The sequence below is a fragment of the Zoogloea sp. LCSB751 genome, assembly GCF_002028455.1.
GTDB lineage: Bacteria > Pseudomonadota > Gammaproteobacteria > Burkholderiales > Rhodocyclaceae > Zoogloea.
Map to the genome: position 1 here is coordinate 561,705 of NZ_MWUM01000001.1, position 55,606 is coordinate 617,310.

At 66.4% G+C, this 55,606-nt stretch carries 52 protein-coding genes, 1 tRNA gene and 1 riboswitch (2 of these 54 only partly in view); of the genes, 16 read left to right on the forward strand and 37 right to left on the reverse strand.

Annotation, left to right across the window (positions count from 1 at the left end):
• The 5 genes from surE to arsC form a co-directional block, all read left to right on the forward strand.
• Window positions 1–560 carry the 3' portion of a 5'/3'-nucleotidase SurE gene (gene surE / locus B4920_RS02660; RefSeq protein WP_079433040.1) on the forward strand. It extends 184 nt beyond the left edge of the window, so 560 of the gene's 744 nt are visible here — the last part of the coding sequence; its start codon lies off the left edge, out of view; it ends in the stop codon at window positions 558–560.
• Complete coding sequence (locus B4920_RS02665) at window positions 557–1,216, forward strand: protein-L-isoaspartate(D-aspartate) O-methyltransferase (protein ID WP_079433041.1); 660 nt, start codon at window positions 557–559, stop codon at window positions 1,214–1,216. The genes surE and B4920_RS02665 overlap by 4 nt, the downstream gene beginning before the upstream one ends.
• A 14-nt stretch (window positions 1,217–1,230) precedes the next feature.
• Complete coding sequence (locus B4920_RS02670; protein ID WP_368664698.1) at window positions 1,231–2,232, forward strand: peptidoglycan DD-metalloendopeptidase family protein; 1,002 nt, start codon at window positions 1,231–1,233, stop codon at window positions 2,230–2,232.
• A gap of 157 nt (window positions 2,233–2,389) precedes the next feature.
• Entirely contained in the window at window positions 2,390–3,325 is a 936-nt protein-coding gene (gene rpoS, locus B4920_RS02675; protein ID WP_079433042.1) for an RNA polymerase sigma factor RpoS, read from the forward strand.
• A 33-nt stretch (window positions 3,326–3,358) separates the two neighbouring features.
• Window positions 3,359–3,709, forward strand: a complete 351-nt coding sequence (gene arsC, locus B4920_RS02680) for an arsenate reductase (glutaredoxin) (protein ID WP_079433043.1) — start codon at window positions 3,359–3,361, stop codon at window positions 3,707–3,709.
• Window positions 3,710–3,718: 9 nt separating this feature from the next.
• On the opposite strand, the gene mltB is transcribed toward arsC, so the two are convergent.
• From mltB to B4920_RS02700, 4 genes are read right to left on the reverse strand one after another with little or no spacing between them, the layout of a single operon-like run.
• Entirely contained in the window at window positions 3,719–4,747 is a 1,029-nt protein-coding gene (mltB, locus tag B4920_RS02685) for a lytic murein transglycosylase B (protein WP_079433044.1), read from the reverse strand.
• Window positions 4,744–6,687: a DUF3488 and transglutaminase-like domain-containing protein gene (locus B4920_RS02690; protein WP_079433045.1), complete on the reverse strand. Its 1,944-nt coding sequence runs from the start codon at window positions 6,685–6,687 to the stop codon at window positions 4,744–4,746. The genes mltB and B4920_RS02690 overlap by 4 nt, the downstream gene beginning before the upstream one ends.
• The gene (locus B4920_RS02695; protein WP_079433046.1) at window positions 6,684–7,658 is read right to left on the reverse strand and encodes a DUF58 domain-containing protein; all 975 of its coding nucleotides are present in this window, start codon (window positions 7,656–7,658) and stop codon (window positions 6,684–6,686) included. The genes B4920_RS02690 and B4920_RS02695 overlap by 4 nt, the downstream gene beginning before the upstream one ends.
• The gene (locus tag B4920_RS02700; RefSeq protein ID WP_079433047.1) at window positions 7,655–8,575 is read right to left on the reverse strand and encodes a MoxR family ATPase; all 921 of its coding nucleotides are present in this window, start codon (window positions 8,573–8,575) and stop codon (window positions 7,655–7,657) included. The genes B4920_RS02695 and B4920_RS02700 overlap by 4 nt, the downstream gene beginning before the upstream one ends.
• A 177-nt stretch (window positions 8,576–8,752) precedes the next feature.
• Here B4920_RS02700 and B4920_RS02705 point away from each other — a divergent pair, with 177 nt between their 5' ends.
• From B4920_RS02705 to B4920_RS29415, 4 genes are all read left to right on the forward strand, one after another.
• Window positions 8,753–9,679: a histone deacetylase family protein gene (locus tag B4920_RS02705; RefSeq protein WP_079433048.1), complete on the forward strand. Its 927-nt coding sequence runs from the start codon at window positions 8,753–8,755 to the stop codon at window positions 9,677–9,679.
• A 165-nt stretch (window positions 9,680–9,844) separates the two neighbouring features.
• Window positions 9,845–10,723: a 4-hydroxy-tetrahydrodipicolinate synthase gene (gene dapA, locus B4920_RS02710; protein ID WP_079433049.1), complete on the forward strand. Its 879-nt coding sequence runs from the start codon at window positions 9,845–9,847 to the stop codon at window positions 10,721–10,723.
• Window positions 10,724–10,752: 29 nt separating this feature from the next.
• Entirely contained in the window at window positions 10,753–11,925 is a 1,173-nt protein-coding gene (gene bamC / locus B4920_RS02715) for an outer membrane protein assembly factor BamC (protein WP_079433050.1), read from the forward strand.
• Between the two features lie 85 nt (window positions 11,926–12,010).
• Window positions 12,011–12,355 (forward strand): hypothetical protein, encoded by a 345-nt coding sequence (locus B4920_RS29415; protein ID WP_161493223.1) that lies wholly within the window; start codon window positions 12,011–12,013, stop codon window positions 12,353–12,355.
• A gap of 147 nt (window positions 12,356–12,502) precedes the next feature.
• On the opposite strand, the gene B4920_RS02725 is transcribed toward B4920_RS29415, so the two are convergent.
• The gene (locus B4920_RS02725; protein WP_079433052.1) at window positions 12,503–13,633 is read right to left on the reverse strand and encodes a cupin domain-containing protein; all 1,131 of its coding nucleotides are present in this window, start codon (window positions 13,631–13,633) and stop codon (window positions 12,503–12,505) included.
• Between the two features lie 78 nt (window positions 13,634–13,711).
• Here B4920_RS02725 and rlmD point away from each other — a divergent pair, with 78 nt between their 5' ends.
• Window positions 13,712–15,010 carry a 23S rRNA (uracil(1939)-C(5))-methyltransferase RlmD gene (gene rlmD, locus B4920_RS02730; RefSeq protein ID WP_079433053.1) on the forward strand — a complete coding sequence of 433 codons (1,299 nt, stop codon included), beginning with the start codon at window positions 13,712–13,714 and terminating at the stop codon, window positions 15,008–15,010.
• A gap of 77 nt (window positions 15,011–15,087) precedes the next feature.
• Here rlmD and B4920_RS02735 read toward each other — a convergent pair whose 3' ends face one another.
• Window positions 15,088–15,774: a Bax inhibitor-1/YccA family protein gene (locus tag B4920_RS02735; protein ID WP_079433054.1), complete on the reverse strand. Its 687-nt coding sequence runs from the start codon at window positions 15,772–15,774 to the stop codon at window positions 15,088–15,090.
• A 156-nt stretch (window positions 15,775–15,930) separates the two neighbouring features.
• Between B4920_RS02735 and B4920_RS02740 the strand changes: the two genes are divergently transcribed.
• Together B4920_RS02740 and B4920_RS02745 are read left to right on the forward strand one after the other, a co-directional pair.
• Window positions 15,931–16,018: transfer RNA gene (locus B4920_RS02740), tRNA-Ser, on the forward strand.
• Between the two features lie 273 nt (window positions 16,019–16,291).
• On the forward strand, window positions 16,292–17,818 hold the full coding sequence (locus B4920_RS02745; protein ID WP_161493224.1) for a methyl-accepting chemotaxis protein: 1,527 nt from the start codon (window positions 16,292–16,294) through the stop codon (window positions 17,816–17,818).
• A gap of 41 nt (window positions 17,819–17,859) precedes the next feature.
• Here the strand turns inward: B4920_RS02745 and B4920_RS02750 are convergent, their stop codons facing one another.
• The 14 genes from B4920_RS02750 to B4920_RS02810 form a co-directional block, all read right to left on the reverse strand.
• Complete coding sequence (locus B4920_RS02750) at window positions 17,860–19,431, reverse strand: diguanylate cyclase (protein ID WP_079433056.1); 1,572 nt, start codon at window positions 19,429–19,431, stop codon at window positions 17,860–17,862.
• Between the two features lie 284 nt (window positions 19,432–19,715).
• Window positions 19,716–20,981, reverse strand: coding sequence for an IS256 family transposase (locus B4920_RS02755; RefSeq protein WP_079433057.1), 1,266 nt, complete (start codon window positions 20,979–20,981; stop codon window positions 19,716–19,718).
• 271 nt (window positions 20,982–21,252) lie between these two features.
• Window positions 21,253–22,707 carry a PepSY domain-containing protein gene (locus B4920_RS02760; RefSeq protein WP_079433058.1) on the reverse strand — a complete coding sequence of 485 codons (1,455 nt, stop codon included), beginning with the start codon at window positions 22,705–22,707 and terminating at the stop codon, window positions 21,253–21,255.
• Window positions 22,708–22,720: 13 nt separating this feature from the next.
• On the reverse strand, window positions 22,721–23,062 hold the full coding sequence (locus B4920_RS02765; protein WP_079433059.1) for a ferredoxin: 342 nt from the start codon (window positions 23,060–23,062) through the stop codon (window positions 22,721–22,723).
• The gene (gene cobJ, locus B4920_RS02770; RefSeq protein WP_079433060.1) at window positions 23,059–24,045 is read right to left on the reverse strand and encodes a precorrin-3B C(17)-methyltransferase; all 987 of its coding nucleotides are present in this window, start codon (window positions 24,043–24,045) and stop codon (window positions 23,059–23,061) included. The genes B4920_RS02765 and cobJ overlap by 4 nt, the downstream gene beginning before the upstream one ends.
• Window positions 24,042–24,449 carry a cobalamin biosynthesis protein gene (locus B4920_RS29735; RefSeq protein ID WP_173862626.1) on the reverse strand — a complete coding sequence of 136 codons (408 nt, stop codon included), beginning with the start codon at window positions 24,447–24,449 and terminating at the stop codon, window positions 24,042–24,044. Before B4920_RS29735 ends, cobJ begins: the two co-directional genes overlap by 4 nt.
• Complete coding sequence (locus B4920_RS02775; RefSeq protein WP_173862627.1) at window positions 24,446–25,216, reverse strand: cobalamin biosynthesis central domain-containing protein; 771 nt, start codon at window positions 25,214–25,216, stop codon at window positions 24,446–24,448. Before B4920_RS02775 ends, B4920_RS29735 begins: the two co-directional genes overlap by 4 nt.
• A 58-nt stretch (window positions 25,217–25,274) precedes the next feature.
• On the reverse strand, window positions 25,275–26,054 hold the full coding sequence (gene cobI, locus B4920_RS02780) for a precorrin-2 C(20)-methyltransferase (protein ID WP_079433061.1): 780 nt from the start codon (window positions 26,052–26,054) through the stop codon (window positions 25,275–25,277).
• Window positions 26,051–27,361, reverse strand: coding sequence for a precorrin-6y C5,15-methyltransferase (decarboxylating) subunit CbiE (cbiE, locus tag B4920_RS02785; RefSeq protein ID WP_079433062.1), 1,311 nt, complete (start codon window positions 27,359–27,361; stop codon window positions 26,051–26,053). Before cbiE ends, cobI begins: the two co-directional genes overlap by 4 nt.
• On the reverse strand, window positions 27,348–28,499 hold the full coding sequence (locus B4920_RS02790) for a cobalt-precorrin-5B (C(1))-methyltransferase (protein ID WP_079433063.1): 1,152 nt from the start codon (window positions 28,497–28,499) through the stop codon (window positions 27,348–27,350). The genes cbiE and B4920_RS02790 overlap by 14 nt, the downstream gene beginning before the upstream one ends.
• A gap of 8 nt (window positions 28,500–28,507) precedes the next feature.
• On the reverse strand, window positions 28,508–29,182 hold the full coding sequence (locus B4920_RS02795) for a precorrin-8X methylmutase (RefSeq protein ID WP_079433064.1): 675 nt from the start codon (window positions 29,180–29,182) through the stop codon (window positions 28,508–28,510).
• A gap of 7 nt (window positions 29,183–29,189) precedes the next feature.
• A complete protein-coding gene (locus tag B4920_RS02800; RefSeq protein WP_079433065.1) occupies window positions 29,190–30,104 on the reverse strand; it encodes a sirohydrochlorin chelatase in 915 nt (304 codons plus the stop codon).
• The gene (cobM, locus tag B4920_RS02805) at window positions 30,101–30,901 is read right to left on the reverse strand and encodes a precorrin-4 C(11)-methyltransferase (protein ID WP_079433066.1); all 801 of its coding nucleotides are present in this window, start codon (window positions 30,899–30,901) and stop codon (window positions 30,101–30,103) included. The genes B4920_RS02800 and cobM overlap by 4 nt, the downstream gene beginning before the upstream one ends.
• Window positions 30,901–31,527 carry an energy-coupling factor ABC transporter permease gene (locus B4920_RS02810; protein WP_079433067.1) on the reverse strand — a complete coding sequence of 209 codons (627 nt, stop codon included), beginning with the start codon at window positions 31,525–31,527 and terminating at the stop codon, window positions 30,901–30,903. The genes cobM and B4920_RS02810 overlap by 1 nt, the downstream gene beginning before the upstream one ends.
• A gap of 188 nt (window positions 31,528–31,715) precedes the next feature.
• A riboswitch (cobalamin riboswitch) is annotated at window positions 31,716–31,934 on the reverse strand.
• Window positions 31,935–32,191: 257 nt separating this feature from the next.
• On the opposite strand from B4920_RS02810, the gene B4920_RS02815 reads away from it, so the two are divergent.
• The gene (locus B4920_RS02815; protein ID WP_079433068.1) at window positions 32,192–33,136 is read left to right on the forward strand and encodes a hypothetical protein; all 945 of its coding nucleotides are present in this window, start codon (window positions 32,192–32,194) and stop codon (window positions 33,134–33,136) included.
• Between the two features lie 10 nt (window positions 33,137–33,146).
• On the opposite strand, the gene B4920_RS02820 is transcribed toward B4920_RS02815, so the two are convergent.
• The 9 genes from B4920_RS02820 to B4920_RS02860 form a co-directional block, all read right to left on the reverse strand.
• The gene (locus B4920_RS02820) at window positions 33,147–34,769 is read right to left on the reverse strand and encodes an NAD(P)/FAD-dependent oxidoreductase (RefSeq protein WP_079433129.1); all 1,623 of its coding nucleotides are present in this window, start codon (window positions 34,767–34,769) and stop codon (window positions 33,147–33,149) included.
• Between the two features lie 52 nt (window positions 34,770–34,821).
• The gene (gene draG, locus B4920_RS02825; protein ID WP_079433069.1) at window positions 34,822–35,757 is read right to left on the reverse strand and encodes an ADP-ribosyl-[dinitrogen reductase] hydrolase; all 936 of its coding nucleotides are present in this window, start codon (window positions 35,755–35,757) and stop codon (window positions 34,822–34,824) included.
• Between the two features lie 28 nt (window positions 35,758–35,785).
• Window positions 35,786–36,145 (reverse strand): 2Fe-2S iron-sulfur cluster binding domain-containing protein, encoded by a 360-nt coding sequence (locus B4920_RS02830; protein ID WP_079433070.1) that lies wholly within the window; start codon window positions 36,143–36,145, stop codon window positions 35,786–35,788.
• Window positions 36,146–36,249: 104 nt separating this feature from the next.
• On the reverse strand, window positions 36,250–36,537 hold the full coding sequence (locus B4920_RS02835; RefSeq protein ID WP_079433071.1) for a 2Fe-2S iron-sulfur cluster binding domain-containing protein: 288 nt from the start codon (window positions 36,535–36,537) through the stop codon (window positions 36,250–36,252).
• A 44-nt stretch (window positions 36,538–36,581) separates the two neighbouring features.
• Window positions 36,582–37,874, reverse strand: coding sequence for an FprA family A-type flavoprotein (locus B4920_RS02840; RefSeq protein ID WP_079433072.1), 1,293 nt, complete (start codon window positions 37,872–37,874; stop codon window positions 36,582–36,584).
• Window positions 37,871–38,308 carry an ArsC/Spx/MgsR family protein gene (locus B4920_RS02845; RefSeq protein ID WP_079433073.1) on the reverse strand — a complete coding sequence of 146 codons (438 nt, stop codon included), beginning with the start codon at window positions 38,306–38,308 and terminating at the stop codon, window positions 37,871–37,873. The genes B4920_RS02840 and B4920_RS02845 overlap by 4 nt, the downstream gene beginning before the upstream one ends.
• A gap of 12 nt (window positions 38,309–38,320) precedes the next feature.
• Window positions 38,321–38,620 (reverse strand): 4Fe-4S binding protein, encoded by a 300-nt coding sequence (locus B4920_RS02850; protein WP_079433074.1) that lies wholly within the window; start codon window positions 38,618–38,620, stop codon window positions 38,321–38,323.
• 103 nt (window positions 38,621–38,723) lie between these two features.
• Entirely contained in the window at window positions 38,724–40,241 is a 1,518-nt protein-coding gene (nifB, locus tag B4920_RS02855) for a nitrogenase cofactor biosynthesis protein NifB (protein ID WP_079433075.1), read from the reverse strand.
• Window positions 40,242–40,467: 226 nt separating this feature from the next.
• Window positions 40,468–40,818 (reverse strand): HPF/RaiA family ribosome-associated protein, encoded by a 351-nt coding sequence (locus tag B4920_RS02860; RefSeq protein ID WP_079433076.1) that lies wholly within the window; start codon window positions 40,816–40,818, stop codon window positions 40,468–40,470.
• A 120-nt stretch (window positions 40,819–40,938) separates the two neighbouring features.
• Between B4920_RS02860 and nhaR the strand changes: the two genes are divergently transcribed.
• On the forward strand, window positions 40,939–41,868 hold the full coding sequence (gene nhaR / locus B4920_RS02865; RefSeq protein ID WP_079433077.1) for a transcriptional activator NhaR: 930 nt from the start codon (window positions 40,939–40,941) through the stop codon (window positions 41,866–41,868).
• Window positions 41,869–41,949: 81 nt separating this feature from the next.
• Here nhaR and B4920_RS02870 read toward each other — a convergent pair whose 3' ends face one another.
• The 6 genes from B4920_RS02870 to B4920_RS02895 all read right to left on the reverse strand — a co-directional run bounded on the left by B4920_RS02870 (window position 41,950) and on the right by B4920_RS02895 (window position 51,091).
• The gene (locus B4920_RS02870) at window positions 41,950–42,888 is read right to left on the reverse strand and encodes a Tim44 domain-containing protein (RefSeq protein WP_079433078.1); all 939 of its coding nucleotides are present in this window, start codon (window positions 42,886–42,888) and stop codon (window positions 41,950–41,952) included.
• A 140-nt stretch (window positions 42,889–43,028) separates the two neighbouring features.
• Window positions 43,029–43,892 (reverse strand): ChaN family lipoprotein, encoded by an 864-nt coding sequence (locus B4920_RS02875; RefSeq protein WP_079433079.1) that lies wholly within the window; start codon window positions 43,890–43,892, stop codon window positions 43,029–43,031.
• A gap of 101 nt (window positions 43,893–43,993) precedes the next feature.
• Window positions 43,994–44,332 (reverse strand): DUF2149 domain-containing protein, encoded by a 339-nt coding sequence (locus B4920_RS02880; RefSeq protein ID WP_079433080.1) that lies wholly within the window; start codon window positions 44,330–44,332, stop codon window positions 43,994–43,996.
• A 2-nt stretch (window positions 44,333–44,334) separates the two neighbouring features.
• Window positions 44,335–44,814: a MotA/TolQ/ExbB proton channel family protein gene (locus tag B4920_RS02885; protein WP_079433081.1), complete on the reverse strand. Its 480-nt coding sequence runs from the start codon at window positions 44,812–44,814 to the stop codon at window positions 44,335–44,337.
• Window positions 44,815–44,840: 26 nt separating this feature from the next.
• Window positions 44,841–48,812, reverse strand: a complete 3,972-nt coding sequence (gene cobN, locus B4920_RS02890) for a cobaltochelatase subunit CobN (protein WP_079433082.1) — start codon at window positions 48,810–48,812, stop codon at window positions 44,841–44,843.
• Between the two features lie 2 nt (window positions 48,813–48,814).
• Window positions 48,815–51,091: a TonB-dependent hemoglobin/transferrin/lactoferrin family receptor gene (locus B4920_RS02895; RefSeq protein WP_161493225.1), complete on the reverse strand. Its 2,277-nt coding sequence runs from the start codon at window positions 51,089–51,091 to the stop codon at window positions 48,815–48,817.
• Window positions 51,092–51,424: 333 nt separating this feature from the next.
• On the opposite strand from B4920_RS02895, the gene rpsD reads away from it, so the two are divergent.
• Entirely contained in the window at window positions 51,425–52,036 is a 612-nt protein-coding gene (gene rpsD / locus B4920_RS02900) for a 30S ribosomal protein S4 (protein WP_079433084.1), read from the forward strand.
• On the forward strand, window positions 52,033–52,332 hold the full coding sequence (locus B4920_RS02905; protein ID WP_079433085.1) for a hypothetical protein: 300 nt from the start codon (window positions 52,033–52,035) through the stop codon (window positions 52,330–52,332). The genes rpsD and B4920_RS02905 overlap by 4 nt, the downstream gene beginning before the upstream one ends.
• Before the next feature lie 12 nt (window positions 52,333–52,344).
• On the opposite strand, the gene nifA is transcribed toward B4920_RS02905, so the two are convergent.
• Both nifA and nifL read right to left on the reverse strand, forming a co-directional pair.
• Window positions 52,345–53,913, reverse strand: coding sequence for a nif-specific transcriptional activator NifA (gene nifA / locus B4920_RS02910; protein ID WP_254050815.1), 1,569 nt, complete (start codon window positions 53,911–53,913; stop codon window positions 52,345–52,347).
• 33 nt (window positions 53,914–53,946) lie between these two features.
• A protein-coding gene (gene nifL / locus B4920_RS02915; protein WP_079433087.1) for a nitrogen fixation negative regulator NifL crosses the window boundary here: on the reverse strand, window positions 53,947–55,606 show its 3' portion. 2 nt of this gene lie beyond the right edge of the window; only the last 1,660 of its 1,662 coding nucleotides appear in the window; only part of the start codon is in view: it crosses the right edge, with 1 base visible at window position 55,606; its stop codon occupies window positions 53,947–53,949.

Sequence of the window (55,606 nt, forward strand, 5' to 3'; positions counted from 1 at the left end):
ACGTGAATGGCACGCCCACCGACTGTGTGCACCTGGCCGTGACCGGCATGCTCGACGAGTTGCCCGACATGGTCGTGTCGGGCATCAACCACGGCGCCAACATGGGCGACGACACCATCTATTCCGGCACCGTGGCGGCGGCGACCGAGGGCTTCCTGCTGGGCGTCCCGTCGATTGCCATTTCCCTGGTTGCCAAGGGGGCGTCGGACTTTTCCGGCGCGGCGCGGGTGGCCCGCGAACTGGTCGAGCGTTTTCAGCGGGAGCCGGTTGGCGTGCCGACGCTGCTCAACGTCAATGTGCCCGATCTGCCTTACGCGCAGATCAAGGGTGTTCAGGTGACGCGCCTCGGCAAACGTCACAAGGCCGAACCGACCGTCAAGTCCGTCACGCCGCGCAACGAGACCGTGTATTGGGTCGGTGCGGTCGGTGCGGCACAGGACGCCGGGGAGGGGACCGATTTCCATGCAGTGGCCAATGGCTTCGTGTCGGTTACGCCGCTGCAGATCGATCTGACCCACCAGGGCCAGATCTCCACCGTGCGCGACTGGCTGGGCAAATGAGCAGCGAGGTGCTGCGGGCTGCGTTGCAGACTGCCCTGCGGGCGCGGACGCGCATGGTCGAGCGGCTGCGCGAGCAGGGCGTCCGTGACGAGCGCGTGCTGGCCGCCATGATGGCGGTGCCGCGTCATCTCTTCGTCGAGGAAGCGCTGGCCTCCCGGGCTTACGAGGATACGGCGCTGCCCCTCGGCCTGCAGCAGACGATCTCGCAGCCCTTCGTCGTGGCGCGGATGATCGAACTATTGATGGCCGGCCGCGAACTCGGCAAGACCCTGGAGGTCGGAACGGGGTGTGGCTACCAGGCCGCGGTGCTGTCGCAACTGGCAACGGAAGTCTATTCGGTGGAACGTCTGCGGCCGCTGCTCGACCGGGCGCGCAACAACCTGCGCCACCTGCGCCGCCCCAACCTGCGTCTGAAACATGCCGATGGTAGCGTGGGACTGAAGGAAGCTGCGCCCTACGATACGATCATCGTCGCAGCGGCTGCGCCCAAGGTGCCGCCGGCACTCGTGGAGCAGCTGGCCGACGGTGGCCGGCTGATTCTCCCGGTCGGCGCAGCGGAGCAGATCCTGGTGCTGATCGAGCGAACCGCTCGCGGTATCCGAGAAACACGCCTCAGCGCGGTGCGCTTCGTACCCCTGCTGCCCGGCACAGAATGATTGATGCTTAACGAATGATGTTGTCCCGCGTCTGTACGAGTAGTCTTCTGAGCGCCCTGCTGCTGGCAGGGTGCGCCACCAAGTCGCCTGCGCCGGTGGCAGAACGTACCACCCGCCCGGCGAGTTCTGTGCCGGAAAGGAGTGAGGCACCGACGTCGGCGCCGCAACCCAAGGTGGCGCGACCGGGTTACTACATCGTCAAACCCGGCGACACCCTGATCCGCATCGCCCTCGATCAGGGCCAGAATTACCGGGACATCGCAGCCTGGAGCGGGCTCGAAAACCCCAACCTCATCGAGGTGGGGCAGGAGCTGCGTGTGCGTCCGCCGGAGTCCGGCGTGGTGACGCGTCCGGTGACGACATCCGGTGTCGAGGCGCGTCCGGTCGCTCCCAGCGGGGTGGCTACACCTGCCGCTGCGGTGAGCAGCGACGGCGTCCGTCGGGAGCCGAAGGGTGGCAAGGTGCCGTATTCCGAGCAGGCCTGGGCCCAGGCCCAGAAGCCCGAAGCGCCGCTGGTCGTCGCCAGGATCGACCCCAAGCCGGAAGCCGCGAAGCCGGAAGTGGCCAAGCCGGAACCCAAGCCAGACCCCAAGGAAGAGAAGAAGCCCGAGCCAGCCAAGCCCGCGGCGTCTGCTGCCGGCGATGACGGCAAGATAGACTGGGCCTGGCCCGCGTCCGGCAAGATCATTGCCGGCTTCAACGAAACCTCGAGCAAGGGCGTCGATCTGGCCGGCAAGACGGGAGATCCCGTGCTGGCGGCTGCCAGCGGTCGCGTCGTTTATGCCGGTACAGGTTTGCGTGGTTATGGCAAACTGGTTATCGTTAAGCATGACAATAACTTCCTGAGCGCATACGCCCACAATCAGAACCTGCTGGTCAAGGAAGGGCAGGCGGTGAGCAAGGGACAGAAAATTGCCGAACTGGGTGATACCGACAGCGATCGCCCGAAACTGCACTTCGAGATCCGGAGGCAGGGCAAGCCGGTCGATCCGGGCAAATTCCTGCCGTCTCGCTGAGCACCCGAAGGTGCTGGGCAGGGTTGAGCGGTGCGCTGATATGAATGACTATAGTCGCCGGGCATCACCCTTGCCGAACTTTGGGTGAGCACTGGCAGGAGGCGCTGCATGAAATGTTGTCTCCCTGAGTGTCTCCCCACGGTTCAGAGAGGACTCCATGTACGAACCGGCCGTTCCTGAGGAACTCGACAGTCCCGAGCAGGACCTGCCCCCGGAGGTCGAGGCCTTCCTCGAAGTCCCGGCGCAGTCCCCCGACACCGAATTCCTGGGTGACGTCACCCAGCTGTATCTCAACGAAATCGGCGCCAATCCGCTGCTGACGGCGGACGAGGAGCTGTCCCTGTCGCGGCGGGTCCGCCAAGGCGATTTCCTCGCCCGGCAGACGATGATCGAGCGCAACCTGCGTCTGGTCGTCAATATCGCCAAGCATTACCTCAACCGGGGCATACCGTTGCTCGACCTGGTGGAGGAAGGCAATCTGGGGCTCATCCACGCCCTAGAGAAATTCGATCCCGAGCGGGGCTTCCGCTTCTCCACCTACGCCACCTGGTGGATCCGCCAGAACATCGAGCGGGCGATCATGAACCAGTCGCGCACCATCCGCCTGCCGGTGCACGTGGTGAAGGAGTTGAACCAGGTGCTGCGCTGCCAGCGTCAGCTGGAAGCCGCCAGCAACGGCGACACCACCATCGAGGACGTGGCCCGCCAGCTCGGGCGTCCGGTGGACGATGTGCGGGCGATCCTGGCCCTCAACGAGCACACGGCATCTCTTGACGCACCGCTCGACATCGATCCGACCCTGTCGATCGGCGAGTCCCTGGCAGACGATGACGCTGAAACGCCGGACGTGCAGATCCAGGATCTGGAGGTCGAAACCCTGGTACGGGAATGGATCGGTCAGCTCAGCGAAAAGCAGCGCATGGTGATCCGCCACCGTTATGGCATCGATGAGTGCGAGGTGCAGACGCTGGAAGAACTGGCCGACAGCCTGGAACTGACCCGTGAACGGGTGCGCCAGATCCAGCTCGAGGCCCTCGGCCAGTTGCGCCGCATCATCAAGCGGCGCGGCGTCTCGAAGGACGTGCTTCTCTAGTCGCTTACCTATTTTCCGTCAGGATCGAAAACCATGAGCGACACCGTTCGCGTTTATCACAACGCCCGTTGTTCCAAGAGTCGTTCTGCCTGCGCGTTGCTGCAAGAAAAGGGCGTTGCGCTGGAGATCGTCGAATACCTCAAGACACCGCCGAGCCGCGCCGAATTGGCCGAGCTTGTCCGGAAACTGGGCGTTCCGGCCGAGAGCATCGTGCGTACCGGCGAGGACATCTACAAGTCCGATTACAAGGGGCGCACGCTCAGCGAGGACGAGTGGCTGGACGCACTGGCTGCGCATCCCATCCTCATCGAACGGCCGATCGTCGTGCGTGGCGAACGGGCCGTGGTCGGCCGCCCGCCGGAGAAGGTGCTGGCGTTGCTCTAGGTTCGGGCGTCAGCGCTTGTTCGCGAGGGCGGTCTGCCGGGCTGCCTTGACCGCTTCGCCCAGCTGGAACACCGACATGGCGTAGAAGCTGCTGCGGTTGTAGCGGGTAATCACGTAGAAGTTCTGATAGCCGAGCCAGTATTCGCTGTCGTCGCCGGGGGTGACCAGTTCGACCAGGGCCGCCTTGTTGGCGGGCATGTCACCGCTGGCAGCCGTGACGCCGCGGCGGGTCAATGCGGCCGGATCGAAGGCGGGTTCTATGTCGTTGGCGATCAGCGGTGCGAGGTCGGCCCCCTGTGCCACAGATGCACGAATGGCAATCGGCGCGCCGTTCTCCCAGCCGTGCATCTGCATGTAGCGGGCAACGCTGCCGATGGCGTCCTTGGGGCTGTTGAGCAGGTCGATCTGGCCATCGCCGTCGAAGTCCACCGCGTAGTTGCGCACGCTGCTTGGCAGGAATTGGGGCAGGCCCAGCGCGCCAGCGTAGGAGCCCTGATAGTCGAGCGGATCACGGTGCTGTTCCCGTGCCATCAGCAGCAGGTTCTCCAGCTCGCCACGGAACAGTTCGGCCCGCCGGGGATAGTCGAAGGCCAGCGTGGACAGGGCCGATACCGCCTGGTAGCTGCCGGTGTTGCGGCCGTAGATGGTTTCCACGCCGATGATGCCGACGATGATTTCTTCCGGCACCCCGTATTTCTCGCTCGCTGCCTTGATGGCGTCCTGGTAGCGCTCCCAGAAGGCCACGCCGGCCTTGATGCGCACGGGCTCGATGAAACGGCCGCGATAACGCTGCCAGGAGCGTACGCCTGGGTCCTTCGGCGGTGATATGGCCTTGATGACCGATGGCAGGTACTGGGCGCGGCGGAAGATGTAGGTCAGCGCGTCCTTGTCGAAGCCGTGACGCTGCTGCATCTCGGCGATGAACTGCTGGGCTTCAGGCCGGTCGGCGTAGCGTTCGGCGGCGTGGGCCGTGACTGAAGCGAGGAGGCCGGCCAGAAGAGACAGAATCAGGTGCCGACGGAGGGGGGCGTTTTTCATCGGGGGTGGAAATTCTTGATGGAGTGCTTCAGGCGTTGGAGGGCGGCGGGGGCGATGCCGGCGCGGCCATAGCGCAGATGGGCGTATTCGGTGGCGATGCGGTTCACGGTGTCGGCCAGTTCAGGGCGTACCCGGGAAACCCGGTCGGCGTAGTCCTGAGGGCCTTCCCAGGCGGCCCGTGGGTGTCCCGCTGAGGCAAGGCGTTTGCAGAACAGCGACCAGCTGCGGTCCAGGGCGTCTGCTGCCGTGCGGCGCCGCAGCGCCCACGCCGTCAGCAGGGCCATGACGATGGTGCAGGCGCCACCCATCAGGGCGGTGATCGTCTGCCAGTCGGCGTTGGCTACGCCGAACTCGGCGAGCAGTGCTTTCTGGCGGGCCGGATTGTACCCGAGAACCCACTGGTTCCAGCGGTTGTCGAGGGCGTCCAGTTGATTGCGCAGTTCCCGCAGCCAGGCGAGATCACCGCGTGCCAGCAGGGGGAGACGGTCGCTGCCGGGCAGGGCTGCGGCGAGGCCGCCGTCGATGCGGCGGGGGGCACTGGCGGCAGTCGGGTCAATCCGTCTCCAGCCCTTTCCGGCGAGCCAGACCTCAGCCCAGGCGTGGGCGTCCGATTGGCGGATCACCAGCGTGCCGTCCACCGGGTTGAGTTCGCCGCCCTGGTAACCGGTGACGACCCGCGCCGGGACGCCCGCCGCGCGCATGGCGATGACGAAGGCGGAGGCGAAGTGCTCGCAGAAGCCCTGCCTGGTGTCGAACAGAAAGCTGTCCGCATCGTCGCGGCCCAGGGGCTGCGGGTTCAGGGTGTAGCTCAGGTGGCGCTGGCGGAAATCCGCGATGACCTGCTCGAGGATATCCTCGGCGTCCCGGGCAGTCTCTTTAATGTGGGTGCCGAGCGCCTGGGTCCGTGGGTTGCTGCCGGCGGGAAGGGCCAGGGCTTCGCGCAGCGCGCGGGGCGGGGCGCTGAGGCCGACGGGCGTCTGGGGATAGGACACCAGCGACAGGCGCACCCGGTTGCGTACCGGTTCGGCTGACATCAGCTGGAAGTCGGTGCCGTAGTGCAGCCCGGGGGCTTCACCGGGGAAGTCGAGGGCCAGCAGCCAGCGTTGGTTGTGGGCCTCAAGGGTCAGCGTGTAAGGGTAGGCGATCCCCTGGGGAGTGTAGCCCGGACGTGCTTCTGTGCTGCTGAGTCCGGCGCGCCAGCTGCGTCCATCGAAGCGGCTGAGGACGGGGCCGCGCCAGTAGCGTTCCGAAGGCTGTGGCAATGCGCCGGCGAAGGCGGCCCTGAAGGCGATGTCGCTGGATTCGCTCAGGCGTGCCATATCGCCCGGCGTCATGCTGTCCGAAAGTCCGCTGACCCGGCTGTAGGCGTCGGCCGGCAATCCCCATAAGGGGCCCTGCACGCGGGGAAAGAGGACGAACAGCACCAGCATCAGGGGCATGCCTTGCAGCACCAACCTTGCGGCCGTGGCGATGCGGAGCTGCGGTGCGACGGGATGACCTTCCAGGGCCAGCAGGCTGCCGATGGCCGTCGTCGTGCCGAGCAGGGCGAGGGCTGCGACGAGCATGCTCTGCTGGTACAGGAACTGGCCGGTCTGCATGAAGAAGCACAACAGCAGTACGGCGCGTCCGTCACGACGGCTGTTCGTCTCGAGCAGCTTGAGGCTCAGTAGTCCGGCGAGCAGGGCGATCCCCGGATCCTTGCCGAAGAACTGGCGGTACTCCAGCAGAACCAGACCCACCACTGCTGCCGCCAGGCCGACGAGCAAGGCCCGGTGGGGCAGCGTGCCCTTGCCGAGACTGATGAATGTACGCCAGGTCAGCAGCAACGCGCAGATCGCAGTGATGGCCGGCGGCAGGTGCAGGGTATGGGGTGCCAGGCTGATGGCGGCACTGCCGATCAGCCAGCCGGCCTGATCGGGGCGTAGACGGGCTTCGGTCATTGGGGATGGCCGAACAGCGCGAGGGCGGTGAAGCAGGCGTGCCGATGGGGCGCGCCACGGGCGGGGCCGAGCGTCGTGCCGGGGATGCGCAGGCCGTATTCGAGGCCTTCCTGGTCCGCCTCGATGATCCAGCGTGTCAGGCGGGACAGGCGGGCCTCGGTGTCCAGAGTGGACGGCAAGGTCTGCCAGTCGAGCCAGATGGTGCTGCGTCCGCCTCCATCGAAAGTCTTGGTACGCCAGGTGCCACCCCGGGCCACCGCTTTCCAGGCCACATGGCGCGGTGAGTCGGCCGGCTGGTGGTGGCGCAGCCCGGCGAAGTCGTCATGTCCCCTGCCATGGGCTCCGTCGCCGGGCTGCTCGTCCATGCCGTAGGGAAGGGCTGGTGCATGGGCGTCCGGTGCCGGGTAGACCAGCCCGCGCATGTCGGGTTGGATGAGGCTCCAGGCGCGGATCAGACCGAGGGGGTAGTAGGTTTCGAGGGTCAGGCGAGGCAGCTGGAGCCAGCCGCGCCCGGTGGTGGCGATCGCGACGTGCTGCCGGGTCTGACCCGCTGCGGGCAGGTCGAAGCTCTCTGTTGCTGTTGTAGGGGGGGAGTGGGTTGGCCTCAGCTGGAGTCCCGTGCGGGGACGTGTTCCCGGATTGCCCAGCACGATGCCGAAGCGTGCGGGGGTGCCGCTGAAGACCGGCTCGACGCGGCCTGGAGCGATGCTCAGGTCCACCACGTTGCGGAAGGCGTGATGAATGCTCATCCAGGCGACGCCGCCGAGCAGGAAGGTCAGGGCATAGCCCAGGCTCAACGAATAGTTGATGGACGCCAGCAGCATCACCGCGAGGGTGGCGCCAAGGGCGAGTCCGAAGCGTGTGGGCAGCACGAAGATGCGTCGCTGGCCTAGCGTGATTGGGGCTGCTTCGGGGCCGCTGACGCGGAACAGCCAACGTTGGAGGGCCGTGTGCAGTGAGGCGGGCTTCATCCGGGCAGGGGTACCGCTTCGATCAGACGACGTGTCAGTTGCTCGGCTGTCTGCGCGGCGTCGTCGGCTGCGCGCAGCCGGTGGCCGGCGACAGCCGGCAGCACGGCCTGCACATCCTCGGGCTGCACGTGGTCGCGACCGGCCAGCAGGGCCCAGGCCCTGGCTGCTGCCAGCAGGGCCAGGCCGCCCCGTGGCGACAGTCCAAGCGCGAAGCCGGCGCCCTGGCGGCTGTGGGTGAGGAGGGCCTGCAGGTAGTCGAGCAGTCGGGGGCCAGCGTGAATCTGGCGCACTGCGGCGAACAGGCTGGTCAGTTCGCCGGCCTGCAGTTCGGGTTGCAGGCGCGCCAGCATCTCACGTCTGTCCTCGCCAGCGAGCAGCGCGCGTTCTGCGGCCGGGTCCGGATAGCCCATCGATATGCGCATCAGAAAGCGGTCCAGCTGGCTCTCCGGCAAGGGAAAGGTGCCGATCTGCTCGGTCGGATTCTGGGTCGCGATGACAAAAAAGGGATCGGGCAACGGCCAGGTGTGTCCTTCCGCGCTGATCTGGCGTTCTTCCATGGCTTCGAGCAGTGCGCTCTGGGCCTTGGGCGTCGCGCGGTTGATCTCATCGGCAAGCACCAGCTGGGAGAACACGGGACCGGGGTGGAAGCGGAAGGCGGCCTCACGCGGGTCGAACACCGACACGCCGACAATGTCGGCGGGCAGCATGTCGCTGGTGAACTGGATGCGCTGGAACTGCAGACCCAGTACCCGGGCCAGGACGTGGGCGAGGGTCGTCTTGCCGACCCCGGGGATGTCCTCGATCAGCAGGTGGCCGCGGGCCAGCACGCAGGCAAGGGCGAGACGGACAGCATGTTCCTTGCCGAGAATGATCCGGCATGTGGCTTTGGCGAGTCGATTGGCAATTTGCTGCGGCATGGCGCGGGCTTTTTTCAGGCTGAAGTTCAGGGGATAATGATTCCATAACAGCGCTCTTGGCGCCGTGCTCCACAGACCGGCGTCAAGTCGTGGAGTTCGCGCCGGACAAGGCGTGCGCCGGAGAGTGCCAGCATTCACGACGTATAACAAAACACTGCGAGAGGCAGGGGAGAGTCTATGACGAGTACCGCATTCATCACGCACCGGGACTGCTGGTTGCATAACATGGGTGAGCATCACCCGGAATCCCCGGAGCGTCTCGGCGCGATCAACGACCGGCTGATCGCCGCGGGGCTCGATATGTACCTGGCGTTCCATGATGCGCCGCAAGCCACCATCGAACAGCTTTCCCGCGCGCATCCTCGCGAGCATGTCGAGGAACTGCTGGCCAGCGTGCCGGAACATGGCATCCGCCACCTGGATCCGGATACGGCCTTGTGCCCCAACACCATGAAGGCGGCGCTGCGGTCTGCTGGGGCCGGGATCTATGCCACCGATCTGGTGCTGTCCGGTCAGGCCGAGAACGCGTTCTGCGCGATCCGCCCGCCCGGACATCACGCCGAGGCCGGTAAGGCGATGGGCTTCTGTTTCTTCAACAATGTTGCGGTGGCCGCCCGGCATGCGCTCGAGGAGCATGGCCTGAAGCGGGTCGCGGTGATCGATTTTGACGTGCATCACGGCAACGGGACCGAGGACATCTTCAAGGACGACCCCCGCGTGCTGATGGTCAGTATCTTCCAGCACCCGTTCTATCCGTACAGCGGTGCCGACAATCCGGCTCCGAACATGGTCAATGTGCCGATGAAGGCAGGCAGCCGGGGAGACGTGTTCCGCGAGGTCGTCACCAATATCTGGATGCCGGCCCTGCGTAATCACGCGCCCGAGATGATCTTCATCTCGGCGGGGTTCGATGCACACTACGAAGACGACATGGGCTCCCTCGGGCTGGTCGAGGCCGACTACATCTGGGCCACCGAACAGCTCAAGACGGTGGCTGCCGAATGCGCGGGGCGCCGCATCGTGTCCCTGCTGGAAGGCGGTTATTCGCTGTCATCGCTGGCCCGCAGCGTGGTGGCCCACGTCAAGACGCTGGCGGATCTGTAGTCCGGCGGGCTATCGGTAAGGCCCCGCTGCGGCGGGGTTTCCTTTTGGCGGCCGGCGGACTTCGTCACGGTCGTGCCTGCCTTTTGGTAACCACTGGTTGCACCCGTCTATTCTTCGCGAAGTGATTGGGTACAATACTCAACTTTCCCTCTCCAGCACTAGCTCATGATTACCGGTTCGATTGTCGCCATCGTTACCCCGATGCTCGAAGATGGCAGCCTGGATATTTCCCGTTTCCGCAGCCTCATCGACTTCCACGTCAAGGAAGGCACCGATGGCATCGTCGTCGTCGGCACCACCGGCGAATCGCCTACGGTGGACGTCGAAGAGCACTGCGAGCTCATCCGTGTTGCCGTCGAGCATGCCGCTGGACGCATTCCCATCATCGCCGGGACGGGTGCGAATTCCACCCGCGAAGCCATCGAGCTGAGCGAATTCGCGCGTGAGGCCGGCGCGATCGCCAGCCTGTCGGTCGTGCCTTATTACAACCGCCCGACCCAGGAAGGCCTGTACCGGCACTTCCGCGCCATCGCCGAGGCGAGCCCGTTGCCGATGATCCTCTACAACGTGCCGGGGCGTACCGTGGCGGACATGTCCAACGACACCGCACTGCGCCTGGCCGAGATTCCGAACATCATCGGCATCAAGGACGCCACCGGTAACATCGACCGCGCCTGTGACCTGATCGCCCGTGCTCCGAAGGATTTCGCGCTGTATACCGGCGACGACATGACGGCCCTGGCCTTCATCCTGCTGGGTGGTCACGGCACGATCTCCGTCACCGCCAACGTGGCGCCGCGCCTGATGCACGAACTGTGCGTCGCGGCTGCTGCCGGCGATGGTGTGCGCGCCCGCGAGATCAACGCCAAATTGGTTGGTCTGCATCGCCACCTGTTTTGTGAAGCCAATCCGATCCCCGTCAAGTGGGCGGTCGAACAGATGGGTCTCATCGATTCCGGTATCCGCCTGCCGCTGACTCGCCTTACCGAGGCCTGTCACGAGCGCGTGCGTGACGCGATGCGTCAGGCCGGCCTCGAAGTTTGAGTTTGTCTTTCCCATCCCGAGGGTTACGCATGCATAGCAGAAAGCTGGCTTCCGGTTCGGCAATCGTCGTCACGACGATTGCGCTGGCCGGTTGCTCCGGTTCCTTGCTGGAATCGAAGAAGATCGATTACAAGAGTGCGGCATCTGCCGCCACGCTGCCTTCGCTGGAGGTTCCGCCCGATCTCACCACGCCCGCCGCGGACGATCGCTATGCCGTTCCGGACCTGAATCCCAAGGGTTCCGCCACGTTCTCAGCCTACAACGCGGAGCGCGGCGGACAAGCCGGAGCTACGGCGGGTGCCAAGCCTGCTGCAACGGTGGTCGCCCCCCAGTCGATCGACAAGATGCGCATCGAGCGCTCCGGTAGCCAGCGTTGGCTGGTTGTGCCGGGTACGGCTGACAAGCTGTGGCCGCAGGTCCGTGAGTTCTGGCAGGAAAACGGTTTCCTGCTGAATGTCGATCGCCCGGAGATCGGTGTGATGGAAACCGACTGGGCCGAGAATCGTGCCAAGATCGATAGTGACATCATTCGCCGTACGCTTGGAAAGGTGCTCGACGGCCTCTATTCGACCCCCGAACGCGACAAATTCCGTACCCGCCTGGAAACGGGCAGCGAGTCTGGTTCGGTCGAGATCTACATCAGCCACCGCGGGATGGTGGAGATCTATCCGAACGAGGCCAAGGACCGCACGATCTGGCAAGCGCGTCCGGCGGATCCCGAACTGGAGGCAGAATTCCTGCAGCGCCTGATGATTCGTCTTGGTGCCGACGAAACGCGCGCCAAGGCGCAGATCGCTGCGGCGCCAGTCGCCGACAAGGCGAAGCTGCAAAGTGCGTCCGGTGGCGCCTCGGTGCTGCAGGTGCAGGAAGGTTTCGATCGTGCGTGGCGGCGAGTGGGTCTGGCCCTCGATCGGGTCGGCTTCACGGTGGAAGACCGGGATCGTTCCCAGGGCATCTACTACGTGCGCTACGTGGATCCGGAGGCCGACGCCAAGAAGAAGGGCGACGAGGGCCTGCTGGCCAAGCTGGCTTTCTGGCGTAGCGAGACCAAGCCGTCGATCCAGACAGGCAACCAGTACCGCATCTACGTGAAGGGCAGCGATGCAGGTTCGTCGGTCCAGGTGCTGACCCGCGAAGGCGGTACGGACACGTCCGATTCCGCTCGCAAGATCCTCGGGCTGTTGTTCGAGCAGCTCAAGTAAATCTTGTTGTTGCGTGCTGTTACAAAAATGCCGGGACTGCCCCGGCATTTTTTTGCCCTGCCTGTATCAACTGCAGAGGCCTTTGATGGGAAAGCCCAAAAAGGCAACAAAAAAGCCAACCCGCAGGTTGGCTTTTCTTGCTTCCCGAGAAAGCTTGATTACTTCTTTTCAGCGGGAGCAGCAGCAGCGTCAGCCGGCTTGGCAGCGTCAGCAGCCGGAGCAGCAGCGTCAGCGGGCTTGGCAGCGTCAGCAGCCGGAGCAGCGGCGGGAGCTTCAGCGGGAGCCGGAGCGGCGGCAGGAGCTGCAGCGGGAGCCGGAGCTTCAACGGGCTTCGGCTCTTCCTTCTTGCCGCAAGCGGAAACAGCGAGTGCAACGAGAGCAGCAACCAGGAGAGATTGTTTCATTGTTGATTTCCCTTATCGATAAATGAAGTACAACAACCTAAATGTAGGAGCAATCAGGTGGGGGACCCGATCTGGTTCGAATGCTATCACGGACGAAGTGCTTGAATAAAGACATTGTTGCGTTGCCGCAACAGGGATAAGCACTTGTCAAGCCATTAAATCAAACTTCTGCCTTATTCCATCAGCGATTTTGATGGATGTGCAAAGCCGCAGCAGTACCAGTCATACAGCAGGGCCAGGCCTTCTTCGGACAGGCCGACGACGGAATCGAGCCGGCGCTGATCTGCCAGGCTTTGCAGGATTGCATGGTCTTCCTCGTCGACCGGAACCGGCTCGCCGTTCAGGAAGAAGCGCCCACCGGAAAACAGGAGCAGGCTGCGTGCATCGAGCCGGTAGCCGTCGGCCAGACAGGCGGCGACGAATTCCTCGTGCTCCAGGGGCTCGTCGGGGCAGTCGAAAAACACGTGGGGCTTGGGCTCGGTGAGATAGCCGCCAAGGAAGTCACGTACGTCCTCACGGTTCCAGGTGATGCGCTTGAGGGTGTCGACCACCCGGTCGATCATCGCGTCGCCGATTTCGGCTGAATGGGGCTGGCGCTGCAGGTCCGGATCGGCATAGATGCCGTCCAGCTGGATCGTCTCCTGCAGGTAGCCCATGAACTGCTGGGCGAGTTCCTGGGACGTCGGCGAGCGAAAACCGATCGAGTAGGTGGTGCATTCGCCGATGGCGATGCCGTTGTGAGCCCAGTGCGGCGGCAGGTAGAGCATGTCGCCGGATTCCAGCACCCAGTCGTAAACGGGCTGGAAGTTCTGCAGGATCTTCAGCGGTGCATCCTCGACGAGGCTGCGGTCGTCCTGGTTGCTGATCAGCCAGCGGCGCTGGCCGATGCCCTGCAGCAGGAACACGTCGTAGTTGTCGAAGTGCGGGCCGACGCCGCCGCCGTCGATGGCGTAGCTGACCATCAGGTCATCGAGGCGTGCCTGGGGGATGAAGTCGAAACGGTGCAGCAGATCGTCGCCATCCGGGCAGAACAGGTTGAGGCCTTGCACCAGCACTGTCCATGGCTGCTTCTTGCGGCGCAGGTCGGACGCTTTCTGTGGGCCGTGGATGACTTCCCAGGAGCGGTTGTCGTGGGTGACGTAGCGGGACTCCACGTCGGCATCGCGGGCCAGTTCGAAGAGCTCGTCCTTGGTCACGACGCCGGTGAAGCCGGGAACTGCCTGGCGGATCAGCAGCGGTTTCTTTTGCCAGTATTCGGCGAGGAATTCCTCCGCCGTCAGGCCGCCCAGAAGTGTAGAGATCATCGCGAGATTATAGCCGTTCGCCTTGCAAAGGCCGGTCCCGCCGCTAAAATGGCGCCCTTCATTTCTGGACTCCCGGCCATGCGCGAAGCGGTCATCGAATCCCTCGACCACGAGGGGCGCGGCGTTACCCACCTCGACGGAAAGACGATCTTCATCGAAGGTGCCTTGCCGGGCGAGCGGGTGACCTTCACGTCCCACAAGGTCAAGCCGAACTACGAACTGGCGGATGCGGACCGTGTCCTGAAATCCAGCTCTCAGCGCGTCGTGCCGCTCTGCAAGCATTTCGGCGTCTGCGGTGGCTGCAGCATGCAGCACCTGGAGTCGGGCGCCCAGGTGGCCGCGAAGCAGCGTGTGCTGGAAAACGCCCTGTGGCACATCGGCCGTGCGAAGCCCGACGTGCTTTATCCGCCCATCGTCGGGCCGGCCTGGGGCTACCGTTATCGGGCGCGCCTTACCGTGCGCCTGGTGCCGAGCAAGGGCGGCGTCCTGATCGGTTTCCACGAGCGCCGCAGCAGCTACGTGGCGCCGATGGAGAGCTGCGCGATCCTGCCCCCGCATGTGTCGGACATGGTGCCGCGCCTGCGCGAGCTGGTGGCCGGCCTGTCCGTGCCCGACCGGCTGCCGCAGATCGAGATTGCCGTTGGCGAGGGGATCACGGTCTTGGTGTTCCGGCACATCGTGCCGCTCAGCAAGGCCGATACGGCGCGCCTGAAGGCCTTCGCCGAGGCCGAGCAGGTGCAGGTGTGGCTGCAGCCGAGCGGGCCGGACTCGGCCCATCGCCTGCATCCCGCCGAGGCGCCCGGGCTGGCCTATACCTTGCCGGAGTTCGGTGTGTCGATGGCCTTCCGGCCGACCGACTTCACGCAGGTCAATATGTGGATCAACCGTGTGCTGATGCGGCGCTCGATGCAGTTGCTCGATCCACGGCCCGGTGAGCGCATTGCTGACCTGTTCTGCGGCCTCGGCAACTTCAGCTTGCCGATCGCCGCGCTGGGTGCCCACGTGGTCGGCGTTGAAGGCAGTGAGACGCTGGTCCGCCGCGCTGGTGAGAATGCGGCTGCGAATGGCCTCGCCGAGCGTTGCCAGTTCTACGCCGCCAATCTCTTCGAGGCCACCGAGGACAGCCTGGCCGCCCTCGGCCATCTGGACAAGATGCTCATCGACCCGCCGCGGGAGGGTGCCATCGCGGTGGTCAAGGCACTTGGCGAACAGGCACCGAAGCGCATCGTCTATGTGTCCTGCAACCCGGCCACGCTGGCCCGCGATACCGCGGTGCTGATCAAGGAGAAGGGCTATCGGCTGAAGGGCGCGGGCATCGCCAACATGTTCCCGCAGACTTCCCATGTGGAGTCCATCGCGCTGTTCGAGCGGGACTGAGCATTCCGGACGAAGGTACAAGCAAAAACCCCCGGCATGCCGGGGGTTTTTGCTGATCCTCACGATGCCGACGACGCTCAGTCGCGTTCGCCGGTGAAGGACATGATCAGGTGCAGCAGGCTGACGAACACGTTGTAGATGTCCAGGTACACCGCCAGCGTGGCGGTCACGTAGTTGGTCTCGCCGCCCTGCACGATGTTGCTGATGTCGTACAGGATGTAGCCCGAGAACAGCAGCACCACGACCGCCGAGATGACCAGCTGCAGCACCGGCATCTGCAGGAAGATGTTGGCCACCATGGCGATCAGCACGACCACCAGGCCGACGGTCAGGAACTTGCCCATGTTGCTGAAATCGCGCTTGGAGACGCTGGCGATGCCCGCCATGGTCGCGAAGATGGCCGCGGTGCCGCCACCGGCCAGTGCGATCATCGAGCCGCCGTTGGAGAAACCGAGCGCCACCTGCAGGATGCGCGACAGCATCAGGCCCATGAAGAAGGTGAAGGCCAGCAGCAGGGCTACGCCAACGCCGCTGTTCTTGTTTTTCTCGATCCCATAGAAAAAGGCGAAGGAGATGCCCATGAAGAGCAGGAAGCTCACCAGCGGGCTGCCCGCCAGGAACGAGAACTGCATTTGTACGCCGATCAGCGCACCGGCAACGGTCGGCACCATGGAAAGTGCGAGCAGCAGATAGGTGTTGCGCAGCACGCGGTTGGCGCCTTGCGACAAAACCCGCGTTTGCTGACCGTAAGTGTCGAGTTGCATGTAAATCCTCCAGATGACATGAGCAGGATGGCCTGCACCGACTGAGAGTAGCGAAGACCCCTGGAAGTTTCAACCGTGGTTCGATTTCACGCGGCTTGGCGAAACGGGCACCCATGTTAGAATGCGCGCCCTGCATATGCGCAGCGGCAATGCATCGGAGGTGTGGCAGAGTGGTTGATTGCACCGGTCTTGAAAACCGGCAACGGGAAACCGTTCGTGAGTTCGAATCTCACCGCCTCCGCCAAGACCCTAGTAAAGACGCCCCTTTTGGGGCGTTTTTGCTTTTCTCCGTCCTGGGGATGTGGGGCTGGAAATGGCTGTGACAGAGGTCATATGATCTAATGCCCTCACCGACATCATGGGCAATGCCTTGCAGGGGGACGTTTTGGGCTGGCTTTCATCGTGGTGGCAGGGGTTTGGGCTCCGGGCCAGGCTGCAATTTCTGATCCAGGGCGCGCTGGTCGTGGTTTTCGTGTTGATGCAGTTGTGGCTCACGCAGCATCTCGAGCGGCAGACCTTGAGCGCCGCTACTGACCGGGCCCGGATGGTCGCCGATGGCGCCATCAACGGTCTCAACACGCTGATGATCACCAAGGCAGGTGACGGTGAGGTGATCAGCGATCAGAAGAGCCGCGCGCTGTATATCGAGAAGATCGGCAAGTCCGAATTCATCCGCGAACTGCGGGTCTTCCGTGCCAAGCAACTGGACGAGGAGTTTCCGCCGGCGCTGCCGCAGGAGTTGCCGGTGGACGAGCTGGACCAGCGGATCCTGCAATCCGGCAAGGAGGAAATCCGTTTCTCCCACCCGCCGTCGGGCGGCAGCCAGCTGCGGGTCGTCGTGCCCTATGTGGCGATGAAGAATTTCCGCAGCATCGAATGCCTCAAGTGTCATGGCGTGGAAGAGGGCTTCGTGCTGGGGGGGGCCAGTGTGACCATCGATATCGAAGGCGACATGGCGGCCCTGCGGGCGCTCAATCGCGGCCTGTGGATCGGCCAGGGGCTGCTGCAACTCGTGCTGTTCCTGCTCATCGGGCTGATCGTCAGCCGCCTGCTCAGTCAACTGGGCGGCGAACCGCGCTACGTCATCGACGTTGTGCGGCATATCGCCCAGGGCAAGCTGTCGGAGGAGATCGTCACGCGGCCGGGGGACGATTCCAGCCTGCTCTTCGCGACCCGCCAGATGCAGGCCGGGCTGCGGGAGATCGTCGGGCGCATCGTCCGCAGTGCCGCCGAACTCGCCATCTCGGCCCAGCGGCTGTCGGCTTCGTCGAGTGCGATGCTGCAGGCGACGGAGCGCCAGAACGACTCGTCCGCCGCGTCGGCGGCATCGGTCGAGCAACTGACCGCCTGCATCGGCAACATTGCCGACAATGCGTCGGAGGTGGACCGCCATGCGTCCGAGACGGGCGCGCTGGCCCGCAGCGGGACCCGGGCCGTGCAGGAGATGGTCGGCGAGATGCAGAAGATCTCCGGGGCGGTGACGCACTCGTCGGAGCGCGTGATGTCCCTCGGCGAAAGCTCCTACCAGATTTCGCGCATCGTCAGCGTCATCAAGGACATTGCCGATCAGACCAATCTGCTCGCGCTGAATGCTGCCATCGAGGCGGCCCGCGCCGGGGAGCACGGGCGCGGCTTTGCAGTGGTGGCCGACGAGGTGCGCAAGCTGTCCGAGCGGACGGCGTTGTCCACCCAGGAAATCGCCGGGATGATAGAGCGCATCTGGAGCGACACCAACGCCGCCGTCGAAGGCATGAACGGCGGTTTGGCCTGCGTCGAGGAAGGCGTCCAGATGGCGGGGCAGGCCGATACGGCGATGGCACAGATCCAGGGCAGCATCGAACAGGTGCTGGCATCCGTGGGGGAAATCTCGACGGCGCTGCACGAGCAGAGTGCGACGAGCAATCTGATTGCGGGCAACGTCCAGCGCATCGTGGAAATGTCCGAGGAGACCTCCGGCATCGTGCGGGACGTATCGACGTCGGCCGGGGATCTGGCCCGTCTGGCCCAGCAGCTCAAGGCGTCGGTCGAGCAGTTCAGCGTCTGAGCGTCACGGACGCGGCCCCACGAGCGCGGGTCTGCCACCGTTTAAGCCTGGGCGACGAAGCGGTTGCCGCCGGCGTGCTTGGCCTTGTACATGGCCTCGTCGGCAGATTTCAGCAGGCCTTCCGCGTCCTCCGCCGTCCGTGGGTACAGGCTGACGCCGATGCTGGCGCAAACGTGGGCGCCACTGCAGCTGTCGAGCGGCATGGCCACCACGTGCAGAATGCGCTCGATGATCTCGGCCAGCTGCGGGTGGGTGGCGACCCCGCCCAGCAGCAGCACGAACTCATCGCCGCCCCAGCGGGCGACCCGGTCGCCGGCGCGCAGGCTGTCCTGCAGACGCTGGGCGACCTCCCGCAACACCTCATCGCCGACCTTGTGGCCCCAGCGGTCGTTGATCGGCTTGAAACCGTCCAGGTCCATCAGGCACAGCGCGAACTCCTGCCCGGTGCGTCGTGCCTGGCTCAGGGCTCTTTCGAGATCGTAGTCGAGCAGGTTGCGGTTGGGCAGGCCGGTCAGGGCGTCGTAATGGGCCTGGTGGTCGAGTTGCTGGCGGGAGCGGGTCAGTGCCGCGTTGAGTCGGCGGGCACGCAGGTACAGGGACGCCATGACGAGGATGAGCGCCAGCGCAGCGGCCACGATGTGCACTGCATGGTGCTGGAAGAGCTCACGCAGGGTGATCGCTTCGACCTTGTCGTAGGGGTAGATGTGGTGCCGCCGCATCAGATTCTGCACGCTCAGGTATTCCACCGGCGTCGACCAGCGGTAGTAGCGGGCACTGTGCGCTGCGGGGGTGTCCGGCGGCATCAGCAGCAGCGCGGCGGCCACCTGGTTGCGGATGTCGATGGGCACCCGCGGTGCGGCGGCGAAGGGCCATTCCGGGAACAGGCCGGTGGAGATCAGGAAGGGGAAATCGCCGGCGCGGGTGGGATGCAGGACCTGGATCTGAGCCAGGGCGATCTTGCCTTCGCGGGCCATGGCTTCGAGCACGCTGCTGCGCACGAAGCCCACGTCGGCATGGCCGTCGAGCACGGCGCGGACGCTGAGATCCTGCGGGAAACCGAGGAAGTTCACCTGGCAGTCACGATCCACGTCCACATCGTGTTTCTTGAGCAGGTCGTATTGCAGCAGGAAGGCGGCGAAGGAGCTGCGGTCCACCGAGGCGATCCGCTTGCCCTTCACGTCGGCCAGATCGCGGATGTCGTGACGGTCGGCGCGCGTGAAGATCACGCCGCCGAACTGATTGACGAGGACCCCGTTCTCGCGCTTGACCAGGGTGGCGACGCGGGACACCCCGTGGACGGTTTCGAGCAGGATGTAGTGCTCGGGATTGGTGATGACGAAGTCGATCTCGTGCTGGCTGATGGCTGCTTCGAACTCATGCAGGTTCATCGGCACAGCCACGAAGCGGCTGCCGGGGATCTTTCCCGCCAGGTAGTCCATGGTCGGGCTCCATTCCCGCAGCGTCACCGATTTGTCGCGGAAGGAGGTGATGCCGACGCGGAAGACCTGCTGTGCGTCCTCGCTGTGGGCCAGGCCGGCAAAGTCCAGCGCGAGCAGGCAGGCCAGGATGAAGCGTACTAAGTGGTGGAGAAGCGTCTCCAGGGCTGTGCCCATCGCGGCTCCTCGAAAGTGGGGGTGTGCTGTTGTTGTTATATGCGCGCCATTTGGCAGGCTGCGGATGGAGGATCCTCCATCGCCTTGCGGCGTTCAAGCCTGCTGCGTCACGAACAGGGGGCGATGACGGCCGCGGACGATGTCGGGGCGGCAACATGCTTGTGCATGCCTGTTTTATCGGCATCGCGGGGGTGAGAATTCAATCTTGCGGGGAGTGTCAGGAATTTTGTGTTCGAGGCGAGTTTCGAGTGATCCCGGCCATGGCCGGGATCACTCGGTGGTTTTCATTTTGTCACGGCCGGGATGAAACGCTCGCCGTACAGAATGGCGAACTGGTTCATCGCGGCTTTCCAGTACGTGATCGCGCTCTTCCATTCGGCTGTGATATTGCGTAGCGCCAGCCAGATCAACTTGGTGGCCGCTTCGTCCGTCGGGAAGTGGCCCCGGGTCTTGATGATCTTGCGCACACGGGCATTGAGGCTTTCGATGGCATTGGTGGTGTAGATCACCCGGCGGACTTCCGGTGGAAACGCAAAGAAGGGGATGACCTCCGCCCACGCTCGGCGCCAAGCGGCCACCACGGTTGGGAAACGTTGGCCCCATTCGCCTTCTGCAAAGCCCTCCAGCGCGGCCTCAGCCGCCTCGGCACTGACCGCCTGGTAGATCGGCTTTAGCGCGTCAGCCAGTGCTTTGCGCTCACGAAAGCCCGCATAGCTCAAGCTGTTGCGCAGCAGATGCACGATGCAGGTCTGCAGCGTGCTTTGGGGATAGGCCACCGCCAGCGCCTCGGCCATCCCTTTCAAGCCGTCGGTGACGGCGATCAGGATGTCGTTGCAGCCGCGCACCTTCAGATCATTGAAGACCTTCAGCCAGAACTTGGCCCCTTCGGTCTGCTCAATCCACAGTCCGAGGACGTCCCGACTGCCGTCGGCCCGTACGCCCAGCGCCAGATACACAGCCTTGTTGCGCACGACCGCATCTTCCCGGATCTTGACCCGCAGCGCATCGAAGAACACCACCGGATACACTGCTTCGAGCGGCCGGCTCTGCCACTGCAGTACTTCGTCCATCACCGCGTCGGTGACCTGGCTGATGAAGTCCGGCGACACCTCCGTGTTGTACATCTGCAGCAGAAACGCCTGGATCTCCCGCACGCTCATCCCTCGGGCGTACATCGCGATGATCCTGTCGTCGAAGCCCGTGAAGCGCCGTTCGTGCTTGCCGATCAGCTGCGGCTCGAACTGCCCGGCCCGATCCCGCGGCACGTCGATGCGTAGCGGCCCGTCGTCGGTGAGCACGGTCTTGCCGCTCGTGCCGTTACGCTGATTGGCGCTCGCCTCGGGCTTCGCTTCGCCCTCGGCGTAGCCCAGGTGATGGCTCAGCTCTGCCTGTAGCGCCCGCTCGATCAACGCCTTCTTGATCCCGCGCATCACCTCTTCAACCGCACCGGCCGTCATCGGCCCCGTCACCACCTGATCCAGCCACTGCTGCGCGCCTTCCGGCAGCGCGGCAACCGGTGGCAACGGCTGCTTCTCTTTCTTCTTGGGCATGCCTTCATCCTTTCTGGATGCTGTTATGCCTCAAACACAAAAATTCCGACAGGCTCATCTTGCGGGGTGCGAATCGAATGTGCACCCGGCAAGATTGAATTCGGGAGTCCCCGATTCGAATTCGCCTTGCTCTGGATGCGATTCGGCATCGGTCGAAGTCTTCTCTGGCGTTCGCGAATTCGATTCGCGGTGTCGCGGACGATGTTCTGTCGCCACGGAGGTCAATTCGCAGCGCGCGAAACGCTTCTTCGTGGCGCTTTGCTCGAGGCGGCTAGGCGGGGGGCCGACGTCGGCGGAACAGCCGGCGCCAGCCGATGACACAGCCGCTGCCGGCCAGGCTGGCGCCGAGCAGGCAGAGCAGGGTGATCAGTCCCTCCCGCAGCCCGGGCAGGCTGGCGAGGGGCGGGAAGTCGAGGCGGTGCAGGGCATTGAAGACCCAGCGGTGCCAGCGGTTGGCATCGTCGATGCGCTGCAGGATGCGGCCGGTGGCCGGGTCCAGATACCAGGTGGTGTCCTGGGCGTCGGTCAGGCGGATGCGCACCGCCGGCAGCACCGCCGGGCTGTTGCGGCCGTAGTGGTAGAGGTCTTCGTGGTCGATCAGTTCGGCCTGGGCCACTGGCCGGTGCTCGATGGCTTCGACGGCGGCGGCGAGGGTGGCCACGTCGATGGGCGCGGCGGCGTGGGCCTGGTCGTCCAGCCGGCGGGGGCCGGTCGGTGTGCGTACTTCAAGGTAGTCCCGGCCGCCGAAGCGATACCACTCGGCTTCGCGGGCATCGGGCACCTGGGCCAGCTGGCGACGCAGCAGGTCGACGTCGGCAGCCGGGCGGAAGGGGCCGCCGGCCAGGCGCTGGGCGCTGCCGGGCGGCGGGCTGCTCATCTCCAGCAGGCCGAAGGGATGGTTGGACAGCCAGCCGGAAAGCAGCCAGGTGACGGCGAAGCCGCCGACGGCCAGCCCGGCCAGATGGTGCCAGCGCTTCCAGCCGTGGTAGGGCGTGATCTGGCCGCGCGGGTAGCGTCGCCGCACACGCACGCGCTGGATGCCCAGCGCCAGGCCGGCGACGGCGGTCAGCAGCGCGATGGGCGGCAGCCACAGCACCAGCACGCGCCAGGTGCCCTGGTCGTCGCCGCGCAGCGGGGTGAAGTAGATCCAGTGAGGCACGCTGCCCAGCCAGCCGAGCAGGCGCTCGCGGCGGTTGGTGTCGGCCAGCACCTCGCCACTCTTCGACGACACGTAGAGCACCGTGCCGGCCGCGTCGTCAGCCGCGATGCGGTACAGCGGGCGGTGGGCGTTGTAGCTGCTATAGACGCTCCACTGGTCACGCTCGATGCGGTCCGGCTCCGCCAGCGCCACGCCGGGCAGAAAGCGCCGGGCCGCCTCGCTGGCCATCTCGGCGGACACCGGGCCGACCCAGCGGCCGTCATCGGCCCACACGCTGCAGGCCGGTTTGCCGCCACTGAAATGATAGACCGGACGCCCGGCGAGCATGGCCAGGCTCACGCCGCGCGGTGTGCCGGGGCATTGGGCGGCCGCCTCGGCGGGGCTGATGCGCACTGCCTCGCCGTGCAGGACTTCCAGGTGCTGTACCCGCTCTTCCGCCGTCAGGCGCGGAAAGGGCGAATACAGCATCACCAGGCCGGAGACGAACCAGCCCAGCACCAGCAGGCCGGCACTGATGCCGAGCCAGCGGTGGAAACGATGCAGGAGGCGGGAGAGGCGTGCGGACATCGTCGGGTGGCGTTCAGTCCGGCTCGCCGGCCTGGTGGAAGACGTGCTCGGCCACCGGCTCGCCACCGACCAGATGCTCGTCGACGATGCGGTCCATCACCGCGTCGGTGACGCCGTAGTACCAGGTGCCGTCCGGCTGCACGCACAGGATCGGGCCGCCCTTGCAGGCGGCGAAGCAGGCCGCGCGGGTGCGCTTGACGCGCAGCTCGCCGCCGTCCAGCCCGGCCGCCTTGAACTTGGCGCCGAGGCTGTCGAACAGGGCCTGCGACTGGCCGTCGGCGGTGCAGCGCGGGCCGGTGCAGACCAGCAGGTGGCGGCGGTAGCCACCGATCTTCGGCTTGATGGGCTCGCTCACGCCTCGGCCTCCTCGGTAGGGGCTGCGCTGTCGTCCTCGAAGGGTTCGGCCAGCAACTCGGCGATGTAGTCCTCGGGCAGGCGGTATTCCTGCGCCAGTTCGGCGGCGGACCGCGCGCTGCCATGGATGGCGGCCAGCCAGCCATCGAGGCCGGTGGACAGGGAGCGGCCGGCCTTCTCGCCGTCGCGGGTGCTGCCGCTGTCCACGTCGTATTTGTTGGCGTAGCCCCGCGGTGTGACCATCAGGCCATGCTTGACGAAGGTGTTGGAGTTGCCGATCAGCACGGTGGACAGCATGCCGATGTCGCAGTCGGTCATGGTCTCGAGGGTGGTGAATTCGATGCGTTGTTTGGGGCGGTAGGCCGACTTGACGATGGCCACCGGTGTATCCGGCCGGCGGTGGCGCAGGAACAGGCGGCGGGCTTCGACGATCTGGCGGGTGCGGCGTCCGCTCTTGGGATTGTAGAGTGCCACCACGAAGTCGGAGGCGGCCACCGCATCCAGGCGGCGGGCGATGGTCGGCCACGGGGTCAGCAGGTCGGACAGGGAGATCGCGCAGAAGTCGTGGGTCAGCGGTGCGCCGACCAGCGCCGCGCAGGTGTTGAGGGCCGACGCGCCGGGAATGATCTCGACCTCGATATCCGAATCCGGCGTCCACCCGGCCTGGAACAGCACCTCGAAGGTCGGCCCGGCCATGCCATATACGCCGGCATCGCCGGACGAGATCAGCGCCACCTTCTTGCCCTGGCGGGCGCGGTCGAGGGATTCGATGGCCCGGTCGAGCTCCTCGGTCATCGACTTCTTGATGACTTCCTTGCCCTCCAGCAGCTCGGCCACCAGGCGGATGTAGGTCACGTAGCCGATCACCGTGTCGGCTTCGGCGATGGCGGCGCGGGCGCGGGCGGTGAGGTGCTCGTGGCTGCCCGGGCCGAGGCCGACCAGCATGATCTTGCCGCGCGGGGCGGCGGAGGCGATGTCGTTCATTGGGGAATCCTCGCGATGGAGACGGTGGCGTTACGGCCGTCGGGGCCGCGGTATTTGTGTTTTTCGACGAGCAGCTGGCTCATGTCGGTGCCGGCCGCCAGCAGCGCGGCGGCCTCCGAGACGGACGGCGTGCCGGTGTATTTGCGGACGGTTTCCGAGGGGTTGGGGACTTCGATGCCGGCCAGCGCGGCGGCCGGATAGAAGGTGATCTGCCAGCCCTGCCAGTGGGCGAACTCCTGCAGGCCCGGTTCGTCGGCCTTCAGGTCGATGCTGGCGACGGCGACCACGTCCTGCAGGCTGGCGCCGCACAGGGCCAGCGCCTCGACGACGACCCAGGCCAGGCTGGCCGCCGGCGTGCCGCGGTCGCAGCCGATGCCGAGGGCGACGGGCTGGCGCGGGCTCATTGGGTTACCGGCGGGCGGTAGATGACGCGCTTGCCGGCCAGGCGGGGAGCCAGCTCGGCTGGCTCGTCCCGGTGGCTGATCCACAGCACGGCGCCGAAGCGTTCCGGCTCCACGTCTTCCAGGCGCGCGAAGGGCACCAGATTGCCGGGCAGCGGGCCGCTGCGGCCGTTGGCGTGCTTGCGCCACCAGTCGGGGCTGCCGGCTTCCTGCACGACGGCCACCAGCTCGTCGTTCACCACCGCGGCGCTGGCCCGCACGACCTCGTCGTGGCTGGCTTCGAAGGCCCACCCCAGCTCGCGGCCGAGCAGATCGACGGCCAGGGTCTGGCGCGCGTCGGAGGCGGTGGTGAGCACCGGCGTGGCATCGAGCGCGCTGGCGATGGTGCCGGCCAGTGCATTGGCGCCACCCAGGTGGCCGGACAGCATCGGGATCACGAAGCGTCCGGCCTCGTCGATGACCACCACGCCGGGGTCGGATTCCTTCTTGACCAGGTAGGGCGCGACCAGCCGCACCATCGCGCCGAGGGATACGATCGCGACGATGCCGTCGAAGTTGGAGAACAGGATCGGGATCTGCTCGCCGGTCTTGCCGGCGTAGCAGGCCGCGGCGCCCGGTGCGGCAGCTTCGGCCTCGGCGGCGAATTTCTCGGGGGCGAACAGGCGCGCACCGGGCAGCGCAGCGACCACACGGCCAGCCAGCGCAATGCCGTGGCGGGTGATGGAAACGACCGCAATGCGGCTGGTGGGGAAGGGCAGGTGCTGGGACATGCTCGGGGTTCCGTTGGGCGTTCTTCTGGTTGATTTGTTGTTTGGCTACACCGCCCGCTCAGGCAGGGGCGGTGGCGGCGTGCTTGCGGCAGCCACGGCGTAGCTCGCCGCGGACCCGCTTGGGGTTCTGCACCAGCATGAGGGACAGGTAATTGACCTTCTGCCCGGCCAGGCTGGCCACGTCGCGGACGATGCGCTCTTCCGGCGAGCCGACCTTCTCGATGAAGCAGCTGGTGGCGAGCAGGCCGCGGCGGGTCAGCAGATCGAGGATCTCGTCGAGCAGCGGCTTGACCTTCAGCAGCACCAGCGTGTCGAACTCGTCGAGCAGGCGCTCGACCACCGGCACGCCGTAGGCGGCGGGGATCACCGCGAAGGTCTCGTCCTCTTCGGCGAGGGACAGGCCGGTGCCGGCTGCGGCGGCGGCGAAGGAGCTGACGCCGGGGATGGTTTCGACCTCGACCTCCGGCGCCAGCTCGCGCACTACGCGGGCCAGGTGGCCGAAGGTGGCGAAGGTGGAGGCGTCGCCTTCGACGAGGAAGACCAGGTCGCGCCCCTCGCGAAGCAGCTCGACGGTGCGGCTCGCCGCACGGGACCAGGCCTTGGCGAGGGCGACCGGATCGCGGGTCATCGGGAAGACCAGCGCTTCGGCATCTTCCGGCACGGCCAGGCCGCCGCGTTCGACGATGCCGAGGGCGTAGGAGGACTCCTCGGCCTTCTTCACCGGGTACAGCCAGCGCGCGCTGGACTGCAGCGCAGCCCAGGCGCGGCGGGTGATGAGTTCGGGATCGCCGGGGCCGAGGGAGGCGCCGATCAGGCGCCCGAGGCGGGGAGCGGTCATTGCGGGTTTCCTTGCTGTTGGGGCGCGGCCGGGGTGGCCGAGACGATCCACACCGGGTTCTGCGCGGCGAGGCGGTGCATGTCGAGAATGGGCTGGCTGCGCGCGGCCTGCAGCTGGACGACATCCCACGTTGCGCCAGCTTCGGTGAGTGCGGCGGTAGCGGCGGCAAGGTTCTCCAGCGTCACGAAGTTCATCACCAGGCGTCCCTGCGGGCGCAGGCGGGCGAGGATCAGGCGGATCAGCTCGGCCAGTTCGCCGCCGGAGCCGCCGATGAAGACGGCGTCCGGATCCGGCCATTGGTCCAGCCCGGCCGGTGCCTTGCCTTCCACCAGTGTGTAGTTGCTGGCCTTCAGGCGGCGGGCGTTCTCGCGGGCGTTGTCGGCGTCGCCGGGGTTCTTCTCGATGGCCCACACGTGGCCTTCGTAAGCCAGGCGGGCGGCTTCGAGGCCCACCGAGCCGGAGCCGGCGCCGATGTCCCACACCCGGCTGTCGGGGCGCAGGCCCAGCTTGGCGAGGGACAGGGCGCGAGCTTCCTGCTTGGTGATGAGGCCTTTCTCGGGGGCGCGCTGCACGAAGTCGGCATCGTCGAAGCCGAAGGTCGCGCGGCTGTCGGGCGGCGTGATGCGCTCCAGTACGACGATGTTCGGATCGGGGAAATCCATGCCGGCAGCGTCGCCCAGCGGCAGGTCGGCAAACAGGGCCTCGTCCGGCAGGCACAGGCGGGCGGCGACCGACAGGCGGAAATCGTCCTGGTGGCCGGCGGCGATCAGCGCCCGGGCGATGCGCGCCGGGTTGTTGTCCGGGCCGGTGAAGGCGCCGATCAGCGTATGCCGGGAGGCGGCGCGGATGAGGGGGTAAAGGCCGTGCTCGGGCGTCGCACCGACCAGCCATTCGCCGGCGTCGCGGCTGTGCACCGAGGCGATGGCGGCGGCCTGCCAGCATTTCCTGAAGCGGGCGAAGGCCAGTTGCAGCGTGGACACGGCGGGATGCACGGTAATGGCATCGTTGCCGAGCTTGCCGGCCAGGAAGCTGGCGATGCCGTGGCACAGGGGATCGCCGGTGGCCAGCACCGTGCTGGTATGGCCGGCGCCGCGCGCCGCACGGACCCATTCCGGGACACGGCCGAGCTGGCCGTCCATCTCTCGTAGTTCCACCCTGGGAGGGAGGTAGGGGGCCACGAGGTCCAGCGTGCGGCGGGCGCCGATGAGGAGATCGGATTCGATGAGGACGGTGCGGGTCGGGTCGCCCAGACCGAACCAGCCGTCATCGAGGATGCCGACGATGCGGCACAGTTCAGGCGAGTTCATGTTCTTCCACGGTGACGATGGGCACGCCTTCGAAATTGCAGGCGAGCACGGTGAGACGATGCGGGCCGGGGTAGCGCTCGCGCAGGCTGCGGATGGCGCGCTCGGCGAGGGCCCGGTGGAAGGCGACGGTGAGGTCCAGCTCGGCCAGCCGCTCGGCGGCGAAGCGGGCTGTTTCGGCGGCGCGGATCTCCTCCACCAGATCGGGCGGAGCGCCGACTTCGGCGGCGGCCGAGGCGATCAGCTCCCGGTCCACCTCTTCTCGCCAGGCGTGGGTGACGGACAGGCCCTGGGCGATCTTGGTGAGCTTGCCGACCATGGCGCCGACGATGATGTGTGTCATGCCCTGCTTGACGGCGGTCTGGAAGGCCGCCTTGACGAAGTCACCCATCTGCACGAAGCAGGCTTCATCCAGCTCCGGGAAGCAGCGCATCGCGCATTTCTCGGTGCGCCCGCCGGTGGTGAACACCACGCTGGTCTGTCCCTGGTTGGCGGCCACGTCGACGGCCTGCACCACGCTGGCCCGGAAGGCCGCGGTGGAGTAGGGGCGCACGATGCCGGTGGTGCCGAGGATGGAGATGCCGCCTAGGATGCCAAGGCGGGCGTTGAGGGTCTTCTTGGCCATCTCCTCGCCGCCGGGCACTGAGATGGTCACCGCGATGCCGTCGCCGGCTTCGAGGATGGGAGCGCCGGCGGCGCGTACGTTGTCGGTGATGTTGCGGCGCGGCACCGGGTTGATCGCCGGGCCGCCCACGTCGAGACCGAGGCCGGGCTTGGTGACGGTGCCGACGCCGGGGCCGCCGCGCAGCACGATCTGGCCGGCGGCGCCGGGCAGGCGCTCGACCTCGGCGGTGAGGTGGGCGCCGTTGGTGGCGTCCGGGTCGTCACCGGCGTCCTTGATGCTGACCGCGCGGGCGTGCAGGCCGTCGGTCCACCCGTCGGTGATGGAAAAGCGCACCCGCTGGGTGTTGGGCAGCACGCATTCGATCGCCTCCGGCACTCGCCCTTGGACCAGCCCGAGGGTGGCGGCGGCGGCGGCGGCGGCGGAGTTGGCGCCGGTGGAGAAGCCCGTGCGGTTGCCGCGATCCCGCTTGGGATCGCCCTTGCGGACCTTCTCGGGGAGGACGTGACCAGCTGCCATCGGTGGCCTCAGGCGGCCTGGCGCTGGCGTTCTTCGGCCAGGCCCAGGATGGCGTGGATGGCCGCGACGACCAGCGTCGAGCCGCCCTTGCGGCCGCTGATGGCGACCCACGGAATGTCGCTGAGCTCCATCAGCAGGTCCTTGGATTCGGCTGCCGACACGAAGCCGACCGGCATGCCGACGACCAGGGCCGGGCGGACACTTTCCTCGCGGATCAAGCGAACGACCTCGATCAGCGCCGTGGGGGCATTGCCGATGCCGACGATGGCCCCGTCGAGAAGGCCGAGCCGGTGCGCCTTGCGCATGGCCTGCACGGCGCGGGTGGTGTCTTCGGCCTGGGCGGCGGCGATCACGTCCGGGTCGGAGATGAACTGGTGGGGCGTCATGCCGAAGTGCGCCAGGCGTGGCTTCGACAGGCCGACGCAGATCATCTCCACGTCGGCGACGACCGGCGTGTTGCCGGCCAGGATGCGTTCCAGCCCGGCCTGCATGGCCTGCGGGTGGAAGGCAGTGAGGCCGTTGAACTCGAAGTCGGCGTTGGCGTGGATCATCCGCCGCACCAGCGGCCATTGCTCGGCGCTGTAGGCGTGGGGGCCGGCCTCCCGGTCGATGATCGCGAAGGAGTCGTGCTCGATGGCGCGGCCGGCGGCGGTGAGCTGTTCGGTGACGGTGTTGGCGCTCATAGCGGGCTCAGGCGTGGGCGTGTTCATGGGGGTGTTCGTGACCATGGCCGTGCTCGTGGCCGTGGCCGCAGCCGGCATGGCCGGTGTGGGTGTGGCTGTGGTCGTGCAGGTGCTCGGCTTCGGCGGCCTGGCGGTACTTGCAGCCGTCGCATTCGAGCAGGCCGCCCTCCGGCAATTCGGCGCCGGCCACGCGGGCGTCGAGCAGGTCGAAGATGCCCTTGTCGAAACCGAAGTGAGTGCCCAGCGCGAAGGCGACCTGCGGGTACTGCTGGCGCAGGCGCTCCAGCTGGGCCTTGATGCGTTCGATCAGCACGCCGGTGAACAGGTACACCGGCACCACGCAGATCTGCGTCATGCCCAGGCGTACCTGGCGCTGGACGACGGTTTCGAGGCGCGGCCAGGTGACGCCGGTGAAGGCCAGGTCCACCAGCTCATGGTCGTTGTCCTCGAAGAGCCAGCGCGCCATGCGGGCCAGTTCGCCGTTGGCGCCGGCGTCCGACGAGCCGCGGCCGAGGAGGACCACGCCGGTGGTCTGGGGGTCGGGCATCGCCAGGGATTTCATCAGGCGGTCGAGCTGGGCCTGCAGCACGGCGAGGATCTCGCGGCCCATGCCCAGGTGGCGGGTGCAGCCGAAGTCCACGCCGGGGTGGCGGGCGCGGGCGTCCTCGATGGCGGCCGGCAGCTCCATCTTCACGTGGCCGGCGGCGTTGAGGATGAAGGGCAGCACGACCACGCTGCGGCTGCCCGTGGCGGCGCGGTCGAGGCCTTCGGCGAGCAGCACGTCGGCGTGCTCGATGAAGCACACTTCGATGCGCCAGGCCGGGTGACGTTCGCGCCACTGGGCGGCGAAGTGCAGGATTTCCTTGTTGCCGTCCCGGTTGCGGGAGCCGTGGCCGACAAGGAGCAGGGTGGTGTCGTTCATGCGGAAGTCTCTTCAGAAGCGGCCGAAGCCTTGCGGAAGCGGTGGCCGAAGGCCGGGTCGTAGAGCTTGGAGCGGGCCAGGGTCGGCCAGTCGGCGGCGCCCAGCGCGGGGCTGGCGATGATCATTGCCTGGCTGCCGATCTTCTCGGCCTGGCAGCGTTTCTTGATGTCGGCGAGGGTGCCGCGGACGATCTTCTCCTCGCCCGGCCAGCTGGCCTTCTGCACCACCACGATCGGCGCGTCCTCGGCCCAGCCGGCGGCGCGCAGCGCGCGCTGCACCTCGTGCAGCAGGGTGATGGACAGGAAGATGCACAGGGTCGTCTTGTGGGCGGCCAGGGCTTCCAGCTCCTCGCCCGCCGGCATCGGGGTGCGCCCGGCGACGCGGGTCAGGATCACCGTCTGCGTGACTTCCGGCAGCGTCAGGGTTTCGCCGGCCGCCGCCGCCGAGGCGAAGGCCGACGAGACGCCCGGCACCACCGCCCATTCGATGCCGGCGGCGGTGAGCGGGCGGGTCATCTCCACCAGTGCGCCGTACAGGCCGGGGTCGCCGGTCTGCAGGCGCACCACGGTGGCGTGGCGGGCGGTCTGGTCGAGGAGCCAGGCGCTCATCTCTTCCAGCGTCATGTCCTTGGAGTCGCGGATCTCGCAGCCGGGCGGCGCGAACAGCGTCGCCGCCTGATCCACCAGCGAGCCGGCGAAGAGGATCGCGCCGGCTTCTTCGAGCAGGCGGCGGCCCTTTACGGTGAGCAGCTCCGGGTCGCCCGGACCGGCGCCCACGAACCAGACCTTGCCGGCCATCAGGCAGCCTGCGGTGCGAAGCAGAAGCGCACTGCCGCATTGTCCTGGCGGCGACCAATGGCCTGCAGGGCGAGCAGCGTGAAGATCGGCTCGACCATCACGATGGCGGCGTAGGACGATGCGAAGGCGAGCCAGGCGGAGAAGGGCGTGGCGACCTCGCCGATGGCGAGCCAGAAGCCGACCATCAGCGTCACGCCGCTGTAGTAGGCGGCATCGAGCTTGAGGATGCTGCGCACATCCAGCTTGGCGAGACGCTGGCCGAAGGTGGCATGCACCAGCATCAGCGGCACGGCGAGGGACAGGGTGTTGACGCCCAGATGCACCAGGTCGGTCGGCTCGAACAGCAGGCCCTGGGCCAGCAGGCCGATGGCGAAGCCGAACAGGGCCGGCACGAAGCCGAGGGACAGGTAGATCGGCATGGCGCCTAGGAAATGCAGTTCGGACGGGCCGACCTTGAGGTGGAAGGCCTGCATGAACAGCGTGAACAGGACGCCGGCGATCAGCGTGCGGACGATCAGCTGCGGCTGCTTGAGGAGTTGGACGGACTGGCTGCCGAGCAGTACCACGGCGGCGGCGTTGGCGGCGACGATCTTGGCACTGGCGACGTACCCCGGCTCGATATGCATGTTTGCTTTCCTTCGTGTCGATTGAACGAAGTGCGGCGGGGCAACGGGGATGTGCAGAACAAATGAATACGGACCAGGCGGGTGCGGACCTGTGGCGGCGACGGCTCCGGAAAAAGGCAGGAGGAACGGGACGGCAACGGGTCTGGGCAAGCCCATCGGTCGGATCTGCCCACACCCCGGGGCCTGTACCACACCAAATCGTCACAGGCCGGTCTTCTGGCTCGCCTTCACTCTCGTCTGCCAACCTTCCCGGGAAAAACCCAGTGGCGTGAGGCAGATTCGTCAGGCTTACAGCAGCGGGGGCTGCGCCGGAATGGTCGGAGAGAGCATGCTCACCGACGTCACCGGACTTCCCGTTTCACCTTCCCTGCAGACGCAGGGTTGGCACCCGTAACGGCGCGGAGTCTAACCGTATGTCCTTGAAGCGTGCAAGCGTTCCGGATCCGCGCCGGAAAATCGCCACCCGTTTCGGGGAGCGACTTGGCCATTCCGGGAATTTGTCACATCGATTGGAGGGTAATCCCGCACCGTTATGGGATTGACCGGGCCTGCGGGCAGCGGAATACTTGCATCTGTAATAACCCGGATCCGCTTAGGCGGATCAATATCGCGTGGCGCCCTGATTCCCGTGCAACCTGATTCCTTTTCCCCTCCCGGCCGCGGTATGGCCTCGCCTTCCCTTCCGGACTCCTGTCCGGACAAGGACGAAGGGCGACGCGAGGAAACCAAGGCCAATACGCTGGATGCGGAGGCTGCGGCCCTCCTCGCCGACATCAACTCCTTCGATCTTGAGGCGGCGCGCAAGCGTGTCCAGGAGATCGATTCCCGTTACCTGGGGCTCAAGCGCTCGACCGAAACCTACCATGAAGTTCCGGGCAACGATTTCCCGACGGTGCGTCTGGGCGGACGGGCCGCTGCCGTGCAAAAAGACGAGGAGCCCGTACCGACACTACGGACGGGCGGCCTGCTGGACCAGCTGCGGGGCGAGGTGGCCATCCGTCAAAAGGCGGCGGACGATGCATCCGAGCGCGTCGACGTGGCCAGGACCAGTCTCGACCGGCGTCTGCGCGCCGCCTTCGAATATTTCCACGACCTGACGACCCAGCTCAACTATCTCAAGCCCAAGGTGGCGCGGAACTACATCTTCATGGATGCCGGAGATCCGTTCTGCAACCTGGCCTGGCTGGAGGGGTTTGCCGATTTCCGCACGCAGGCGGAGAGCGACGGCGGCCGCATCGAGCGGGTGACCCTCGGTTACACGTTGAAGGGCGGCGGGGTGCGTACCATCGAGCGAGCGGGCCATGGGGTCGAACGCCTGCGCCAGATGCTGTTCGATCTGGGGCTGCGTTTCGAATGCGTGGAGCGGCGCAACCGTCTGCGTGAGCTGGAGTCGGGCACCTTCACGGTGACCGACGAAATCTGCGTGCAGGTGGTATGGCGGGCTGACTTCGAAAACCGCGAGGTCATCGTGGAGTCGCGCAATCTCGAGCGTTTCGGCTTCGCCTCCTGTCGTCTGCCGGCGGACGCTGTTGGCTCCGAGTTGCTGGACGAGTTCGGCCGGCTCGTCCTCGGGCAAGCACACCGCTTCCGCAGCTATTTGGTGCGCTGACGTACCGTATTCACGGACGCCGTTCCTGCTCCGCTTCTGCGAGCAGGCTGGCGGCGACAGCTTCCGCAATTTTGACACCATCGACGCCGGCCGACAGGATGCCGCCCGCGTAGCCGGCGCCTTCGCCGGCCGGGTACAGCCCCTTGGTGTTGATGCTCTGCAAGTCCTCGCCGCGGGTGATGCGCAGCGGGGACGAGGTGCGCGTCTCGACACCGGTGAGCACCGCGTCGTACATGTTGAAGCCGCGGATTTGCCGGTCGAAGGCCGGAATCGCCTCGCGCATCGCGGTGATCGCGTAGTCGGGCAGTGCGCTGGCCAGGTCGCCGAGCAGCACGCCGGGCTTGTAGGACGGCTCCACGCCGCCCAGTGCGGTGGACGCCTTGCCGCGCAGGAAGTCGCCGACCAGCTGGGCCGGGGCCTCGTAGGTGCCGCCGCCGAGCACGAAGGCGTGGCTCTCCAGCTTGCGCTGAAATTCGATGCCAGCCAGCGGGCCGCCGGGGTAGTCCTTCGGGTCGATGCTCACCACGATGCCGGCGTTGGCATTGCGCTCGTTGCGCGAATACTGGCTCATGCCGTTGGTGACGACGCGGTTCGGCTCCGACGTGGCGGCCACCACGGTGCCGCCCGGACACATGCAGAAGCTGTACACCGCGCGGCCGTTGGAGGCGTGATGCACCAGCTTGTAGTCGGCGGCGCCGAGCAGCGGATGGCCGGCGTGGGGGCCGAGGCGGGCCTTGTCGATCAACGACTGCGGGTGCTCGATGCGGAAGCCCACCGAGAAGGGCTTGGCCTCCATGAAGACGCCCTTGTCGTGGAGCATCTCGAAGGTGTCGCGGGCGCTGTGGCCGAGGGCCAGCACCACGTGGTCGCTGCGCAGCTCGTCACCGGTGGAGGTGCGCACGCCGCGCACCTGGCCGTCCTCGACGATGAGGTCGGTAACGCGCTGCTGGAAGCGGATCTCTCCGCCCAGTTCGGTGATCTCGGCGCGCATCGTTTCGACCATGCCGACCAGCCGGAAAGTGCCGATGTGGGGCTTGGAAACGTAGAGGATCTCTTCCGGCGCACCGGCCTTGACGAACTCGGTCAGCACCTTGCGGCCGTAGTGCTTGGGGTCCTTGATCTGGCTGTACAGCTTGCCGTCCGAGAAGGTGCCGGCGCCGCCCTCGCCGAACTGCACGTTCGACTCGGGGTTGAGGGTGTTCTTGCGCCACAGGCCCCAGGTGTCCTGGGTGCGCTCGCGCACCGCCTTGCCGCGCTCCAGCACGATCGGCTTGAAGCCCATCTGGGCCAGGATCAGCGCCGCGAAGATGCCGCAGGGGCCGAAGCCGATGACGATCGGGCGGTGCGTGAAGTTGGGCGGGGCCTTGCCGATGAAGTGGTACTCGGTGTCCGGCGTCGGCTTGACGTGGATGTCGTCGGCGAACTTCTTCAGCAGCGCCGCCTCGTTCTTCACCTCCAGGTCGAGGATGTAGATGAAGCACAGGCGCACGTTCTTGCGCGCGTCGTAGCTGCGCTTGAAGACCTTGAAGCTGACGAGCTGATCGGCGGAGATGCCCAGGCGCTGGAGGATGGCGGCGGGCAGGGCCTCTTCCGGATGGTCGAGGGGGAGGCGGAGTTCGGAGAGTCGCAGCATGGCGGTCATGGCGGGGTAGTTGGTCCCGCAGATGGCTTTTCGGGCCGCGATTTTACAGCGTAGGGGTGGTGTTGCCGCAAGCCTGTGCGAGCAGTGCCTGGGACTGGATTGCGCAGGCCCGGCGGGTGCCGTGGTCGAGGGAGGCCAGCCAGGGCTCGGGCAGGCTGGCGGGGCCGTACAGGGCGCCTGCGAGCATGCCGGCGATGGCGCCGGTGGTGTCGGCATCGCCGCCGCGGTTGACCACGTCGATCAGGCAGGTCTCGAAGCTGTCAGTGTCGAGCAGGGCCTGGAAGACGGCGCGCAGGGTGTCCTTGATGAAGCCGGACGGGTTCTCCTCGCGTTTGCCATCGGGATCGAAGATCGGGAAGGCGTCGATCAGCGGGAGCAGGCGCTGGTGGACCAGCGCGTCGAGGTCGGCTCCCTGCAGCGCGTCCTGGATCATCAGCGCGATGGTTTCGGTGCCGGCGTCGGAGAGGGGATTGTGGTGGGTCAGGTGTGCTTGCACGCGGCAGGCGGTGCGCACCGCGTCTTCGGGCTGGCCGAGGGTGGCCAGGGCGACCGGCAGCACGCGCATGCAGGCGCCGTTGCCGGCGTCGTGCTCGCTGGGCGGGGCTGCGAGCCGGCCGGTGCGGCGGAATTCGATGATGCCGCGCCGCACGGTGTTGCCGATGTCCACCGGCTTGGCGCGCATCCAGGCGTCAAAGGCCTCGCCGATGGCGTGGGCGTCGATGTCGCCGGCGGCCAGGATGGCGTTGCCGAGGGCCAGCGCCATGGTGGTGTCGTCGGTGACCGCGCCGGGTTTGAGCTTGAGCCAGCCGCCGCCGCGGATCGTGCGGTGGCAACCGTGCTGGGCCTGGATCTCCCGCGGTGTCATGAATTCCACGGTGGCACCCAGCGCGTCGCCCAGGGCGAGGCCCAGATAGGCGGCCTCGGCCCGGGCGGCGACGGCGTTGGCCGGCCGTTCCACGGTGGCATGCGTGTCAGGCATGGGGCGGTGAATCGCCGGCCGCCGGTGCTCAGGCGCTGGGATACTCGATGGTGATGTCCTCGTCGCGGACGATCATCTGGCAGGCCAGACGCCACGGGGTGGGGAAGTCATCCACGTCCATCTTGGCTTCTTCTTCGGCGGACAGCTTGCCGAGTTCCTTCAGGGTCTTGCGCTCGCTGTTGGTCAATGGGCCGGCATGCTCGGCGCCGCCCTTGGTGATGTTGGTGACCTTGCACAGGCAGGTGCCGCATTCCCCGTTCTGACAGCCGAAGTCGATCGGGACGTGGTTCTCCTTGGCCAGTTCGAGCACGGTCTTCTTGTGGCTGCCAGCCACTGCATAGACGGTCTTGTCCTTGTGCATCGGGCTGGTGAAGGTGATGAGTGCCATGGTTTTCCTCCTACTTGAGTGATGCGGCCGACCGCCGGAATGGCGGAACCGCGGGTTCCACAACGATTCTCTCTGTCGCTGATGGTGGTGCTCTTTCAGGCGGCTCAGCCCGGGCGGACGACGACCTCGCCCTGCAGGACCTGGGCCTGACAGGCCAGGCGGTTCTGGCGGCCGGCCATCTGTTCCTGCAGGACCTTGGTCTCGAGCATCGACGGGTTGGCGAGGTTTTCCATGCCCTTGACGATCTTCATCATGCAGGTGCCGCACTCGCCCTCGCGGCAGCCGTAGGTGATGCCGGCGCCGACCTTTTCGGAAACTTCGATGAGGCGGGTGCCGGCGGGCACGGTGACGGCGACGCCGATGTCTTCAAACAGTACTTGTGCCTTGGGCATGGGGATGTCCTCCAGGAAATGGGTGGTTTCGGAATCGATGGGGGTCAGGCGAGTTCGGCGATGTCCACGACCCGGAAGGCCGCCTGACCGGTGAGCTGGAGGGCCAGGTTGCGGCCGAAGGCGTGGCAGTCGGCGAGCTCCTCGCCGGTGGGGATGAGCTTGAGCTTGATGCCGGGGCAGGGCACCCGCAGCTTGAGCCCGCGCAGGCGATCTTCGAGCATGCCGACCGCCTCGCCGCTCCAGCCGTAGGAGCCGAAGGCGGCGCCGAGCTTGCCCTTGAGGGGCACCTGGGTGAGGCAGGAGAGCAGGTCCCAGACCGGTTTGACGGCATCGCCGTTGATCGTCGGTGAGCCGATGGCAAGGCCGTCGGCCTCCTCGATGAGGTCCACGAAGGGGGTGACTTCGCCGCCTTGCAGGTCGTAGACGGATACGCGCACGCCGTCCACGGACTCGGCCCCGTCCTTGATGGCCTGGGCCATCACCGCGGTGTTGCCGTAGGCCGAGATATAAAAGATCACCAGGGTCTTGTCGCGCTGGCGGGCTTCGTTGGCGAGCTGGCTTTCGGCGAGCTGGCGGTAGCGCTTTACGTAGCCGCGCGGGGCGTCCCGGTGGATGGGGCCGTGGGCGGGGCAGATGAGATTGAGCTCCAGCGCCTCGACGAGGGGCAGGGCGGCCAGCACGTGCTCCCGGAAGGGCCGCATGATGTGCTGGTAGTAATACTCGAAGGAGAAGCGGAAGTCGCCGACCTTGTCGTTGAACAGGCGCGGGTCGCAGAAATGGCAGCCGAAGATGTCGCCGGAGAACAGGATGCCGTCCTCGACGAGGTAGGTGCATTGGGTGTCCGGCCAGTGCAGGAAGGGCGTGTGCAGGAAGCGCAGGCTGCGGTCGCCGAGGGATATGCTGTCGCCCTGGGTGACGGTGGTGAAATCCAGGGATTCGCCGTCGTGCTTGAGCAGGCCCTTCAACATCAGCGGCGCCCGGTGGGAGATGTACAGGCGCGCCTGGGGCGCCCGTCGCAGTAGTTCGGGCAGAGCGCCGGTGTGGTCGGGTTCCAGGTGGTTGAGGACGATGGTGGTGATCTCGTCGTAACGGGCCACCTGTTCGAGCCGGGAGAAGAACTCGTCGGCAAACTCCGCCTTCACCGTGTCGATGACCGCCACGCCCTCGCTGCCGCGGACGCAGTAGCTGTTGTAGGTGGTGCCGTTGGCGGTCTTGAGGATGATGTCGAAGCTGCGCAGGGTCGGGTCGAGGGCGCCGATCCAGTGCACGTCCTCCGCCACCGGAACGGCGTCGAAATCGCCGCCGGGCCGGCGCAGGCGAACCGGGGCGGAGATCATTCGGGGCCTCCGCTGCCGCAGGGCGGGGTGTCCGGCTTGTGGCTGCAGCCTTCGCCGGGCGGTGTGCCGAGAAAGCCCTCCGGTGTACGGCCCAGGCCGGCGGCGATGGCGGTCGGATCGAAACCGAGCAGGTGGGTGTCGCCGATGCGGATCAGCGGACGCCGGATCAGCAGCGGTTCGGCCAGCAGCACGGCAAGGGCTTCTTCACGGGACAAGGCTTCGGGGTCGATCTCGCCCGACTTGACCCTGGGCGCGGCCCGGTTGAACCAAGCCGGCGACGGATGCGGGGCGAGAAAGGCGAGCAGGCTGTCGGCGGTCCACGGCTGAGTGAGCAGGCTGCGGGTGGCGACATCGCACCCCGCAGCCCGCAAGCTGGCCACCTGCTTCGTGTTCGTCGAACAGCCGGGCTTTTCGAAGAACTCGATGGTCGTCATGGCAAGCTCCCGTCAGCTGCTGCTCACCTTGGCGGCGGTGCCTTCCAGCGCACCGGCGGCCTCCATCAGCAGTTGCAGCGGGATACCGGTGAGTGAGCCCGGCGGATTGAGGGCATCACCCAGTTCATCCACGATGGCCCCTTCAATGGGACAGATCGCCGCACACTGGGCGTCGGCGTAGTCGCCGGCGCATTCGGTGCACTTGTCCGGGTCGATTTCGAAGTGCGGGGAGGCCGAGTAGATCGCCTTGTTGGGGCAAAGGGGCTCGCAGGCCCAGCAGTTCACGCACAGGTCGTTGATTTCGAGTGCCATCGCAGCGCTCCTTGTTATGTGGGCTTGGGTGGGGCTCCCGGGGCGTCGCTATGGCGGACGGCGCTCCGGGAGCGGTCTGCATGCCTGGGTCAGGGCTGGAGACTCAGGCGGCAGACTGGGCGGGGGCTTCGACCGGGGCGACCAGCTTACCGGCGGCGGCCATCTCGGCATACACGGCCATCACCGCGTCCTCGATGCCTTCCATGGCGTGCTCGCCGTTTGGTGCGATGCCGGCTTCTTCCAGCATTCCCCAGGGCTCGTAGCCGATCTTCGAGCACAGCACCACTTCGCAGCCTTCCAGCGTCTTGACGGTCTGCTGCAGGGTGGTATCCGCGTCGCCGCAGGTGTCGCCGCCGCTGCAGTAGAGGTCGGTCTTGCGGTGGCCGAGGAAGCGCACGCCCTTCTCGGATGCCTCGTAGACCAGGAACTCCTTGGCGTGACCGAAGTGCTGGTTGATCACGCCGCCGCCGCTGGTGGCCACGGCCATCTTGACCGGCCGCAGGGCCTCCTTGGTGGCGAGGCCGCTCATGTCGAGGGCGACCAACTTCGGTGCCGGTGCGGCAGCCTTGGCGTTGCGCTTCTCTTCCAGTTCGGCGGCGATGCGGTCGCGGACTTCGGCGCGGCGGGCAGCTGCACCCTCCAGGTCGAGTTCGTACTCGGCGATCTTGTCGAGCGTGAACTCGGCACCGCGGTCCTCACCGAGCAGGCCGACGGCGTCGGCACGGCACTGGCGGCAGTGGCGCATCATGTTCATGTCGCCGGCGCAGGCGTCCTGCAGGGCCTGCAGTTCGTCCTGAGTGGGGCCACGCTGACCGGTCAGGCCGTAGTAGGTGCCGTGTTCGGCCTCGGCGATCAGCGGCATCACGTTGTGCAGGAAGGCGCCCTTGGACTTCACGACGCGGCTGACTTCCTTCAGGTGCTCGTCATTCACACCGGGGATCATCACCGAGTTCACCTTGACCAGAACGCCCTTGGCGATGCACGCCTCGAGGCCCTTCTGCTGCTGCTCGATGAGGATCGCGGCGCCTTCACGGCCCTTGATGCGCTTGTTGTTCCAGAAAATCCACGGATAGATCTTGGCGCCCACGTCGGGATCGACGCAGTTGATGGTGATCGTCACGTGGTCGATGTTGTGTTTGGCGATCTCGTCCACCGACTGGGGCAGCATCAGACCATTGGTCGATACGCACAGCTTGATGTCCGGAGCGTGTTCGCTGAGCATCTGGAAGGTCGCGAAGGTACGCTCGGGGTTGGCCAAGGGGTCTCCCGGCCCCGCGATGCCCAGAACGCTCATCTGCGGGATCTCCGAGGCGACGACCAAGGTCTTCTTGGCGGCCTGGTCGGGCGTGAGCAGTTCCGACACCACGCCGGGACGGGATTCGTTGGCGCAGTCGTACTTGCGGTTGCAGTAATTGCACTGGATGTTGCAGGCCGGGGCGACGGCCACGTGCATCCGCGCGAAGTGGTGATGGGCGTCTTCCGAATAGCAGGGGTGGTTGAACACCTTCTGCAGGATTTCGTCCGGGATCTGATTGAGCTGGTCCGCGGTCGAGCCGCAGGAATGCGAACTACACCCGCCGCCGCCGGATTCGGCGGTATTGCTGATCACTGGCAGTTCCATGGTTGGTCCCCACTCGGTTCGTTTGTGGGAATGGAATTGCAAGCCGCGTACCAGGTCGGATGGTTTGTTTAAGTTATTGAAATTTAAAGAATGTGGTGTTTTTGTGCGGTGAGCCTGTAGTGAATGTCACAGGGGCAGCGGCCCACAGCGTGAGGAATGCGACAGCTACACGCAAAACCGCGGCCGGAAGGCCGCGGTTGCTCGCGATATCAGGCGCGTATCGACATCATGTGCGTACCGGCACCAGGGCGGGTTCCGGCAGCAGCTGGCGGTTGATGGCGGCGAGCTTCTCTATCTGGCGGCTGACGTTGTATTGCACGCGCTCGGCGATGCGGTCGATGACGCGGCGCATGTCGTCGCCGAGCTCTTCCATCACGAGGGAGCGGTTCTTCATCTGGATGACGATGCGGCACAGCTTGTCCGCGCCGCCACGGGGACCGTTGATGTCGGACAGGCGCACGCTGACGGACTGGACGACGTGGCCGAAGCGGCCGAGGGCGCCCTGGATGCGCCGTGCGGCGTGGGTACGCAGGGTCTTGGCAGCAGGCAGGCCCTTGGCCTTGATCTGGACTTCCATTCTTATCTCCTTTGCGTTTTGGAAGGTCTACTGTATTGATGTAAATGAATCAGGTAAAGACGTATTAACTGAAGCTTTGTTTCGATATATTCGAAGTTTTACAAATGCCTTGGTGAGCCCGTGAATCTCAAGCATCTGTTCTATTTCTGGAAGACGGCGCGCAGTGGCGGCGTGGTCAAGGCCGGGGACGCCCTGCACGTCACGCCTCAGACCATCAGTGGGCAGATCCGCCTGCTGGAAGAGAGCCTGGATACCCAGTTGTTCACCCGCGACGGGCGCAGCCTGGAGCTGACTCCGGCCGGGCGCATGGCGATGGAGTACGCCGACGAGATGTTCTCGCTGAGTGCCGAACTGGAGCAGGCCCTGCGCCACTATCCGAAAGGGCGGCCGGTGGAGTTCCGAGTCGGCGTGTCGGACGCGGTGCCGAAATCGATCGCCTACCGTCTGCTGAGGCCGGCAGTGGATCCGGCCGATCCGGTGCGCATCATCTGCCGGGAATGGCGGCTGGACCGCCTGCTGACCGAACTGGCGGTGCACAAGCTCGATCTGGTAATCGCCGATTCGCCGATCCCGCCTAGTGTCGATGTGCGGGCCTACAACCACCGCCTGGGGGAGTCGGGCCTGAGTTTCATCGCTGCGCGTTCATTGCTGGGGGAACAGCTTGCCGAGTTCCCGGCCTGCATGGGCAGTCTGCCGACCCTGCTGCCCGGCGAGGATTCGGCGATCCGTCGCAAATTCGAGGATTGGCTGGATCGCAAGCGCTTGCGGCCGCGCATCGTCGGCGAGTTCGACGACACGGCCTTGATGACGGCTTTCGGTCGTGCTGGCGTCGGGGCTTTCGTGGTGCCGACCGCGATCGAGCAGGAGATCCTCGGCACAGGCGATCTGCTGGTGCTGGGGCGGGCGGAGGAGGTGCGGATCGAGTACTACGCGATCTCGGTCGAACGGCGCCTGACCCACCCCTGCGTACTGGCCATCTCGGATGCGGCCAAGGCCGGGCTGGAGGCGATGGGCAGCGGCGGCGTGGTGACCCAGGCCGAGCCGGGCTGAAAAAAAACCCTGCTCGGGCCGGAAGGCCGCGGGCAGGGCGAGGGTAGTGGCCGGTTGGTACTACTGGTACTGAAAGACGAATCAGCCGTTCTGCTGGATGCCGGCAAGCAGCCAGCCGCCGTTGCCGCTGCGCGGCTTGGTGAGGTGCCACAGTTCGTCGATGCCTTCCGGCGCGGCGTTGGGATCCTCGCGCAGCAGGCCGGTGAAGCGCACGCTGACGATGTAGCGTTCGGCTTCTTCGGCGACGTCGATGACTTCCGCGTTAAGGGAGATCACGTCGGTCTTCTGGGCGGAGGCCGGCTCGTCCATCCAGCCCATCTTGATTTCCGCAAACATCTCCGGCGTGGTGTATTCCCGCACGTCGTCCAGGTTGCGTGCATCGTTGGCGGCCTGCAGGCGGATGAAATTCACCTTGGCGTGGCGCACGAAGCCTTCGGCGTCGAAATCGGCCGGGATGTTACGGGCCGGCGTCGCGGCGACCGGGGCGGCTGCCGGGGCTGCGCTGCCGCCACCGAAAGCCGGCGTCGCGTTGCTGCTGTTGCTGCCGTAGGACTGGGGCGCGCCGGAATACTGCATCGGGCTCGCGCCCGCGCCGGCCAGCGCAGGCTGCTGGGAGGCCGCGCGACGGCGCATGAAGAAGCCGATCAGCGCGATGGCGGCGAAGGCGATCAGGGCCATCGTCATCATCGAGGCGAGTTCCTCACCGAAACCGAAGTGGGACGCCAGGGCGGCCAGGCCGATACCTGCGGCCAGACCAGCCAGCGGGCCCATCCACGAGCGCTTGGGGGTTGCGGCGGCGGCAGCGGCGCCGGCGGCCTGCTGGGTGTGGGGCGCGGCGGCGGCACCCGGTGCCTGGGCCGGGGTGGCCGGCGTGGCATTGGGGGACTTGGGCTGGCTGAGCTCCTGGCGCTGCATGCCCGAGGACTTGCCGCCGCCAAAGCGCTTGGCGGCGTCGGCATCACCGGTTACGAGGGTCAGGCCCAGCGCCAGTGCGGCGCCCATCAGGGCAAAGGATTTCATTCGTGTCTCCTGTGATTGGGGGTAGCGACCGCTGAAGGATAGCGGTTGCGGGAGTTAAATAAAATCAGAATTGTTTGTAGTAAAGCTTCGAAAAAAACTGAATGAATCCTGATCGCTTCAAGCGTGGGTGGCTGTCTGCATCAGCGTTTGCCGCCGAAGTCGGCGCAGGGATCGGTGCGCGGCGTGGGAGCGGTGTACCAGATGTAGGAATACGGGCGGGCCGAAGGGCCGGTGTCCGTCCCGTCGGCAGTCTCTTCAAAGGCAACGCTGACGACGCGCGCTTCGGGCTTGAGGCGGGCCAGCAACTGTGGAACGCCATAGTCGCTGCGCACGTGGCCATTGCCGGCGACCAGGATCGCCGGACGTTCGGCAAGGTGCATCAGTTCGGCGGCCATCGCGCCGTCGCGGGCACGCTGGGCGAGATGCATGGCGGGCACCCGGTTGGCGGGCAACTGCCCGCAGTGGCTGTCGAGCAGGTCGGCGTCGAGGGCCTGGGTGGCGGTGTCGGATAGCGGTCCGGCGGCCAGCGTGGCGGCGACGTCGGCGGGCAGGGCGCTGCTGCCGCTGCGCACGACGTCGCGGGCCTGGTCCCGGGGAAGGTTGGCGCCGATGACATCGATGCCGGCCCGCGCCAGCCCACCGAACAGGGGCTCATGTACCGGCCATTGCCAGGCTTTGGTATCGAAGCCGGCGCTTTCCAGCCCGGCCTGGATACGCTCGGAGTTGTCGGCGTGGAAACGTCGGCCCCGGTCCAGGTGTTCGGCAAGCACCGCCCGTGTGCCGAGGGCGGTGATGAGTTCGGCTCGAATACGGTGGTGGAGGGGGCTGTCGTGGATCTCGCCGAGGAGCAGGAAGTCCGCTTGGCGCAGCCGGGCGAGCAGTTCGGGCTGGCTGAGGCTTTGTCCGCTCCGGGTGTCGACGATGCGTTCGCCGGTGGGCGCGTTGGCCTGGGCGGTGGCATGAAGAATGAGGCCGGCGAAGAGGGCTGTCAGGCGTAGTTTCATGGTTCGGGGGCTCGGTTGGGCCGTCAAGGTCCGCAGGATGCCTGTGGACCCTGGCGGGTGGCCGGGAGTTCGCGGTACTTCGTGGGGGCTTGCATTCTTGCTCAGCGTGGCGCCGGGGCGTCGCTGCCTTCCGGAACATAGACGATGGAGCCATCCTTCATGCGATAGGCCACCCCGGCTTTCTCGCCGTCGCCGCTGCCGATGGCCCCGCTGGCCTTGTAGCGCTCCACTTTTTCGCCTTTCTTGATGGTGACTTCCATGGTCGGCTTGCCGGGATCGCTGATCACCGTCACCTCCTGCCGGCTGAACGGGTTCATCAGCGGGTTCTTGGCGATGGTGATGAGCAATGCGGCGATGACCACCAGGAAAATGTCGATGAGGTTGACCACCGACAGGATGGGATCTTCGGTTTCGGGTTCGTGCAAGAGCTTGAGGCCCATGGTCAGGCCTCCTGCCGCAAGCGCGCGATGTGGACGATCTCCTCGGCCAGCCAGCGGCGGCGCACGTTGGTGACCCAGAAGGTGATGGAGGCGGCAATGAGGGCCAGGATGACCGCGGAGAAGGCCACCGTCAGGTTGTGGGAGACCTGGGCCAGATCACCGTCGGACAGGGATTTGAGGGCCGGCCCCATGGGAATCATGGTGGCGACCAGCCCCAGCATGGGCGTCACGCGGCTGGCGATTCGCGGGGCTTCGAGCAGGGTGTGGGCAAGCAGGTCGAGTTCGTCCTCGGTAAGAGACGGGTTACTGCGGAAGGCATTGAGCAGCGGGCGGCCGCCGTCGCTCTTTCGTTGCCAGGCCAGTCGGGCGAATTCCCCGAGGGACCAGAAGGCGAACAGGAAGAGCAGGGCGATCAGGATCAGCGTGGGCAGCAGGAAGAACTGGGCCACGTCGTACATGGTGTTTTCGAGTTGATGATTCATGGTCAGTGGTATCGGTGTGTCGGAGGTCAGGAAGAGGGCGCGAGGCGGCCCCGCAGGGCACCACCCAGCGTGGCCAGCGTGACGAGGAGCAGGCCCGCGGCGGCCCGGCTGGGCGTTGGTGGTGTCGGCGGGGCGACCTTGTCGAGACGCAGGCCCTGGACGGGTGGCGGTGCGGCCGGTGCCGGCGGTACGTTCGGCGTGGCAGCGGCCGGCGCGGCGCGCGTGGCGCCGGACGTTGGCATGGCCGCAGGGCGGGCCTGGGCCAGGCCGAAGCCGACGAAGCTGCGCAGGGCAGCGTTGTCGCTGCGGACCTGGTGCCGTTCGGCCAGCTCCCGGTAGCGGGTCTTGAGCTCGTCGACGGTGGCCTTGTCGGCCTGCCAGTAGCCCTGGCGGGCGGCCTCCAGCATGCGCTCGATGCTCTGGGCGAGGGCGTGGGGGTTGTGGCGTTCGAACCAGTCGCGCAGGCCGAGGCGGTGCTTGTCGCGGACGTAGACGTCCACGAATTCCTGCCACTGGTCGTCGCGCACGATCTCCCGCGCCACGGCCTGCCAGCCTGAGAAGTTGTTGATACCGTCGAGCACCTGGAGGGTGCCGGCGTAGCCTTCCTTCATCAGGCCTTGGATGTAGCCGGGATGGAAGTTGCGGGTGGCCAATTCCTTGGCGAGGAAGCCAGCGGCGCCTTCCACCTTGCCGCCGCCCTGGCCGCGCAGGTTGGAAACATAGAGTTCTGGCGCCTTGCCATCCAGATGGCGGACGGCGAGGGCGATGCCGCCCAGGTACTGGAAGGGGTCGTCGGTGGTGAGCATGCCGTACAGATTGGAGCTGCGCGACAGCACCGCGCCCTCGGTGCCCTTCAGATGGGCGGCGTAGAGGTTCTCGCCGCCAGCGCCGGGCTGGCCCCAGCTCGCTTCGTCCGGGCCGTAGGCGAACTGCATGCGCGACAGGTACAGGCGGGCCAGCTTGCGGTCGCCTTCGGCCTTGCCCTTCCAGGTGTCGGTGGCCAGCGCGGCGTCGTCCAGGCCGGTGCCGTAGCGGCCGGACTCGGAGGAGAAGATGCGTGTCTGCGCAGCGTTGAGGGCCTGGGTTTCGCCCCAGCCGCGGGCGCGCAGCTCAGTCTGGATGCGGCGGGTGTTGGCGGCCACCGGGTTGTCGGCCTCGTCGGCTTCGGCGGCGAGTTTGGCGGCCTTGGCGAGCAGGCGCATCACGTTGGGAAAATGATCGCGATAAAGCCCAGTGGCGGATAGCACCACGTCCACCCGTGGGCGGCCGAGGATTTGTCGCGGAATGAGCCTGACGTCTTCGACCCGTCCGCCGGCGTCCCAGACCGGCTCCACGCCCATGGCCCACAGGGCCTGGGCTTCGAGCAGGCCGAAGTGGCGCATGGTCTCCACCGACCACAGGGTGAAGGTGAGCTTCTGCGGAAGCTTGCCGTTCTTGGCCTTGTGGGTGGCGAGGAGCTGTTCGAGCGCTTCCCGACCGGCTTCCCAGGCGGCCTGCGTCGGCACCCGGGAGGGGTCGAAGCCGTACAGGTTACGTCCGGTGGGCAGGGCGTCGGGGTTCTTGATCGGGTCGCCGCCGTAGCTGGTCGGGATGTAGCGGCCTTCCAGGCCGGCGAGCAGGGCTGTCAGCTCAGGGGCCGCGTCCAGCGCGGCATACCATTGGCGGGCCCGTTCGGCCGCGGTACGGGCCTTGGCGGGGAGGGACGCGAGGTCGGCCTGGCCGGTGACGATGGCCTTCAGCCGCCGGTAGGGTGTCGATTCCCTGAGGCGCGCATAGTCGCCGACCAGCATTTCGTCGGCCTCTTCGCCGGGGCCGGCGACGCCTTCCCAGAAGTCCTTGCCGACCATCATCAGCACCGTGGCCAGCCGTGCGTCTTCGCCGGCCCCCTGGCCGAAGGTGTGCAGGCCGAGGGGTTGGGCCGTGCGGGCCAGTTCGTGGAGATGGTCGTGCACCTCGCTGAGAAAGGCCGGAAACTGCGCCTCGATGCGAGCCTCGGACCAGCCCAGGTCGCGCTCGATGTGTTCCTTGCGCACCCCGGCCAGGAACTCGGCGCGCAGCTTGTCCTTCACGGCGCCGTCGTCCTGGGCCAGCCAGCTGTGGAGCAGGTCGTGGATGCGGGTCAGCGCGGCGTGCAGGCCGGCGGGGGCGAAGGGCGGCGTCTGGTGGCTGACGATGGTGGCGCGGCCCCGCCGCTTGGCCTGGGTGGCTTCGCCGATGTTGTCCACGATGTAGGGGTACAGCACCGGCACGTCGCCGACGGCGAGCATCGGAAAATCGCTGACGGCCAGCCCGCGCTCCTTGCCGGGCAACCACTCCTGGCTGCCGTGGGTGCCGTAGTGGATGAAGGCGTCGCTCTTGGCCTGTTCCCGCGCCCACAGGTAGGCGGCCATGTAGAAGTGGGACGGGGCGGCGCTGGACGAATGGTAGAGCGCCTTTTCCTTGTCCTCCCCGCGTTCGCCGCGGGGTGGCTGGGGCAGCAGGCTGACGTGGCCGAGCTTCAGGCGGGGGATGACGAACCAGGCCTGGCCGTCCTGGTGGACGACCATCGACGAGCGTTCGGGCTCGCCCCAGCGTTCTTTCATCTGTTTCTGCACGGCTTCGGGCAGGCTGGCCAGCCAGTGCCGATAGGTCGTTAGCGGCAGGCGTTCGGCGAGGCCGTCGCGCAGCAGGGATTCCAGTTCCCGCTGATCGCCGGCGGGCTGGTAGTAGGGGGCGAGCAGGCGTTGCAGCGACAGGGTGAGCTCGGTTTCGCCCGGTGTCTCGGTGTCGTAGCCCCGCGTCCGCAGGGCGGCCAGCGTGCCGACCAGGCTGCGCGGCAGGTTCATGAACGAGGCTGAGAGGTTCTTTTCGCCCGGCGGGTAGTTCCAGAGGAAGATCGTGACACGCTTGTCGGTGTTGGCGGTGCGTTGCAGGCGGGCCAGCCGCACGGCCTTGGCGACGACGGCTGCGGCCTGTCCGGCGATGGGGGCGATCTGGTCGTCGGACTTGCGGGTGGCGGCGGCGATCTGGATGTCGGTGACGCCGGCGTATTCGGCCTGGGCCAGGTAGAAGGGCACGTCCATCAGCGCCACGCCTTGCGGGTCGGCGGCCCACGCGGCTTCGTCGCCCTTGCGGTAGGGCATGGCCTGTACGACGGGGATGCCCAGGTCGGCGAACTCGGTGCGTCGCCCGTCCGGGTTGAGCATGATCTGGGTGTTGATCAGCGCGTTGGCAAGGGTGCGTCCGTCGACGCGCAGCATGCGCCGCACGGCATCCGGGTCCATGACCGGGCTGTAGAAGGGCAGGGGTACGGCGCCGCTCTGCTCTATGCGGCGGATCAGATCGTCGATGAAGGCGGTCTGCTCGGCGGCGATGTACTGCTGGTGCAGCGCGATGGCGATGACTGGCGCGGTGGGCGTGGGGCTGCCGGTCTTCCAGCGCAGGTAGGCGGCGGGCTCGGTGAAGACCAGGCCGGGATGGTCCGGGTGATAGACGCCGCTCTTGGGGAAGACGACGGGCTCGCGGATGCCGCCCGCCGGCTTGCCATCCAGGTGCGCGGCGAGGGTGGCCAGGAAGGCGTCGAAGTTGAGGGCACCGCCGTTTACATAGTAGGTATGCAGGCGCCGGGCCAACCCGTCCGGCAGGCCCTGCCAGCGGGGATTGCCTTCGTGCAGCCACAGGAAGGGCTGCTTGAGGCCCGGCAGGGCGCCGGCCAGGCGGGTCTCGACGAAGGCCTGCAGATGCTCCCGCGGCGTGTCGAACAGCACCAGGTCGTAACCCCGGAACAGCGCCGGCCCGCTGTCGGCGGGCAGCCTCTCGGCGAAGCGGGCTTCCAGTTGCAGGCCATGTGCCTTAGCCGTTTCGGCCAGCTTGAGGAACTTGCCCGGCTGGACCGGAGAGGTGCTGATGACGAGGATCCGGCCGGCGAGCGCTTCACCGCTGCCACTGAGCAGGATCAGGCAGAGCACGGGCGCGAGCAGGCGGCCGAGCCGGATGAACAGCCGGTGGGCGGTGCGCATGTTCAGAAATCCACCTGGAGGGAGGCGCTCAGGTTGCGGCCGGGCTGGGTGAAGAAGGCCGACCCGGCTTCGGTGCTGCTCAGGCCGACCTGGCGGATATCGCTCCACAACCAGTATTTCTTGTCGAACAGGTTGTTGAGGGCGACGTTCAGTTTCGCGTTGCGATGGACTTGCAGGCTGGCGGAGAGGTCGAGTACCGCGTAGCCGGGTGTCCGGAAGTAATCGACGTCACCGCGGTCCACCTGATCCTTCTTGCGGGCGGCGCGCAGACGCGCATCCACGGCCAGGGGGCGGCTGGCGGCCTGGCCGTCCCAGCCGAGGTTGAGGTAGAGACGGGCGGGATCGACGGTGTTGAGCGGCTGGCCGGCCGAGGTCACGTCCCCGTCGGCCCAGGCGATGGCGCCGGCGCTGCGGAAGCCATGGGGCAGAGCCCACTGGCCGCGCAGTTCTGCGCCGCGGATGCGGACGTTGGCCAGGTTGATTGACTGGTACACGGAGCGCACCGCGTTGCCCAGGCAGGCCGGTGCGCTGGCCCCGCTCGGGGTGGAGCAGACCAGTTCGTTGCTGATGAAGTTGCTGTACTTGTTGTTGTACAGGGCCAGTTGTACGTCGCCGCCCGCCAGCTTGAAGCGGGTGCCCACTTCCATGCCGGTGCTGGTTTCCGGTTTCAGGTTCGGGTTGGGCAGGCTCGCGTAGTTCTGGGCGGCGTTGTAGAACAGGCCATTCACTTCTTCGTAGTTGGGTGCCCGGAAGCCACGCATCACTTGCCCGTAGAACGACGTCGCCGGGCTGTGGCGCCACACGGCGGCCAGTTTGGGTGAGGCGGCGGAGTGATCCTGGCTGCTGGCCGAGAAAGTCTGCGTGCCGATGGTCTTGCTGATGGCGTCGGGGCGGAGCTTGACGCTGTCGAGGCGCAGGCCGGGGGTCAGGCTCAGGCGGCCGATGCTGATCTCGTCCTGTGCGAACAGGCCCAGGCTGTCGGATTCGCCGGGGGCGAAATCGCGCAGGGGATAGGTGTCGCCGGCCAGCGTCTTGCCGACGCTGCCGGTGGTCTGGTTGGTGATCGTGTAGTCGCGGATCTCGGCCAGTTGGTGGTGGCGCCAGTCGGCACCGACGACGATGAAGTGGTCGAGGGCGCCGCTATTCAGCCCCTTTTCCAGTTGCAGGCCCACGCCGGTCGTTTGCTGGCGGAAGTCGAAATTCATGTCCACCAGGCAGGTGTTGCTGCCGCTGCTCGTGCCGGAGCAGCCGCTGGTGGTGGCGCTGCGTTTCTGCAGCGTGTAGGTCTGGTTGGTGGCGTTTTGGTGATAGGCCGAGAGGAGCAGGCGGTCCACCAGGCCGGCCGTGGGCTTCCATTCCCAATCGACGGAGACGCGCTCCCGGCGCGCATCCTCGCTGCCATCCGCGGCGCTGACGCGGGGCAGGGAGGTGGACAGGCGCAGCAGTTCGCTGTCGCTGTGCTGGTGGCGGTCCTCGTAGGTGAAGCGCAAGCGGTGGCCGGTGGCCGGCTTGACGACGAGCCGGGCGAGGGTGCCGCGGGAGCGGTTGTCCTGGGGATTGGGCTGTTCGCGGCCGGCGCTGCTGCCGCCGGTCTCGCCCCGGTTGTCCAGTTCGCTGCCGGTGCGCCGGGTGAGGGCCAGCAGGGCTTCGACGGTGTCGTTGGCGCCAGCGAAGTAGGCGGTGTTCTGCAGGCTGTCGTCGGCACCACGCCAGGTGCCCTTGTAGCGGACGGCGACGTCGCGCTCGCCGAGGATGTCGCGGGGGTCGAGGGTCAGGTAGCTGACCACGCCGCCGAGGGCGTCGGAGCCATACAGGCTGGAGGCCGGGCCGCGCAGGACTTCCACGCGCTTGAGGAAATCGAACTCCGGGCTGTCGGAGCTGGACGTCGTTGCGTTGGAGGGACCGCCGCCGTTGTAGTAGTCGGGCAGGCGAACGCCGTCTACCTGCTGCAGGACCCGGTTGCCTTCGATACCGCGGATGTTGACCGAGCTCGCGCCGAAGCGCCGCAGGTCGCGGGCGACGACGACGTCCGGCTCGTCCTCGAACAGCGCGGCTTCGTCGTGGGGAAGGCGCCGGGCGATGTTCTCCGCACTGATCGCGGTGACGGTGGTGGGTACGCTGTCGACCGTGGTTTCGGAGCGGGTGGCCGAGACGATCACTGCGCCCAGCGTGGTGGTTTCGTCGGCGGCGGCAAGGCAGGCGTTTCCGGCAAGCGCTGCGCCGATGAGGAGGGCGAGAGGGGATTTCCTGAAGCAGGAGGCGGGGCGGGTACCGGGCACGACGGATCTCCAGATATCGAAAACATCTGGCTAGCTGGCGTGCGGAAGACCCGGGCTGGCTGGCTTGACGCAGGTGGGGATGAAGGGGGCAGCAGGCTGCCGGAGGAGGAAATCTACCCGGATTGATGAATAAATGCAAATCATTATCGTTTACATTTATTCATCTCCCATCTAAGATGAATTCCGGTTCCCCGTTACAGGAGTCAGGAAATGCGATCGATGCTGTTCAACGTCTGTTTACTGGCGCTGCTGTTGTCGGGGGTCTTGGCGGCAGGGCCGGTGTGATCTTCGACGCCTGCGCCGCCCCCGTTTTCTTCCAAGGAATCTCTGTCGATGTCTCGTTATACCGGTCCCCGTTTGAAGGTCATGCGCGCCCTCGGGTGCGAGTTGCCCGGCCTGTCCCGAAAGTCTGTCGGTGAGCGGGACTATCCGCCCGGGCAGCACGGTGCGCGTCCGCGGCGCAAGTCGGATTACGGTCTCAAGCTGATTGAGAAGCAGAAGCTGCGCATGAATTACGGGCTGACCGAAGCCCAGTTGCAGCGGCTCTTCCGTGAGGCCAAGCGCGCCAAGGCGCCCACCGGCAGCAAGCTGCTCGAACTGCTGGAGCGGCGGCTGGACAACTTCGTGTTCCGTGCCGGCTTTGCGCCGACGCTGGTAGCTGCCCGCCAGCTGGTGCGCCACAAGCATGTGCTGCTCAACGGCCAGCCGGTGAATATCCCGTCGATCCGGATCAAACCGGGTGACGCCATCGTCCTCACCGATAAGGCGCGGCGCATGCCGATGGTGCTGGAGTGCGTCGAGCAGCCAGCCCTGACCCACCCGGAGTGGCTGAACAGCGACGGCAAGGGTTTTCAGGCCGTGGTGACCCGTCTGCCGGAGGCCAGCGAGGTGCCTTTCCCGGTGGCGGTCCAGCATGTGGTCGAATACTACGCGGTGCGGATATGAGTATCCCGTGCTACTGCCGAGGCGGCGAGGAGGAGGACGGCCTGCCCGGTTACGAGACGTCTCCCGATCTGGCGTTGGTGGCCTTGCTCACCTTGATGAGCAGTTTCCCCGCCCGTCGCAGCGCGGCGGTGGCCCAGTCGATCGTCACGCACCTGCGGGTGGTCAGCGCGGATGAACGTCTGGATGGCATCCTCAGGGGATGCGCCGCCCAGCTGGTGAGCAACTGGGAAGCGTTGACCGTGCTCAGCCAGCCCGGGCCCGAGCCGTTGGCGCCGTCGACCCGGGTCGTCAACTGAGCGGCGTGGCGGTCAGATCTGCCTGACCGTGATGTTGAGGGTCTGGATGCGGTAGGCGATCTGCCGTGGGGTCATGCCGAGCAGGCGCGCGGCCTTGGCCTGCACCCAGCCGGCCTGCTCCAGTGCGGCGATCACGCGCTCCCGCTCATCCATGTTCTCGTCGCCCAGATCCACGTTGCTGACGGGAGCGGTGGCGGCACTGGCCGTACGGGGGCGGGGCGGCTGCAGACGCTCCTCGATACCGGACAGCAGAACGAGGTCGCGGTCGATGTGGCTGCCTTCGCACATCACCGCCGCCCGCTCCAGACAGTTTTCCAGCTCGCGCACGTTACCCGGCCACATGTGCTGGGTCAGCAGGCGTAGCGCGCTGTCGGTGATGCCCAGCTCGCGGCCTTGCAGCTTGGCGATCTTGGCGACCAGGAAATTGGCGATTTCCGGGATGTCCTCGATGCGGTCGCGCAGCGGCGGTACGTAGATCGGCATCACGTTGAGGCGGTAGTACAAGTCTTCGCGAAACTTGCCTTCCTCGACTGCCATTTCCAGGTCGCGGTGGGTGGCGGCGATGACGCGCACGTCCACCTTCAGCGTGCGGCTGCCACCGACCCGTTCGAGTTCACCTTCCTGCAGGATGCGCAGCAGCTTGGCCTGGAAGGCGGAGGAGACTTCGCCGATCTCGTCGAGGAAGAGGGTGCCGCCGTCGGCCTGCTCGAAACGCCCCTTGCGCTGGGAAACTGCACCTGTAAAGGCGCCTTTCTCGTGGCCGAAAAGTTCGGATTCGAGCAGGTTTTCGGGCAGTGCCGCGCAGTTGAGCTTGACGAAGGGGCTGGCCGAGCGCGGGGAGTTGTAGTGGATGGCGCTGGCGATCAGCTCCTTGCCGGTGCCGGTCTCGCCGCGGATCAGTACCGTGGTGTTCCACTTGGCGACCTGCCGGAGCTGGTCGAAGACCCGTTTCATCGGCTCGGAGCGTCCGACGATTGAGGAGAAGCCGTACTGGCCGCGTACCGCCCGGCGCAGGTCGTCACGCTCGTCGACCAGATCGCGCTTTTCCTTGGCGACCTGGCGGGCCAGGCGCACGCTCTGGCCGATCAGGTTGGCGACCATCTCCTGGAAATGAGCCCGATCATCGAGCAGGCCGTCGTCGGAGGTGTCGGGCTGGCTGGCCAGCACGCCGACCAGCTCGGAGCCGATGCGGATCGGCACGGCGATGAAGGGCTTGTCGGGGGCGTAGGCGCCGAGGCGGTCGAGGAAGCGCCGTTCGCGGGCGACCTCGTCGAGAATCACGCTGCGGCCGCGCTCCAGCACCAGACCGAGCACGCCCTCGCCACGGGAGTAGCGGATGTGGCCGGCCGCTTCCACGTCGAGTCCGTGGGCCGCGCTGATGAAGAGTTCGTTACCGGTTTCGTCGCTGAGGAGGGCGACGAGGCCCAGGCGCAAGCCGCAGCCTTCGCCGATGACCTGGAGCACTTCCTTGAGGGTGTCCTGCAAGTCGAGGGAGCGGGACAGGATCTGGCTGACGCTGAACAGCGTATCCAGCTCTGCTTCAAGAAGGGCGCCAGGGGCCTGGATCAGATTTTCGCTCACGGGCGTCGGGTCCATTCAATGGCGTGCATTGGCTTAGCTTCCCGATGGGGAGAAGCCGATGATGAAACGGCATCCGCCGGTGTAGTCCGGGTCGATGTCAATCGTGCCTTCGTGGCGCGTGACCACATCCTGGGCGATCGCCAGGCCCATTCCGACAGAATGGGAAAGCGGGCGCTTGGTGGTGAAGAAGGGTTCGTAGACCTTGTGGCGCAACTCCTGAGAGATGCCCGGGCCGGTGTCTTCGATGACGGCGACGATGCGTCCGTCTCTTTCCTCGGTGCGTACCTTGAGTTCGCGAACATTGCGGCCCCGTTCGTTCATCGCTTCGATGGCGTTTTCGACGATTTCCTTGAACATGCTGCGCAGCATGTTGGCGCGACCGTGGAAGTGGCTGAGGCGTGAGGTGGGTTGCCAGGCGACGGTGATGCCGGCGGCGAGCAGGCGTTCGGTCAGGAGCATCAGGACATCGCGCAGGATGTCGTTGAGGTTGACTGGCGCGGTGGCCTCCTGCGGCGCTTCCGGCATCGATGCCTCGAAGGTGCCCAGCGCGGCCTCGCCGGCGGTCAGGGCTTCCTTCAGGGCGTTCTTCAGCATCGCCGTGTCGATCTGGGTGCCGCGGCGATCGAGCATGTTGGCCGCCGCGCGGATCATGTTGAGCGGTCCGCGCAACTGGTAAACCGCGCCGGACAGGGTTTCGCGCAGGCTCTGCACCAGTTCGGCCTCGGCCATCGTGGCGCGGATGGCGCCGATGCGTTCGAGTTCGCGTTGGCGCTTGGCGGCGGTGATGTCCTTGATGAGAAGCATCAGGTAGGCGCGGGCCTGGGGATCGAAGAAGGAATCGGCCTTGGCATCCTGTTGTTCGAACCATGAGCCGGAGCACGAGAACCAGCGCACGGCCTTGCCGGAGGCAGGGTGTACGCAGATCTCCTCGTCGACGAAATTGCGACCGCCGAGTTTGGGTGGCTCGAAGGCCAGACCAATGGTATTGCGCAGCTCGGCAAGGACCTGCAGGGCGGGTTCGGTTACGCCCAGATCATCGGTCAGCTTCTTGTATTCGTGGTTCTCCAGCACGACCTGCTGCTGGTCGTCCAGCAGGGCGATGGCGATCGGTGCCACGTCGATGACGGATTCGATCAGCGCTTTCTGGTTTTGAACCTTTTGCTTGAGGGCGTGCAGGGCGGTGACATCCCGGTGCATGCCGAGGCAGTAGGCCGTTTCGCCCCTGGCGTCCAGGATGGGGGTGATGGTCAGCTCCGCGATGTAGCGGGAGCCATCCTTGCGCCGATTGACGAGGGTTCCGTTCCAGGTTTTCTTTTCGTGCAGGGATTTCCAGAGGGTCTCGTAGACGGAGCGCGGAGTGGTCTTGTAGGACAGGATCGATTCGTTGAGGCCTAGCACCTCGTTCGGTGCATAGCCGGTGACGCCTTCGAAAGCCGGGTTGGCATACAGGATGCGCGCCTGTGGGTCGGTGATCGAGATGGCGATCGGGGCCTGCTCAACCGCTTCCAGGAACAGCCAGATGCGACTTGGAAAGGCCTGGGCGGCGGCAATCTCATTCACGAAGTCGTCATCGCTCGACGCATTCTCGAGGGCCTTGGCGAGGGCCGCCCGGAGTGCTTCCACACGCACGGCAGTCGGCGGCTGACCGCTTGCATCCCCGTCCGAACGGGGGCGGCCGTTGGTGACCTCTGAC

Coding starts and splice junctions, on each gene's coding strand:
- B4920_RS02665 (WP_079433041.1), top strand. CDS start 557: ATGAGCAGCGAGGTGCTGCGGGCTGCGTTGCAGACTGCCCTGCGGGCG.
- B4920_RS02670 (WP_368664698.1), top strand. CDS start 1,231: ATGATGTTGTCCCGCGTCTGTACGAGTAGTCTTCTGAGCGCCCTGCTG.
- rpoS (WP_079433042.1), top strand. CDS start 2,390: ATGTACGAACCGGCCGTTCCTGAGGAACTCGACAGTCCCGAGCAGGAC.
- arsC (WP_079433043.1), top strand. CDS start 3,359: ATGAGCGACACCGTTCGCGTTTATCACAACGCCCGTTGTTCCAAGAGT.
- mltB (WP_079433044.1), bottom strand. CDS start 4,747: ATGAAAAACGCCCCCCTCCGTCGGCACCTGATTCTGTCTCTTCTGGCC.
- B4920_RS02690 (WP_079433045.1), bottom strand. CDS start 6,687: ATGACCGAAGCCCGTCTACGCCCCGATCAGGCCGGCTGGCTGATCGGC.
- B4920_RS02695 (WP_079433046.1), bottom strand. CDS start 7,658: ATGAAGCCCGCCTCACTGCACACGGCCCTCCAACGTTGGCTGTTCCGC.
- B4920_RS02700 (WP_079433047.1), bottom strand. CDS start 8,575: ATGCCGCAGCAAATTGCCAATCGACTCGCCAAAGCCACATGCCGGATC.
- B4920_RS02705 (WP_079433048.1), top strand. CDS start 8,753: ATGACGAGTACCGCATTCATCACGCACCGGGACTGCTGGTTGCATAAC.
- dapA (WP_079433049.1), top strand. CDS start 9,845: ATGATTACCGGTTCGATTGTCGCCATCGTTACCCCGATGCTCGAAGAT.
- bamC (WP_079433050.1), top strand. CDS start 10,753: ATGCATAGCAGAAAGCTGGCTTCCGGTTCGGCAATCGTCGTCACGACG.
- B4920_RS29415 (WP_161493223.1), top strand. CDS start 12,011: ATGGGAAAGCCCAAAAAGGCAACAAAAAAGCCAACCCGCAGGTTGGCT.
- B4920_RS02725 (WP_079433052.1), bottom strand. CDS start 13,633: ATGATCTCTACACTTCTGGGCGGCCTGACGGCGGAGGAATTCCTCGCC.
- rlmD (WP_079433053.1), top strand. CDS start 13,712: ATGCGCGAAGCGGTCATCGAATCCCTCGACCACGAGGGGCGCGGCGTT.
- B4920_RS02735 (WP_079433054.1), bottom strand. CDS start 15,774: ATGCAACTCGACACTTACGGTCAGCAAACGCGGGTTTTGTCGCAAGGC.
- B4920_RS02750 (WP_079433056.1), bottom strand. CDS start 19,431: ATGGGCACAGCCCTGGAGACGCTTCTCCACCACTTAGTACGCTTCATC.
- B4920_RS02755 (WP_079433057.1), bottom strand. CDS start 20,981: ATGCCCAAGAAGAAAGAGAAGCAGCCGTTGCCACCGGTTGCCGCGCTG.
- B4920_RS02760 (WP_079433058.1), bottom strand. CDS start 22,707: ATGTCCGCACGCCTCTCCCGCCTCCTGCATCGTTTCCACCGCTGGCTC.
- cobJ (WP_079433060.1), bottom strand. CDS start 24,045: ATGAACGACATCGCCTCCGCCGCCCCGCGCGGCAAGATCATGCTGGTC.
- B4920_RS29735 (WP_173862626.1), bottom strand. CDS start 24,449: ATGAGCCCGCGCCAGCCCGTCGCCCTCGGCATCGGCTGCGACCGCGGC.
- B4920_RS02775 (WP_173862627.1), bottom strand. CDS start 25,216: ATGTCCCAGCACCTGCCCTTCCCCACCAGCCGCATTGCGGTCGTTTCC.
- cobI (WP_079433061.1), bottom strand. CDS start 26,054: ATGACCGCTCCCCGCCTCGGGCGCCTGATCGGCGCCTCCCTCGGCCCC.
- cbiE (WP_079433062.1), bottom strand. CDS start 27,361: ATGAACTCGCCTGAACTGTGCCGCATCGTCGGCATCCTCGATGACGGC.
- B4920_RS02790 (WP_079433063.1), bottom strand. CDS start 28,499: ATGGCAGCTGGTCACGTCCTCCCCGAGAAGGTCCGCAAGGGCGATCCC.
- B4920_RS02795 (WP_079433064.1), bottom strand. CDS start 29,182: ATGAGCGCCAACACCGTCACCGAACAGCTCACCGCCGCCGGCCGCGCC.
- B4920_RS02800 (WP_079433065.1), bottom strand. CDS start 30,104: ATGAACGACACCACCCTGCTCCTTGTCGGCCACGGCTCCCGCAACCGG.
- cobM (WP_079433066.1), bottom strand. CDS start 30,901: ATGGCCGGCAAGGTCTGGTTCGTGGGCGCCGGTCCGGGCGACCCGGAG.
- B4920_RS02810 (WP_079433067.1), bottom strand. CDS start 31,527: ATGCATATCGAGCCGGGGTACGTCGCCAGTGCCAAGATCGTCGCCGCC.
- B4920_RS02815 (WP_079433068.1), top strand. CDS start 32,192: ATGGCCTCGCCTTCCCTTCCGGACTCCTGTCCGGACAAGGACGAAGGG.
- B4920_RS02820 (WP_079433129.1), bottom strand. CDS start 34,769: ATGCTGCGACTCTCCGAACTCCGCCTCCCCCTCGACCATCCGGAAGAG.
- draG (WP_079433069.1), bottom strand. CDS start 35,757: ATGCCTGACACGCATGCCACCGTGGAACGGCCGGCCAACGCCGTCGCC.
- B4920_RS02830 (WP_079433070.1), bottom strand. CDS start 36,145: ATGGCACTCATCACCTTCACCAGCCCGATGCACAAGGACAAGACCGTC.
- B4920_RS02835 (WP_079433071.1), bottom strand. CDS start 36,537: ATGCCCAAGGCACAAGTACTGTTTGAAGACATCGGCGTCGCCGTCACC.
- B4920_RS02840 (WP_079433072.1), bottom strand. CDS start 37,874: ATGATCTCCGCCCCGGTTCGCCTGCGCCGGCCCGGCGGCGATTTCGAC.
- B4920_RS02845 (WP_079433073.1), bottom strand. CDS start 38,308: ATGACGACCATCGAGTTCTTCGAAAAGCCCGGCTGTTCGACGAACACG.
- B4920_RS02850 (WP_079433074.1), bottom strand. CDS start 38,620: ATGGCACTCGAAATCAACGACCTGTGCGTGAACTGCTGGGCCTGCGAG.
- nifB (WP_079433075.1), bottom strand. CDS start 40,241: ATGGAACTGCCAGTGATCAGCAATACCGCCGAATCCGGCGGCGGCGGG.
- B4920_RS02860 (WP_079433076.1), bottom strand. CDS start 40,818: ATGGAAGTCCAGATCAAGGCCAAGGGCCTGCCTGCTGCCAAGACCCTG.
- B4920_RS02870 (WP_079433078.1), bottom strand. CDS start 42,888: ATGAAATCCTTTGCCCTGATGGGCGCCGCACTGGCGCTGGGCCTGACC.
- B4920_RS02875 (WP_079433079.1), bottom strand. CDS start 43,892: ATGAAACTACGCCTGACAGCCCTCTTCGCCGGCCTCATTCTTCATGCC.
- B4920_RS02880 (WP_079433080.1), bottom strand. CDS start 44,332: ATGGGCCTCAAGCTCTTGCACGAACCCGAAACCGAAGATCCCATCCTG.
- B4920_RS02885 (WP_079433081.1), bottom strand. CDS start 44,814: ATGAATCATCAACTCGAAAACACCATGTACGACGTGGCCCAGTTCTTC.
- cobN (WP_079433082.1), bottom strand. CDS start 48,812: ATGCGCACCGCCCACCGGCTGTTCATCCGGCTCGGCCGCCTGCTCGCG.
- rpsD (WP_079433084.1), top strand. CDS start 51,425: ATGTCTCGTTATACCGGTCCCCGTTTGAAGGTCATGCGCGCCCTCGGG.
- B4920_RS02905 (WP_079433085.1), top strand. CDS start 52,033: ATGAGTATCCCGTGCTACTGCCGAGGCGGCGAGGAGGAGGACGGCCTG.